Below are 54884 nucleotides of genomic sequence, written 5' to 3'. Positions count from 1 at the left end.
GCCAGGCAGTCGGCCTTGTTGTAATGCTTCTCGACGCTCTCGGCCATCTTGCGGTTGTCCTCGCCATAGAGGGTCCAGCGCCAGAGGTTGGAGCTTTGTTCGTGGAAGAACACGTAGTACATGAGAGATCCTTGTTTCTTGAATTTAGGTGGCTCAGCGCGGGGTCTCGCCTTGCTCGGTCTGGCGCATCGACGGGCGTTCTCGGAAGCGGTCGTACCACTTTGCAAGCCGGGGTGCCAGGTTGCGCCAGTCGTCTTCGGGAAAGCGGAAGTCGGAAGTGGCGCAGCCGCAGGCCACCGCGATCTGTCCAAGATCCGGTTCCGGCCGGAAGTTCTCGCAGATGCTGTCGAGGTAGCGGTAGCACCGGTCCTGACGGTCCATCATCTTGCGCACGAAGCCCAGGGAGAATTCCTGCGGGTTGGGCGAGCCCTCGCGTTTGCGCAGCATCTCGGCGCGCCGCAGCACCTGGGCTTCCATCACGCCGTTGCTCGCGATCGAGACCAATGAGAGGATTTCCCAGCGCTCGCGGCCTGACTGCGGGCAAAGCTTGAAGTTCCCCAGCTCATCGTTGAGGTACTCGCAGATGGTCGAGGAGTCGCTCAGGCGGAGGCCGTCCTCCGTGATGATGGCGGGAATGCGCGCAATCGGCGAGGCATCCACGAAGTCCTCGCGATAAGGCGTCGTTTCCGTGCCCCAGTTGTGCGGCCAGGTGGTCGGGACGATTTCGAATCGGTCTTCCAGGCCCAGCTCCTTGATGGTCACCAGGCACTTGCGGACGAAATGGGATGCGGGGGTGTAGTACAGCTTGATCATGGTGTGGAGGTTTCTCTGCCCCAGAAATAGAGTCGGAGCGCGGTTTCGGATATTTCGCGTCGCGCGGCGGCATCGGGCACGGCGGCGATGAAGGAGTCGATGGCATCCTGGTAACTGTATTGCTCGTGCGCCGCGACAAAAGGCCAGTCGCTGCCCCACACGAGCCGCTGGGTGCCCGCTGCGGCGAGCAGCCGCTGCGACAGAGCGTGGCCCTGATCGCCCAGTCGGTGCCAGGCTGCGAGCTTGACCCATGTGCGGCCGTTCTCCAAGGCACGCATCGCGGCCTGGAAGGCAGGACAGTCGGTGCCCAGTTGAGGATCGGGAAAGCCGAAGTGATCGACGACGACTTTTACGCCGGATTGATCGAGATCGGCGAGCACGGGTCCCAGTCGGTCGCCGCCGAGCAGCAACTCGACATGCAGATCGAGGTCCGCCAGGTGGGCCAGGAACTTCCGGTACTCGGGCGACTTCAGGTCGGGCAAGTCCTTTTGCATGAACCAGACCCAGCGCACGCCGACGACCCCGTCGTTTTTCATTTCACGCAGGACGTAGGGGTCGATCGTCGGCGGGACGATCACGGTTGCGCGAAGCCTCGAGTGCTGGCGCAGCGCGGCCAGCGTGTATTCGTTGTAATCACCGAACATGCTGGCCGCAGCGATGACGCCGAAGGGCACGTGGTGCGCATCGAGGGTACCCAGGAACTCGGAAACCGGCCTTGCACGGCTGACTTTTCTCCATGCGTCAGCCGCCAGCGGCATCGTCTCGGTGAAGACGTGGGCATGCGTGTCGACGATCGGCAGTTCTGGCGATGTGGTCATGGATCAATTCGCCTCGATATTGATGTGTGCGTCCTTGATCACCTTGCCGTACAGGGCGACCTGCTGCTTCCAGTAGACGTCGAATTCAGCCGGAGTGGAACCGACGCCTTCCGCGCCGAAGTCCCGCAGGCGCTCGGCCAACTGCGGCGACGTCGCTGCCTTGCGGGTCTCCGCGGCAAGCTTTTCGACGATCGCGCACGGTGTTTTGGCGGGCGCGAAGATGCCGGTCCAGAACGGCATGTCGAACCCGGCGACCACCTCGCCCATGGCCGGCACATCCGGCAGCAGGGCGGAGCGGGTGGCCGTGCTGACCGCGAGCACCCTGACTTTTCCGCTGCGGATGTTGCCCAGCTGCGGCGGCAGGCCGTCGAACAGCATGTCCACGCTGCCCGACAGGAGGTCCAGCATCACCGCGCTGGTGCCCTTGTACGGGATGTGCAGGATGTCGAGGCCGGCGCGCACCTTCAGCCACTCGGCCGCCAGGTGCGTTCCAGTGCCGACACCGGCCGAACCGAAGCTGTACTTGCCCGGGTTCTTCCGAAGCAGATCCACCAATGCCGGCAAGTCCTTGGCCGGCAGTTTCGGATTGACCACCAGCACCAGGGGAAAGCGGGCCGCGAGGCTGACCGGTGCGAAGGCCTTGATGGGATCGTAGGGCAGCTTGGGGAGCGCGGCGGCGTTCACCGCCGCAGTGGTCGCCTGAAAGATCAGCGTGTAGCCGTCGGGCTCGGCGCGCGCAACGATGCCCGCGGCGATCGTGCCGCCGGCACCCCCGACGTTCTCCACCACGACCGGCTGGCCCATCTGCTCGGCCAGGCGCTGCGCGAACATGCGCGCCAGCAGGTCGATGCCGCCGCCGGCGGTAGATGGAACAAGCAGCCGGATGGGTTTGGCCGGATAGGCCGGTTGCGCGGCAACCGGCAGGCTGGCGCAGCACAGGCCGAGGGCAAGGGCAAGGGAGAAAGAGAAAAGGCGTCGCTTCATGGTTGCCTCACTGGGGATTGAACTTATAGACATGTGTGCGCTGCGCCAGTTCGGGCACAGGCACGCCGGCGCGGATGTCGGCATAGCGCTTCGCTTCGCCTTCTCCGATCTCGCGCGCGCGCTTCAGTACAGCAGGCACCGCATCGCGTGGAATGAAGCAGATCGCCCCTTCGTCAGCCACGACCAAGTCGCCCGGACGCACCTGGACGCCACAGATGGTGACGACGCCGTTGACGGCCACGGTCTCCAGCCGCCACTTGCCGGTGACCGAGCTGGCCCCTCGCGACCACACGGGGAATTGCAGGTCGCGCGACTGCTGCACGTCGCGGATGCCACCGTCGATGATGGCGCCCACCTCGCCTTCGCGGTGACCGATGCTGGCCGACAGGCCGCCCATGTTGGAGATGCCGGCCACGCCCTCGATGACGAGGACGTCCCCGGGCTGCGCCAGGTTGTGCGCTTCGATCTCCGCCATCTTGGAAACCCTTTCGCGGGCGCCCTTGAAGGAGCTGTCGCGCTGCACGATGTTCCTCAGCGTCAGTGCCGGCCCGACGATCCGGGCCGAAGGCAGGGTGGGCTGCAGCACGCAGCCCGGAACCACGCCTTCGATCCCCAATTCGTCCAGCGCATCGGACACAGTGCCGGTCAGGTCCTCCAGGGCCCGAAAGCCCTCGATCGTGTCCGGTGAATAGCGCGGAAACTCCAGGAGCTCGATGGCGGCCGGAGGAATTTTGCCAAGAGGTTGCTTGTTCATGGAAGTAGTCACTGGGTTGTGGGTTTCAGGAGATCACCGCGCGGAAGACGCGCATGAAGTTGTCCCGGGCGATGCCCTGGACCTCGGCGGCGGAAAAGCCCGCCGGCAGGAGCGATTCCAGCAGGTGCTGCTGCTGCGCCAGGCTGTCCACCGGAAAGCGCCAGGGCCAGGTGCCGTACACCTCGGGCTTGCGCATGAACTCCTGGTAGCGCTCGGCCGGTTGCCCGGAGATGAAGTCCGAGCCGATGCCGACATGAGCCGATCCCATGCGTTGCGCCGCGTGGACGATGTGGGCCACGACATCCGAGGCGGCCGGCGTCTCGCCGGGAATCCTTACCAGCGGCGGCAGGTAAGTGACGCCCAGCACTCCCCCGTTTACCTTCAAGGCGTCGAGCAAGGCGTCGCTCTTGTTGCGCACGTTCGGGCACACGGTAAACGCGTTGGCGTGCGTTACGGCCACAGGTTGCTTCGATAGTTTGAGCACGTCGAGGCCCGTTCGGTCGCCGACATGGGAGAGGTCGATGACCATGCCGAACTCGTTGAGTGCGGCGACCAGTTCGCGCCCCAGGAGCGAGAGCCCGGCATCGGCCGGCTCCGCGCAGCCGTCACCGTAGAGGTTGCGGATGTTGTGAGCCACCTGTACAACGCGCACGCCGGCCTCGTGGAAGATGGCGAGTTGGCCCAGGTCGCGTTCCACGCCGGGCACGTTCTGGTAGCCCATCACCACCGCCAGCTTGCGCTTGGCGCGGGCCAGCTCGAAGTCAGCGAAATTCTCGACAAGGTGGACGACGTCCGCAAGCGAACGAAGATGGGCCCGGTAGGCCGCCAGCTCGTTAAGCGATTGCCGCAGGTCGGGAACAGGGTTGATGCCGCGGTAGTTGTTGAGCGTGATATGGATGGCCTCGACGCCGTGGGCGAGGCAATCCTCCGCGTACTCCTTCGTCAGCCGGGAGCCGTTGAGCAGGTCGAAGATCTTGAACATGATGCGCGTGGACTTTCTGAATGAATGATCCAACAAATGGACCTTGTTGGTGTGTCAATCATTGATCCAGACCATACCGTGCGCAAGCAGAGCGAAATTAGTTCCAATATACGGACTATGTTTTTTTGGCCGTTCCGCCCCGGGAGGCCTTGACCACCCGCGTGGCGCCGAAGCGAGCCCGGTTTTCCGCGGCGGCTATGCGCTGCTCGATCCGGTTGGCATGCATCTTGAGGATACGGACGATCTCGGGGATGCGCTTGCCTGTCATGCGATCGCTGATGGCAGCGGTACCTATCGCGGCAATCGGATGGCCTTGCCCATCGCTGATCGTCACCGCAAGGCCGCTGACGCCCTTGAGCATCAGCCCCTCGCTGAGGGCGTATCCGTCGCGGCGGGCCTGAGCAACTGCTTCGCGAATCTGCCGCAGGCTGGCGTTTGGGAACCTGGACAGCTGGGTACGGATCGCGTCGTTGGCGAGCTCGGCCTGTTCGGGGTCCAGGGCCGCCAGCAGAGCGACCCCTGTCGCACCGATGCCCAGCGGGCGCCGCGTGCCGACCTCCACGGTGAACGCCTTCACCGGGTAGTGTCCTGTCTGCCTGTCGATGCAGACGGCCTCATGCCCGGAGCGTATTGCCAGGAAGCTGGTATCACCGGTCTTCGACGCCACGGCGGCCATCTCCTCGCTCGCAAGCTCCTTGAGGTCGTAGACGGTACGGCCCGCCGACCAACCCAACACCGCAAGTTCCTTGCCCAGGCGATAGCGTCGCGAGTCCTCCACCTGCTCCACGAAGTCCTCGTCCTTCAGCGAATCCAGGATGCGGTGGACCGTGGGCTTGGTCAGGCCCGTCTCGCGCTGCAGGTCCACGAGCCGCCGGCCCTCGGGGCCTGCCGCCGCAAGGATGCGCATGAGCCCGATGGCGCGTTCGAGTGTCTGTGTGGTCATGTCTCATTCTCCTAAAGGTCCGAAATACGGAACAACCATAAATAGTTTTGTAATACAGAAAGCAATTTAATAAAGTATAGGCACGGTTGTTCCGCATATTGGAATAAAGGTTAATCTGACAATGAAACGATTTTCTATGTACATAGGCGGCTCATGGCGCGAGTCGCATTCGGGCGAATGGATCCAGTCCATCGACCCAGCCACGGGCGAGGCGTGGGCGCTGGTGGCGCGTGGGTGCCGCGAGGACGCGCAAGACGCGGCTGAAGCGGCGCACGCTGCCTTCACGCAGGGCGAGTGGCCGCGTATGACGGCGACTGCGCGCGGCGCACTCCTGCACAGGCTCGCGGACCTGCTCGCGCGTGACGCCGACCTGCTGGCAAACCTCGACATGCGAGACAACGGCAAGCCGCTGTCGGAGCTGAGAAAGCAATACGCCTACCTGCCGCAACATTGGCTGTACTACGCCGGTCTCGCTGACAAGATCGAATCCGAAGTGATCCCTGTGGACAGGCCGGGGGTGCTGAATTTCACGCGGCTGGAGCCAGTCGGTGTGGTGCTGGCGATCGCGCCGTGGAACTCGCCGCTGGCGATCGCCTCCTGGAAGATCGCCCCCGCCCTGGCGGCCGGCTGCACCGTCATCGTGAAGCCCTCGGAGCATGCCTCGGCGTCGACATTGCATTTCTGCTCGCTGGTCGAGGAGGCGGGCTTTCCCGCCGGTGTGGTGAATGTGGTCACCGGTTACGGCGGTGAAGTCGGTGAACCGCTGATCGCGCACCCCGGCGTGGCGAAGGTCAGCTTCACGGGCGGGGAGGCCGGCGGGCGCGCCGTGTACGAAACCGCAGCCAGGCACCTGAAGCCGGTGGTCATGGAGCTGGGCGGCAAGTCGCCCGTGATCGTGTTCGACGACGCCGATCTCGACAAGGCAGTCGCGACAACCCTGACCGGAATCTTTTCCTCCAGCGGGCAATCCTGCGTGGCCGGCTCACGGCTGTTGCTTCAGCAGGGTGTCCATGACGAGTTCATGCAGCGGCTGCTGGCTGCCGCACGCGGCCTCAAGGTCGGCTCGCCCGAGCGGCCGGAAACGACGATGGGACCGCTGAGTACACAGGCGCAGTACGAGTCGGTGCTGCGCCACATCGAGCAGGCACACCAGGAGGGCGCCAAGTCGGCCCTGGACCACGGCGCGGGCGCCGACCCCGCGCAGCAAGGCTGGTACGTGCCGCCCACCATCTTCACGGGCGTGCAGCCGTGGATGCGGGTCTGGAAAGAGGAGGTCTTCGGGCCCGTGCTGGCCGTCATGCGATTCGAATCGGAAGACGAGGCACTGCGGCTTGCCAACGACAGCGAGTACGGCCTGGCGGCAGGCGTCTGGACGCGCGACATCTCGCGCGCCCTGCGCATGTCCAACCGGCTGCAGGCCGGCACGGTGTGGGTCAACGCCTACCGCGGCGTGAGCAGCATGACGCCGCTGGGCGGCTACAAGAAGTCGGGCTTCGGGCGGGAGAACGGCCGCGAGGCGGTGCGCGAGTTTTTGCAGACCAAGAGCGTCTGGGTGGAGTTCCAATGACCGCCAGTGGAACCCAACTGCACGGCGCCGGCATCATCGAGGCGTTGAAGCAAGCCGGCATCTCGCACGTGGTGTCGGTGCCGGACCTCACCACCTCCGAGGGGGTGCTCCGGCCCCTCGCGAGTGATACCGAGCTGAAGCTGGTGCGCACGTGCCGCGAAGAGGAAGGTGTGGGCATCTGCGCCGGGCTGGCCACGGCCGGCCTGCGTGGCGCGATGCTGATCCAGTACACGGGCTTCCTGGCATCGATGAATGCGATCCGGGCCATTGCGATGGAGTACCGCCAGCCTATCTGCATGCTGGTCGGGATGCTGTTCACGGATTCGCCCGAAGACCCCTCGAAGTCGAGCAACTATGGCGTTAACCACATGGTCCCCTTGCTGGACGCCATGGGGTTGCGCTACCTGATCGTCGCCTGGGATGGAGACGTCCCCGCAATTGCTCCTGCACTCGAGCGCGCCTTCAGCGAGAGCGAGCCTGTTGCGATCCTTATTACCCGTTGCCCGTTACCCGAGCCCCGACCATGAAACGTGACGCCTGCTTCCGGATACTCGCCGAGCTGCTGCCCTCTGACATCGTGGTGTCCACGTACACCTCGGCGTTCGAATGGCTTGCGATCCGCCCCCATCCACTCAACTACGTGAGCGTCGGCGCGATGGGGCTGGCCTCATCGCATGCGCTGGGCCTGGCGCTCGCGCTCCCGCACCGCCGCATCGTGGTGCTTGACGGCGACGGCAGCCTGCTCATGAACCTGGGAAGCCTGGTGACGGTTGCCGCTGCAGCGCCGCCCAACCTGGTGCACTTCGTCAGCCAGAACGGCAGCTACGAGGCCAACGGCGGACACCCGATCCCCGGCCTGGCGCAAGTGGACTTTGCCGGCATGGCGAGGTCCGCGGGCTACCGCGTGACGGAGTCGTACTCGCAGCTCGAGGACTTCCGGCAGGCGATGCCGCGCGTGCTGCAGGCGCAGGGGCCGGTTTTCGTGAACCTCCATCTCGAGCCCGGCGAAGTGTCGCCGGTTGCCGATTACGAGCACATTCACAGCGCCAAGGCGCGCCATGAGTTTGCGGCCGCACTGGCAATGGGTTGAGCGCGGCTTTCCTTTTCAAACACACCGAATTGCGAGGCGCAGCGTGTTCAAGAAAAAACTCTCATGGCCGCCGCCGGGGCGTTCGCGCCATCATCCTTGATGATCTCCGGCGTGGTTGAGTCGGCATTTCGCACGGATCGGGCGGCTTCGAGCGGATTCGGCGCCGGCATCCGCCACTTCTTCCGCGGACCTGAAACTGGTGGACTGCAACGGAAAGAAAGAGTGAACCTTTCCCTGTGTAGCGTGCCTTCGATTCAGTCGTTGCGGTCCACTAGCGTGGTGCGCCGACGGGGGCTGGACCGGCATCGGGAGCGTCAGCCGCGCCGAGCCGCTTCGATCGCAGCGATGTCGATCTTTCTCATCTCCATCATGGCTTCGAACGCGCGCTTGGCCGCCGCTCGGTCAGGATCGGCGATCGCGGCCGTCAAGGCACGTGGCGTGATCTGCCACGACAGTCCCCACCTGTCCTTGCACCAGCCGCATTCGCTTTCCTGGCCGCCGTTTCCGACAATCGCGTTCCACAAGCGGTCCGTTTCGGCCTGGTTGTCGGTCGCAACCTGGAACGAGAAAGCCTCGCTGTGCTTGAACGTCGGGCCCCCGTTCAGGCCGAGACAAGGGATGCCCATCACCGTGAACTCGACCGTCAAGACATCGCCCTGCTTGCCCGCGGGATAGTCGCCAGGCGCGCGAAGGACAGCTCCCACCGCGCTGTCCGGGAACGTCTCGGCGTAGAACTTCGCGGCGTCCAACGCGGTGCCGTCGTACCAGAGACAAATCGTGTTCTTGCTGACCATCTTGGTTCTCCTAAGTTGGGACAGATACGTGCATTCAAGCCGCGCAGGCAGCCGGACTACTTCGGCAACTTGCCTACCATGGGGTGGCGCGCATGCGCGATCGTCCGCCATGGCGCCGATCAAGTGAAATCGTATCCGCAAATGGGATCAAAGTCATGGCCGACGCGCGCTTTCACGGTACCAACGACGGAGACCGACCCGCAGCGGCTGTTCGAATGGCTGGGTCAGGAGATGGTCTTTTAGCTTGCTGCAGACCCAGGGGCCGGGACTATCGACCGCAAGCCGACCTGCATTCAATCGCCCCAGCGTCCAGCGGCGGCCGAGCGGCGCACGGCTCGCTCACCGCATGGGCTTGCGTCTCATGTAGGTGTACACACGTGCAATTCGCGACAGAAGCTTGCAGGTTCCGATCATCATCTGCATCGGTGGACAGGCTCCGTAAACAGAGACCGATCCGACAACCGCGACTCGAACGCTACAACGAAAGGCCCCGCCCTCACTCAAGCGCGCCTTTTCCGGCGCCTCTCACACGTGTTCCTCGTCGCTCCAGGTCGGCGCATGTGCACAGAGCTTGGTCAGCAAGTGCTTGAGTTGCTCTCGCTCGCTGCTGGACAGGCACTCCATCATGGCCTTTTCGCGTTCCACCAGGCCCGGCATGAACTTGTTGTGCATCCGTCGGCCGCTGGCAGTGATGTAGATCACCTGACGACGCTGATCCTCCTTGTCGGTCTCGCGGCGAATCAGCCCCTTGTTCCCCAGCGCGGTGATGGCCCGACTAATGTTGTTCTTGAGGTGTCCCGAGAAGTCGCATATATCCGACGCCGAGATGCCGTCTCTATAGTGGAGAAAGATAAGCGACAGTATCTCCGGACGGGTCAAACCGTACTTCGCCTCGATCGAGCGAAACGAGGGCTCACGGTAGGTGTTGATCATGTACCCGAGCTTGTAGGCATAGGGGATCGAAACACCATGGAGGATGTCGCTCAAGGGTTGGTGGCTGGTCATTGTCTGTTTGATGGACGCGTCATGTGGATCGATGGAGGCCTGGCTTGCCCTGGAAGTTGCAAATGGTACCAATCGAAGCCCGGCGATGCAGGGGAACCGAGAAAACAGGGTGGCGCCATGAACGCCGAATAAGGGAAAACACCATGTCGGCCATTAGTTCCATATGGAACCAATTGGAGTTACACTCGCATCGAACCAAAGCGCTGACTTCGCCCCAGGTCAGCTGTTTGATGAAAGCGTACATGTCCTCTAGCCCAGCCATCGCCGAGACGCAGAACGCCAGCGCGCAACCTGTGAGCCTGCGGTTGGGTACGGCGCGCCATCCCATCCACGTCGCCCATGTGCCCGCCATGTTGAGTGAGTGCAGGCGACTGCCAGTCATCATGATTCACGGAGGCTTCCACACCGGTGAGGCCTACATGGAAACGCCCGACGGCAGGGACGGTTGGGCGCCGTTGTTCGCGGCACGTGGGCATGATGTCTACGTGCCGGACTGGCCTTGTCACGGCCATTCACCGGGTGCCGAGAACATCACTCAACTGACAACGCGGGACACCGCCACTGCCCTCGGGACGCTGGTTGAAGCGGTGGGGCCGGCGATTGTCATCGCCCATTCGGCGGGCGGTCCGCTGGCGTGGTGGCTGGCCGAAACATTGCCGGACAAAGTTAGCGCAGTTATCGGCGTCGCGCCGGGTGCACCGGCCAATCTGATCGATGTACTACCCGACGATCCAGCGGTAGTTGCATCGCTGGCGCAGGACAAGGAAGCTGGCTGCCCGGTGTATTCACCGCTGGACAGCCCCGTCGTGGCCCGCCGAACCTTCATTCGGGATTTCTGGGCGAATGCGCCTCGCTTCCCGCAGGCCGCCTTCGATGCCTATGCGGCGACGGTAGTCGCGGAGAGTCCGACTGTCTTGAACGAACGATTCAACATCGGCGGCCAAGGTCTGGCCATCCATGAACCATCTGTAGTCGCTCAAAGGCCGCTCTTGGTCATCACAGGTGAGCACGATGCGCGCCACCCCAGGTCAGTGGACCAGAAGTTAGCCGACTACCTGGCAGCTGACTTTATCTGGCTTCCGGATCTCGGCATCAACGGCAACGGACACATGCTCATGATCGAGGACAACAGCAACGAAATTGCACTGGTCCTGTTTAGTTGGCTGGAGAGCAAGGAACTGTGAGGCGCCCCGCGTGTGCACGGACTGCGTCGCGGCATCTCAATCGCATTGTTGAAAACCAGCTGGTATCGACCAGCACCTCAATCAAGGAGACATCATGAAGTACGAAATGAATCGCCGGTCGGCCCTATTCGGGCTCGGAAGCTTCGCAGTGGCTGCAACACCGCTGGGAGCCTTGGCCCAAGCGCAGGTCTATCCTTCGCGCCCGGTCAAAATTATCATGCCGTGGGCGGCTGGTGGCGGTGGCGACGTCTTGGTTCGGGCGATGACTGCTTCGCTTGCACAGCGACTTGGACAACCTGTCATTGTCGAGAATAGGCCCGGCGCCATCGGAACCATCGGCAGCCTTGCCGCTGCCCGGAGTGCCGCCGATGGCTACACGCTGGTCTATGGAACCGCGGACTCCCATTCGATTGCGCCTCACATCCTGAAGACGCCGCCTTACGACTCGAAGAAGGACTTCGTGGCAGTGGCGCCCATTGGCTTCACGCCACTGGCCCTTGTTGTTCACGCTTCAAACCCGGCTCGAAGCTTCAGCCAACTTCTGCAGATGGCCAAGGACGCGAAGGAGCCTATGACATTCGGATCCTGGGGGCAGGGAAGCTCAGGCCAGATCGTCATGGAGGCGTTGAAGCAAAAATCCAAAGTGGACCTGCTGCACGTGCCCTACAACGGTACAGCGCCACTGATGCAGGGGCAATTGGCGAACCAGGTGAACTGCTCCATCGTCCCCGTGCTGGTCGCCGATCAGCACGCAAAGGCTGGAACGGTTCGAATCCTGGCCATCACCGCGCGCGAACGGCTGCCAGGCTTGCCCGACACGCCCATACTCAAGGAATTTGGCGTTGAAATCGACATGGGGCCCTGGCTGGGATTCCTGGCGCCCTCGGGCACCCCGACCGACATCGTGAATAAGTTGAATGCGGCCATCACGGCCACCATTGCCGAGCCGCAAGTGGCTGAAGTGATGAAGAAAATGACGATGGTGATCGAACAAATGTCACCTGCGGCATACCAGCAGTTCTACAACAGTGAATACGACCGCTGGGGCAGCTATATCCGGACCGCCAAGGTAACGCTTGACCAGTGACGCAACAGCAGCCGGACGGCAAGGTCCCGTCGCCTTTCGGCCAAGGGGCCGCACTGGCCGTTGCGAGCCTCCAACCTTGACGGCCGCGAGCTGCGTGGCGAATCGCTTGCCATACAGCCTGGCCACTTTCTGACTACCCCACAGACGTTCAACGGGGGCATTGTCTCGGGAGTTGCCCTTGCGGCTTATCAAACTGCGCATGCCGCACCTCGTCAGCGCCGCCTGAACGAGTGACTGCAATATGGGCTGCTCCGGTCCGCCGTTTTATACCGAGCACCCTTTGTGAACCGGCACTGATGGCCCATCAATGAATGTGATGCGCCTTGCCACGGCGGCGCCTGCGCGGCACGATGGCGGTCCATGAGATCCCTGACCCTGTTCCTCTGCAGCGTGGCCGCGCTGGCCCACTTGCCGGCACAGGCACAGCCGGCCCCCCAAAAGACAGAAAACTAGTTTGAGAGACCAAACCGCGCTATGCCATCATGGCGCCAGCCAACTGAATTTTCGCCCCCCTGAACTGATGACCCTACGCAAGACCCACCTCGATGCCCTCGCCATTTCCTTGCTGCTGGGCTGCTGCCTGTTCTGGGGCCTGCAGCAGGTGCTGATCAAGGCCACCATCAGCGAAATCCCGCCGATGTTCCAGGCCTCCTTGCGTTTGCTGGGCGCCACGGCCCTGCTGGGACTGTGGTGCCTGTGGCGCGGCATTGCGCTGTTTGGCCGTGACGGCTCACTGCGGGCCGGCCTGCTGGCAGGTGCGCTGTTCGGCGCGGAGTTTGCCTGCATCTACCTGGGGCTGCAGTACACCAGCGCCTCGCGCCTGACGGTGTTTTTATACACCTCGCCTTTCTGGGTCGCCCTGCTGTTGCCGCTGTGGGTCAAGGCCGAACGCTTGCGCGGCCTGCAATGGGTTGGCTTGCTCGGTGCCTTTGTCGCCGTGGTGTTTGCCCTGCGCGAAGGCTTCACGGCCGGCCAGGGATCGACGGCGCGCGGTGATCTGCTGGCGCTGCTGGCCGGGCTGCTCTGGGGACTCACCACAGTGGTCATTCGCGCCTCCAGCCTGACCAACATCGCGGCAGAAAAGCTGCTCTTTTACCAACTGGCCGTCAGCGGCCTGGCCTTCCCGGCGCTGTCACTGGCGCTGGGCGAGGTGTGGGTCTGGCAATTCAGCCCGTTTGCCATCACCTCGCTGCTGCTGCAAACCGTGATCGGCGCTTTCGCCAGCTACCTGGCCTGGATGTGGATGCTGGGGCGCTACCCGGCGACCCGGATTTCAGTGTTTGTCTTTCTCACGCCGCTGTTTGCGCTGCTGTTTGGCGCACTGTGGCTCAAGGAAAGTGTGACGCCGGGTTTGCTCGCGGCGCTGGCGCTGGTGGCCGCGGGGGTGGTGCTGGTCAACCGCCAGCCGGCGACGGTGGCCTGAACGGGCCGGAAAGAGTCAGCGCTCAGGGCGCTTCAGGGTTTCGCCACCATGTGCAAAACCATCTCGACGCGGTTGCCGTGGCCTTGCGTGAGAACCAGGTAGAGCTTGTCGTTGATGAACAGCAACTTCCCGTTGCGCTGAATGCGTGCCGCGACCGCATAGCGCATGCGCGGGTCGATCTTGCCGGGCTCCACTATCAGTTCAAACGGCAAGGGGACCTGGCTGCTGGCGGTGAAACGCTGCTCGGCCAATATGCCGGACGGGGTGTCCAGGCGCGAAATATCGCGCAGCTGAACGATGACATCGCTATCGGGCGGCAAGGCGACGCGCTGCAGGTAGGACACGGTGCCGGTCACACGCAGCCCGGAGGCCGCAGAGGGCGCACCCGATGCCGCCGGTGCTGCGCCCGAAGGAGCGGTGCCCGGTCCGGTGGCGCACGCGGTCAGCAAGGCAAAAACACCCAGGGCGGCCAGCCTCATCAGTCGTCGTTTCATGCGCTCCTTTCGGCAAGGTGGTTTTTCGAGAACTGAACATACCACGCGAGACAGTCCGGATTCGCCACCGGATGTTGGCCCGCACGCTTGCCACTGCGCGTGCTTCGCGAGGGCTCGCACGGTCTTGAGACCAGGCCGTTGCGTCAGGTCACCACCCGTCATCAGGAGATCCCCAAGGCTGGCCGGTAGCCCGTTCTGGGACCAATCAGGGTTTATACGAATGTATAAGTTATTTATACAAACGTATATTTCATCCTGTCAGCAAACCCACGCACCGAGCAAACCCCATGACCAAGCCCCGCACAAGCACCCGCACCGCCCGCAATCCCAACGATGATGCGCCCGACGCCGCGCTGTTGGCTCCTGACCGCAAACGCAACATCCTGCTGGCGGCTGAGCGCCTGTTTGCCGAGCGTGGTTTTCATGGTGTGTCGATCCGCGACATCGCCGACGAAGCCGGTGTGCAGTTCGCCCTGGTGGGCTACTACTACGGCCCGAAGATGGACCTCTACCATGAGATTTTCCGCCAGCGTGCGGGCTACATCCAGCAGCGGCTCGACTCCCTGGCCTTGGCGCAGCAAACCACGCCAGGCGAGCAGTTGCTGGAGGAAATCGTCAAGGCTTTTGTACTGCCCGTGCTGCAGGTGGCACGCCAGCCTGAAGGCCGCCATTTCATGCGCCTGATCCAGCGCGGCATGGATGAGCAGCTCAAGGAAGACGAAACACTGATCCGCGATATGTTTGATCCGCTGGCGCATGCCTTCATTGATGCGTTTGCCGCCGCCATGCCGGGCGCGACACGGGGCACGGCCGCCTGCTGCTACCAGTTTGCGCTGGGCGCGCTGCTGCACCACGTCACGGACCGACGCATCGAGGGTCTGTCGCGCGGCGAATTCGCGCCCTGCGCGCCCGAGGCCGAACCCTTGCTCGTGCACTTTATCTGCAGCGGCATACGCGGCGTGTTTGCCACGCCGGTTCACTGAAACACACCCGTCAAGAACCCGGTGTTTCGCCATGTTTCGCCTTGACCTGAAGCGACCGCCCTGACCCTGCCGGCCTGCGCCGCACGGCACAGCGCCCCGACCCCTTTCCCCCTTCTTTCCTCCGGACGGCCAAACCTGGCTTGGGCGACCGGTGGATCAACTCAGCCCAAAAAAAGCCGTGGAGCGAGACATCATGAAAAACACATTTATCCCCGTCGCCGCGGCGGCCCTGCTGTTCAGCGCGCAGGCCGCCCAGGCGCAAGACAGCGTGACCTTAAGCGGCGTCGTCGACGCCTATGCAGGCAGTCGCCAGCTCAGCGGGGGCTTGCGACTGTCGCGGGTGGACAGCGGTGGCATGAGCACTTCGCAACTCAATTTCAACGGCTCTGAGGATCTGGGCGGCGGCCTGAAGGCCGAGTTCGCGCTCGGCATTTTTCTGCGTGTCGATACCGGCGAGGTGGGCCGCTTTACCGGTGACACCTTCTTTAGCCGCAGCAGCTATGTGGGCCTGAGCGGCAGCCTGGGCACGGTGCGCCTGGGCCGGCAAAGCACCGGCAATTTCCTCAACTTCCTGCGCACCAACTCGTTCGGCGACTCTCCCACCTTTGGGCCTGCCTTCCTGCACACCTGGATTTCGGCGGTGGGGCAAGGAACACAATTCCTGTCTCCGGGGGCGCCGCCCACCCGCCGTGCCTTAACGGGGGCCCTGGCTCCCACCGACAGCGCCTGGAACAATGCCGTGGGCTATATCAGCCCGAATCTCGGTGGGGTCAAGGTCACCGCTCAATGGGCCCCCAGCGAGGCCACGGGCGTTGGCAGCCGCACCGGCCTCAGCGCGTTCTACGCCAACGGCCCGCTGAACCTTGCGCTGGCCACGGAGCAGATGGGGAACGCGGCGGTACCGGCGACGGGCCCTGCCGCCGCCGTGCTGGCCAAGCAGCGCACCTGGCATGCATCGGGCGCCTATGCCTTCGGCTTCGGACGCCTCAGCGCGGGCTACATCGAGACCCAGCGCGACTATGCTGCGATCATGGACGACAAAATCCGGACCTGGCACCTCGGGGCAAGCATTCCCGTCGGTGCCGGTGCCGTGTTGTTCCAAACCGCCAACAGCAAGCAGGCGCCCGACAGCGGAGCCGCCACGACGCGCACGACCACCAGCGTCGGTTATGACTACAGTTTTTCCAAGCGCAGCGACCTCTACGCTGTCTTTATGAAGGACAAATTCACCGGCAACGCTTCCGGCAATTCGTTCGGAATCGGCCTTCGCCACCGCTTCTAGGCTTTGACACAGGAATCGCATCATGATCACTCGACGCTACTTCACCCATCTGGCCACCGCCACCGTGGCCGCCGCTGCGCTCCCGCTGGCAGCCCGTGCCCAGCCAGCTTCCATGGACCTGGCCAAAATCATCACCGGCTTTCCGCCCGGCGGCACCCTGGACGTGCTGGCGCGGCGCGTGGCCGACAAGCTCAGAGGGAACTACGCCACCAATATAGTGGTGGAAAACAAGCCCGGCGCGGCCGGCCAGATCGGCGTGATCACGCTCAAGGACGCCAACCCGGACGGCAGCGTGCTGCTGCTGACGCCCTCGTCCATGCTGTCGATCTACCCCTTCACCTACCCCAAATTGCAGTACCGCCTGGAGGATGTGTCGCCGGTTTCGATGGGGGCCTACATTCATCACGGACTGGCCGTCGGCCCGGCGGTGCCTGACAGCGTCAAGACCCTCAAGGACTTCCTCGCCTGGGCCAAAACCAACGACCTCAAGGCCAATTTCGGCAGCCCCGGCGCCGGCTCCATGCCGCACCTGCTCGGCACCCTGCTGGGCAAGTTCACCGGTGTGGACATCAAGCACATTCCCTACCGTGGCTCAGTGCCGGGCGTGCAGGACCTGTTGGGCGGGCAGATTTCTTCCTTCTGCGGCCCGATTGGCGACTACCTTCCGCATGTGAAGACCGGCAAGCTGCGCGTGCTGGCGATCTCCGGCACGACGCGTTCACCCTTCCTGCCCGGCACGCCCTCGCTGCGCGAGCTCGGCTATCCGCTGACCGCGCGCGAGTGGTACGGCTTCTTCCTGCCGGGCAAGGCCAAACCCGAAACGGTGCGCCGGGCCGCCGCTTACCTGCAACCGGCGCTGGCGCAGCCCGACCTGGTTGACTCGGGCAAGGCCTTTGGGCTGGAAATTCAGGCGTCGTCAGCATCGGCACTGGCTGATCTGCTGCACGCCGACGCCGAGGAGTGGCGCCGCCTGATCAAGCAGACTGGATTCACAGCGGAGTCCTGACACCGTGTGCCACTCTGTCACTGTCACTGTCACCGTTACCGTTACCGGCCGCTGACATGAACGATCTACTGGGAAATCCAGCGCTTCAGGGCGGCGTCGCGCCTTTTCTGGCCGCGCTGCTGGCGGTCGTCATCGTGATATGGCTGCTGCGGGCGGACCGCTTTGCCGGCATCGCCATTACCGTGGCCTTCATCACCGCGGTCGCACTCACCGTGGGCTGGTCCTTCGAGTCCATGAGCGCAACGCGCAAGCTGAGCCTGCTCGGAATCGGCGCAGGCGTCTTGCTGCTGGCCGCTGAGGCAGCCCGCCTCGCGCCGCGCCCGGCGCTGCGTACCGCGATGGCCGTCGCCGCAGCGGCGGCGACGCTGTGGCTCCTGCTGGGCGTGCTGCGGCAGATGGCACCCGTGGCCGCGGCACTGGCCGCAGCAGCGGGCGCGCTGTTTGTGGCGGCGCTGGTGGACTCAGGTCAGGGCGCACCGCGCAACAGCCTGCAGTCGGGCGCGACAGCGCTGGTGCTGGGGCTGGCGGGCGGGGCCCTGGCCTTGCTAGGTGCGTCGGCCGTGCTGGCGCTGATGTGCATTTCGGTGGGCGCCGGCGCCGGAGCGGTGCTACTGGTCCAGATGATCAGCGGCAAACGCCTGGCGACGGCCTGGACGCTGACCTGGCCGGCGAGCGCCGTGGTCGGCCCGGTGGCCGTCCTATCGGTGCTGACCGGTGGCGTGCGCTGGTACACCGTACTGCCCCTGCTGGCCGTGCCCTGGGCGACGCGCCGGCTGCCCGTGGCCCGTCACCCGGTCTGGCTCGAAACCATTCTTGCGGCGCTAGCCGCCGCTGTTCCCGCCGCCCTGGCGCTGGTGCTGGCCTGGGCCGGCAGCGGTGCCGCCTGAACCCGAACAGGCTTTTACCCCCGTTACTCAATCCCCTGGAGACCCTCATGAACCTTGCCCAAACCACGCTGCTAGCCGGCCTGTTGTCCACCGCCTCGGCGATGGCGGCGCCGCTCACCTATGTACTGGACCCCGCGCATTCCTTTCCCAATTTCAGCATCAACCACCTGGGCATGACCTCCATCCATGGCCGCTTCGACAAGATGGCCGGCAAGGTGGTCTTCGATGCCGCCGCCCGGAGCGGCTCGGTAGAGGTCCGGATCGATACCGCATCGATCAACACCGGAGATGCCAAGCACGAAGCCGGGAGCTGGGTCGCCCGGACCCACGGCCCGCGCTCGCGCGACGAGCACCTGCGTAGCGCCGACTTCTTCAACGTGGCCGAGTTCCCGGAGATGCTCTACAAGTCCACCCGGTTCAACTTCAACGGCGAGGTGCTCGACAGCATAGACGGCCACCTGACCCTGGTGGGCGTCACCCGACCCGTCAGGCTCACGGTCGCCCAGTTCAAGTGCGGGCCGCATCCGTTCTACAAGCGGCCCATGTGCGGCGCCGACGCCGAGGCGACGCTCAAGCGCTCGGACTTCGGCCTCAAGTTCGGCATACCCGCCATCGCTGACGAGGTGAAACTGCAGATCGGCCTGGAGGCCTACCCCGAATGAGCCCCGGCTGCGGCGGCGGAAGCCGCATGCGGTCGCGGTCGGCCCGCCGCCACCACCGCCCGTCGCCGCGCTGCGGCCCCCTCACGCCACCCGAGCCCGAAAGGCTGAATCTCATGTCACGCACCTTCATCGACCTCTCGATCTATCTCGAAAACGATGTGGCCTCGGACCCGCCCGGTCTGGAGCCACGGATCACCTATTTCACGCACGACAACACCTACGAGCAGATTGCACCCTTCTTTCCGGGGCTGAAAAAAGAAGACTTGCCCGACGGCGAGGGCTGGGCCGTGGAGCTGGTGCAGCTGTCCACGCACAATGGCACGCACCTGGACGCGCCCTACCACTTTCACTCCACCATGGACCAGGCACTGGACGGGAAGAAGCCCGCGATGGCCATCCACGACGTGCCGCTGGAATGGTGCTTCCAGCCCGGCGTGAAGCTTGACTTTCGGGACCGGCCCGATGGCTATGTGGTGACGGCAAACGACGTGGAAGCCGAGCTCGCGCGCATCCGGCACACACTCAAGCCGCTGGAGATCGTGGTAGTGAACACCCGCGCCGGGTCCCGCTACGGGCATCAAGACTACGTGGCGGCAGGCGTGGGCGTGGGCTATGAGGCCACCATGTACCTGCTCGAGCGCGGCATTCGCCTCACCGGCACCGACGCCTGGAGCTGGGATGCGCCCTTTGTTCACACGGCAAAGAAGTACGGCGAAACCAGGGACGCCTCACTGATCTGGGAGGGCCACAAGGCCGGCCGCGACATTGGCTATTGCCACCTGGAAAAGCTGCACAACCTGGAAGCCTTGCCGCCCGACGGTTTTTTCATTAGCTGCTTTCCGCACAAAATCCGCGGCGCCTCGGCAGGCTGGACCCGCGCGGTGGCAATTTTTGACGACGCCTTGATGGCATCGGCCTGAGGTGCCGGCATGAACCTGAACCTGAACCTGAACCTGAACCACACCCACGCCCCAGCAGCCAGAAGCTGGCTTGAAGAGGCCTATGGCCACGCAGACTTCCCCATCCAGAACCTGCCTTTTGCGGTGTTTCGCTGCGCGCGCAGCATGGAGGCGTATCGCGGCGGCGTGGCCATCGGCGAGCAGGTCATCGACCTCGCGGCATTGAGCCAGGCCGGCATGCTGCAGGGCCTGGCCCTGCAAGCGTGCGAAGCCTGCGCGCAGCCCGCGCTCAACGATTTCATGGCGCTCGGCTCGGCGGCCTGGAGCAGCTTGCGCCACGCGCTGTTTACCCTGCTGCGCGAAGATGCGGTCTACCCGCAGCAAGCCGCCGTGCGCGCCTGTCTCGTGCCCCAAAGCACGGTGGAATACAGCCTGCCCGCACGCATTGCCAACTACACCGACTTTTACACCTCCATTCACCATGCACGCAATGTGGGCCGTATTGCCCGGCCCGACAACGACCCGTTGACGCCGAATTTTCAGTGGCTGCCAATTGCCTATCACGGCCGCGCCTCCAGCGTGGTCGTGAGCGGCACGGCGTTTCACCGGCCCATGGGGCAAATGATGGCGCCGGGCGCCACCGCTCCGGTCTACGCGCCGTGCGGCCGGCTCGATTACGAGCTGGAGCTCGGTATTTTCATCGGGCCCGGCAACGCCATGGGCGAGCCTATTCCCCTCACGCAGGCCGAAGACCACATCTTTGGCGTCTGCCTGCTCAACGACTGGTCCGCGCGCGACATCCAGTTCTGGGAGATGACGCCGCTGGGGCCTTTTCTGGGCAAGAATTTCTGCACCAGTATCTCGCCCTGGATTGTCAGCCTGGAAGCGCTCGCCCCCTTTCGCCGGCCCTTTGCCCGCCCCGCAGCCGAACCGCAGCCCCTGGCCTACCTGAACAGCCCGGGCCACCGCGCGGGCGGCGTGCTCGATATTCAGCTTGATGTGCTGCTCGAAAGCGCTCGGCAGCGCGGCACGGCTCAAGCCGCCACCCAGGTGGCGCATACCAGCTTCAGGCATCAATACTGGACGTTTGCGCAGATGGTGACGCAGCACACCATGGGCGGCTGCAACCTGCAAAGCGGCGACTTGCTGGGCAGCGGCACCATTTCTGGCCCCACGCCCGGAGAGGAAGGCGCCATGATCGAGATGACCCGGGGAGGTCAGTCTCCCATGATGCTGGACAGCGGCGAGCAGCGCGCCTTCCTGCACGACGGCGATGCCGTCATCCTGCGAGGCTGGTGTGAAAGGCCCGGCGCAGCACGCATTGGGTTTGGCGAATGCCGGGGTGAAGTGCTGCCCGCGCAGCACTGAGTTGCGCGGCGGGCAGAGGCATGCGGGGTCATGGGCTCACGCGGGCCTGGCTCCCTCCTTGTCCCGTGTGCTGCCGGGCAAACGCCACATACCAGTCGAGGCAGTCGGGGTTGGCCATGGCGTCCCGGTTGACCACCTTCTCCAGTGGTTGCCCCAGCAGCAACTTCTTGATCGGCAGCTCCTGCTTTTTGCCCGAGAGGGTCCGCGGAATTTCGGGCACCTGAAAAATGGCATCGGGCACAAAGCGCGGCGACAGCGCGGTTTTGATCGAACCGTTGAGCCGGGCTTTCAGCGCGTCGTCGAGCGCCACGCCCTCACGCAGCACCACAAACAGCGGCATGTAGCTTTCGCGGCCCAGATACTCCAGGTCCACCACCAGCGAGTCCAGCACTTCGGGCTGCGCCTCTATCGCGCTGTACAGCTCGCTGGTGCCCATGCGCAGGCCGTGGCGGTTGATGGTGGCGTCGCTGCGCCCGTAGATGATGCAACCACCCGCAGGCGTAATTTTGAGCCAGTCGCCATGCCGCCAGACGTTGGGGTACATGTCGAAGTAGCTGGACAGATAGCGCGGACCGGGTTCGGCGCTGGGCCGCTCCATTGCGCCCTGGTCGCCCCAGAAATACAGCGGCATGGAGGGAATGGGCTGGGTGCAGACCAGCTCACCCACTTCGTTGATGACGGGCTGGCCCTGTTCATTCCAGGCCTCGACCGCGCAGCCCAGCAGGCGGCACTGCATCTCGCCCGGCACCAGCGGCAATTCCCGGTTGCCTCCGATAAACGCACCGGCAAAGTCGGTGCCCCCCGAGATATTGCACCACCAAATGGGAGCCCCCACGCTTTTCACTTCGTGTAATGCGCGAGGCCCTGCAGGCCGCGGCTCGCCAGACGCTTCGCCTCTGTCGCCTGTCCAAACCTGCTCAGGCAGGTTTGGAGCCGCAGGCTCCAGCCCCTCAGGGGCTGTGCTTGCTTGGGGCGGCCCGGCGCGACGCGCATCAAGTGTTCCAAGTTTTGCAAACTGCTGCGTACCCCAATTCTGCGCTTCGGGAGACAGCGGTGAGCCGGTGGAGCCCAGCGCGCGCACGCTCTTGAGGCCTGGCAATTGCGTCAGGTCAACGCCCGCCTTCATGCAGTTGGCAAAGAAGGCTGCGCCGGCGCCGAAGTACGTCACCTCAAGGTCGGCCGCGAAACGCCAGAGCGTGGTCCAGTCGGGCTTGTCCTTGCTGCCGCCGGGATTGCCGTCAAACAGGCAGCAGGTGGTGCCGTTGAGCAGGCCGCTCAGTTGTGCGTTCCACATCACCCAGCCCGTGGAGCTGTACCAGTGGTAGCGCTCGCCCCAGCTGGTGGCCTCGTAGCTGCACCCAATGTCGTTGTGCAGGGTCTTCAGCGCCAGCGCTACCAGCTGCGTGCCGCCGTGGCCATGCACGATGGGCTTGGGCAGGCCGGTGGTGCCGCTGGAATAGACAATCCACAGCGGATGGTCAAACGGCAGCCAGAGCGGTTCAAACGCCGCAGTTTGCGCATCGTCCTGGGCCACAGCGGCGTCGAACCGTGTGCAATCTGCCATCGAATTTGCAGCGCGCAGGTTGTCGTGCACGATCACGTGCTGCAGGCTGGGCAGTGCGGCCCGCAGCTCCGCCACCACGGCCGTGCGGTCCAGATCACGCCCGCCATAGTGCACGCCGTCGCAGGCGATCAGCACCTTGGGCTCGATCTGCTTGAAGCGGTCCAGCACGGCGTGGGTGCCCATGTCGGGCGCGCAAATGCTCCAGACACCGCCGATGCTGACCACGGCCAGGAAGGCCACCATGGCCTCCGGAATGTTGGGCAAATAGGCGGCCACGCGGTCGCCCGGCTTCACGCCCCGGGCCTGCAGGTGCAGCGCCAGCGACGCGACCTGCTGGCGCAGCGCGGGCCAGCTCAGTTCGCGGTGCCGGCCGCCGGCAAGGCTTTTTTCGTTGTGGCTGACAAGCGCGGGGAAGCCGGCGGCGTGGGCCCGGTCCACGTGCCGCAGAACCTGCCGCGCATAGTTGACCTGGGCGCCCGGAAACCACCGGGCACCGGGCATGCGCCGGTCGGCCAGCACCGCCGTGTGCGGCGTCGGCGACTGCAACTCAAAATAGTCCCAGATGCTTTGCCAGAACGCCTCCAGGTCGGTCACCGACCAGCGCCACAGTGCGGCATAGCTGTCGAAGGACAGGCCGCGCGTGGCCTTCAACCAGTCCTGGTAGAGGCGTATTTGGGGAATATAGGGTGCGCTCATGGTGCGAGCTTAACGCCACGACCTTGGCGTGAGAAGGGTCAACGCGCCCCCGGAAATGCGGAATTTGCAATTTCGCACAATCGTGCTAATATTCGCCGCATGGATGCCAAAACCCAGAAAAGCGAGATGACCCGGACAGCCATCATTGGCGCGGGAATTGATCTTGCAGCGGCGGAAGGCCTGGAGGCCATCACGCTGCAGGCCGTGGCCGATCGCATTGGCCTGTCCAAGAGCGGCGTGTTCTCGCGCATCGGCTCGCGCGAGGCTCTGCAAAAAGCCGTCATTGAAGAGTTTGGCCGGCGCTTTCTGGCCGACGTCTTTGTACCGGCCATGCAGCAGCCCAAGGGCCTGCCACGCCTCAACGAAATCGTGCGCCGCTGGATTGTGCGCACGCGCGACGTCGAAGTGCAGCAGGGCTGCATCTACACGGCCGGCGCGTTCGAGCTGGACGACAAGGAGGGCGAGTTGCGCAACACGCTGCTGCAGGAAGTGACACGCTGGCGCGCCGCCTTGCGCCGTACCGTGTTGCAGGCCATCGAGGCCGGCCACCTGCAAGCAGACACCGACCCCGAGCAGCTGGTCAGCGAAATCAGCAGCTTGTCCATTGGGCTGTTGCACGATGCGCGCTTTCTGCGCGACCCGCGCGCGGCCGAGCGCACCCAGGCATCCTGGGAGCGCCTGATTAACAGCTACAAAACCTGATTGTTGAGGGACGCCCACGTGCCCTTGTTTGTTGTGTTTGCTCTAATTTCGCACGATCGTGCGAAGAAAGGAAGATGCCATGTTGATCATCATTTTTTCGTTCATCGGTTTTCTGCTGGTGTGCGGTGTGACGGCCGCCCTGGCCTCGCTGCGCCAGCTGCCGCGCAGCAATGAAGACTGGATCTATTACTGAAACTGAATGACTGAAGCCAGGGCCTGCCCCCTGCTGATTCAAAAACGGAGAGTCCCATGACACGTACATCCCTGCAGGCCACCACGGCCTACTACAACGCCAGCCCGTTCACGCGGGTGTTCCGCTGGGGCCTGGGAGCCTCGCAGCGCATCTGGCCGGCGCTGGCCGTGCGTGCGGCCTATCGCCTGTTCGGCACGCCGCTGCCGCCCAAATGGCTGAGCCGCCGCAGAGCCTGGAGCCCAGCCTGGCACCTGGAACAGTGGCCGTTTGAAGACGCCAGCCTGACGCTTTATTCACGCCCGATCGCGCCGCAGGGCCCGGTCGTTCTGCTGGTGCACGGCTGGGGCGGACACGCCGGCCAGATGCTGGCGCTGGCCGACACGCTGGCGGCGCAGGGCATGCGGCCCATGATCGTCGAGATGCCCGCGCACGGACGCAGCCGCGGCTCGACCAGCAACCTGCCGCAATTCGCACGCGTGATCGAGTACGTCTCGGCGCGCCTGCAGCAGCAGGGCTACAGCGTGCACGGCTTGGTGGCCCATTCGCTGGGAGCCAACGCCGGCGCCTATGCCGCCAGCCGCGGCCTGCCGGTGAACCGGCTGGTGCTGCTGGCCCCGCCCGCCTCGCCTTATGAGTACACGCGCCTGTTTGCCCACGTGTTTGGCCTGAGCGAGACCACGCGCGCAGCCATGCAGCGTCGCGTTGAAGCGCGCGAAGGCATCTTGATGCCGCAGTTCGAGCCCGCCGCGGTGGGCCCACGCATTCACCTGCCCACGCTGGTGGTGCATGACCGGCAGGACAGCATCAACCACTTCGCCGACGGCGTGGCGTACAGCCAGACGATCGAAGGCGCACGCCTGGTGGCCACCGAAGGACTGGGGCACCAGAAGATCCTGAAAGACACCGGGGTGCTGCAACACGTCGCCTCATTCCTGGCCTGAGGCCGGCCATCACCGGCCGCAGATCGCAGGGTGCCCGTTCTGCCGGCACCCGGTCGCTCTTGTGGGATGCGTCCATTGCCCCTAGCATTGCCACACTTTACAAAGAGGAGTGAGTGATGGGAATGCTGGACTGGACAGAAAAAAGCAGCGCAGTGTTGCAGCAGGGAGGCGTGATCGCGCCGGACGAGCGCTTATCGTGGCCGCAAACGACGATGATGGGCGTGCAGCACGTGATTGCGATGTTTGGCGCTACGGTGCTGGCGCCCATCCTCATGGGCTTTGACCCCAACATTGCCATCCTGATGAGCGGCGTTGGCACCCTGATATTTTTTGCCATCACCGGGGGCAAGGTGCCAAGCTACCTCGGTTCCAGCTTTGCCTTCATTGGCGTGGTGATTGCCGCCACCGCCTATGAGGGCAAAGGCCTGAACGGTAACATCGGCGTGGCGCTGGGCGGCATCATCGCGTGTGGCGTGGTCTACACGCTGATAGGCGCCATCGTGCAGTTCGTGGGCACGGGCTGGATAGAGCGCGTCATGCCGCCGGTGGTCACCGGCGCCGTGGTGGCCGTCATCGGCCTGAACCTGGCGAGCATTCCCGTCAAGAACATGGCGGCGAGCAACTTTGATTCGTGGATGCAGCTGGTGACCTTCGTCAGCGTGGCGCTGGTGGCCGTGATGACGCGCGGCATGGTGCAGCGCCTGCTGATCCTGGTCGGCCTGCTGGTGGCGAGCCTGGTGTATGCGGTGCTCACCAACGGCCTGGGCCTGGGCAAGCCGATTGACCTGTCGGGCATCGCCAACGCGAACTGGGCAGGTGTACCCGGCTTTGCCGCGCCGGTCTTCAGCCTGAATGCCATGCTGCTGATTGCGCCGGTGGCCATCATCCTGGTGGCAGAAAACCTCGGCCACATCAAGGCGGTGACAGCCATGACCGGCAAAAACCTGGATGTCTACATCGGCCGCGCCTTCATCGGCGACGGTGTGGCCACCATTGTTTCGGGCAGCGCCGGCGGCACCGGTGTCACCACCTACGCCGAAAACATCGGCGTGATGGCGGCCACCAAAATCTACTCGACGGCGGTGTTTGTGGTCGCTGCGCTGATTGCCGTGATGCTGGGCTTCAGCCCCAAGTTCGGCGCACTGATCCAGGCGATTCCCCTGCCCGTGATGGGCGGGGTGAGCATCGTGGTGTTCGGCCTCATTGCCGTGGCCGGCGCCAAGATCTGGGTCGACAACAAGGTGGATTTTTCAGACAACAAGAACCTGATCGTGGCGGCCATCACGCTGGTGCTGGGCACCGGCGACTTCACGCTGAAGTTCGGGCAGTTCGCGATGGGCGGCATTGGCACCGCCACTTTCGGCGCCATCTTGCTGTACGCGCTGCTCAACCGCCAGCGACAAGCGCTGACGGTGCCGCAAGGCCCCACGTCGCAAAGGCCCTAGCCCCTAGGCCCTAGCCCCTGGACCGCGTGAGCGCCAATTTGATCGCCGCCAGTTCACGCTCCAAAGCGACGCGTTCGCCGATTTCCTGCGCCAGGACCTGGTGAACCTGCGCCAGCTCGTCGGCGGACTCCTGAATCCTGCGTTCGATTTCGTCAGTTTTTTGCAGGGCCTGTGCCACGTCGCCGGTTTGCAAGGGGTCGGGAATTTCTTGTTTGAGTACGGTGTTGATCACCATCAGTTCATCGGCCGCCTGCTCCATCGTCTCTTTCGCCGTGTCATTCTGATCCAGCGCGCGCGCAAGCGGAGTGGAAAGGGGAGAGGCGGGCGGCTTTTGGGACATGGTCAGGACCTTGGGTTAGGCTGCAAGGACATCGACACCGGATATAGCCCGAATAGCGGATTGCCGCAAAGCTGGAGATTTATCGACTTAAAACTTTACTCCACTGGAATACCCCAAGGACGGCCAAGTTACGGGCCATTACGGCGTTAACCAAAATAAACACATGTGCGGGGCTTCGCGCCCGCCAGTTCGGGGAGTGGGGAGCCTCAGGGCTACTTTCCGGGGGATCCGGTGCCGCTTCGGGGAGCCGGCTTGCCCGCGGGATCCGGGCTGAAGATCTTGCCCAGCGTGGCGCCTACACGGGCACCAATCGCCGTGCCAACGCCGGGCAGTATCGCCGTGCCCACCATGGCGCCCGCCAGCGCGCCGCGGGATACGGACACCCTCACCTTCTCAAGAGGTCCGTTGATTTGCAAGGGTATGCCGACCACACCGTCCACGAGATCCACCGAGAGTTCAGCCTGGACTTGCTGGTTGGCCACCCGGGCCTTTCCCGACGCGGTCAGTGCACCCGACCCTGCCTTGATACCGGTGTAGTCGACCACCATGCCCTGCGGTGTGTTCTGCGTGTCGAGCTGCCCGGTGACTGATTCGAGCGCTGTCTGCCCGGTGAACTCCTGGCCCGCGCTGCGAATCGCCTTGTCGAGGTCAAAATGCAGCAGCTTCGAAGAGCCCATGGCGAACGTGGTCCTGGTGTGAAGCGACTGCGCCAGTTCGACAACGTTGTCGCCATGGGCGGACAGCACCGTATTGCCAGAGGCCTTGCCCGAGACGATGGAACGGCGGTTGAAGGCGGCCAGCGCACTCTGCACCTCCATATCCTTCGGTTGCAAGGCGCCTTCCAGGTGAAAGCGGCCGTTGGGGCGGGTCTGCAGTTCCATCGTGCCGTGGGCCGTGCCACCGCCCACGTTGATGCGGGCAGCCCACCGGTCATCCTGCCCCTCGCGGGTCAGCGTGAGGTCGGTGACGGGCTTGAAGCCGGGACGGCGCACCAGGGCCTGACGCGGCCGCCAGCCGGGATCAAAGTCCACCTCGCCGTCGTAAATGACGGGAATACCGTGCCGCGAAATCCAGGTCACGTCGCGAAACACCAGACGCACCAGCGGAATGTCACCGGCGCTCAATTCGCTTGGCTCGCGACCTTGTTCCGGCCTCGCAAGCGCCCAACCCAGCGAGAGCTGCGGCACGGTGGCGCCCTGCAGGTCTACACGGTCTATCTTCACGCGGCGCTGCCAGAGCGCCAGCAGGTCCGGATAAGCGGTGAGCTTTTGAATGACGATGGGCTGCGGCTGCACCGTGGCGATATTTTCGATCACCAGCGTCGGCGCCGGCAGCAGCCGCCAGCGCAGTGCACCGACGTTGACCTTGACACCGAGCCACGCCTCCAGCTGCAGGGCCGCGCGACCCGCCAGCTCGTCATCGGAGGGCACGAGGCGCATCATCGCCACCCAGAACAAAGCCGGCAGGCCCAGGACCAGGCCGAGCCCCACCAGCCAGCGGTGCGCGCGTGTCATGGGGATTGTGCTTTCGTGGCCATTTTTCCAGCCTACGCCCGGTCCTGGCAGCGGAAGGCGCGACAAGTTACCCAAGGGGTGTAGGCGGCCACCTCTTATAGTGGAGGGCGCCCTGTCCCCGAATCAGTCTGGAACCACCATGCGCATCTGGAAACAGCCCATCTCCATCGAATTGCTCACCGCGTCCAACGCGAACTGCGCCGTCACCCATCTGGGCATCGAATTTCTGGAAGTGGGTGATGATTTCATCCGCGCCCGCGTGCCGGTGGACCGCCGGACGGTCCAGCCTTACGGGCTGCTGCACGGCGGGGTGTCAGTGGTGCTGGCCGAAACACTGGGCTCGTGCGGCGCCGCTTACACAGCGCCTGCAGGGCATCGCGCTGTGGGACTGGATATCAACGCCAACCACCTCAAGGGCACAACCAGCGGCTGGGTGACCGGCATCACGCGGCCCGTGCACATTGGCCGAAGCACCCAGGTCTGGCAGATCGAGATGACCAACGACGCCGGCGAGCTGACCTGCGTGTCGCGCATCACCATGGCGATGCTGCAGCCGAAGCAGTCGTGATATCCAGGCTCGACGCTGCCGGCTTCAAGATACGCTCACTCCTCCGAGGCCGCCCTCGCCATGCGTTCGCTTTTCCAGTACACATCGTCACCGCCATTCATGCGGTTGAGCACGCGTGACAGCACGAACAGCAGGTCGCTCAAGCGGTTGAGGTACTGACGCGGCGCCTCCTTGAGGGGCTCGGCTGCGCCCAGGGCCACCACCGCCCGCTCCGCGCGGCGCGCCACGGTGCGGCACACATGCGCGAGCGCCGCGGCCCGCGAGCCAGCCGGCAAAATGAATTCCGCCAGACGCGGCAGCTGGGCATTGTGCTCGGCCAGCGCCGCATCGAGCAGGGCCACGGCTTCGGGCTTGAGGAGCTCATAGCCCGGGATGGACAGCTCGCCCCCCAGGTTGAACAGCTGGTGCTGCACTTCGACCAGCAGGTCGCGCACACCCGGCGGCAATTCTTCGCAGAGCAGCACGCCGATCTGCGAATTCAATTCATCGACGTCGCCCATGGCATGAACACGCAGGCTGTCCTTGGAGACGCGCGTGTTGTCGCCCAGCCCCGTGGTGCCGTTGTCGCCCGTGCGTGTTGCGATCTGTGAAAGTCTGTTGGCCATATGGGTGAGATGTGAAGGGAGTGAGGCGCCGTGAAACCGGTGAAGCCTCGCGCGGCGTTACGCGAGGCAAGCAAATGTGTCCTGGTCCGTCACCATGTCAGCGGAGAAACACCCTGCAAGAGTGCTGGCCGCCTGACGCTCTTTGCGATGCAATCGGGCCCTGTTCAACCTTGAAGCAGCTTTGAAACAATCTTTGAAGGATATCTCTGCATGACGGTGAAAAACCATTCTATTCCCAACTTTGGCAACTTTGACTTTGGCAACTTTGAATTACGCAGCGTGGTGCTGATGGCGGCGTTGGCCATGGGCGCTGCCGCCGCCGCGCGGGCGCAAAACTCACCGCCCTCACCTACCAGTCCCGCCAGCCCCAGCAGTCCGTCGGCCCAACTGGCGCCTTCGGCAACAGCCGCTACCATTCCGCCAAACCGGGTGACCCGCAATGACCTGGAGGCGGCGTTTAACCGGGCCGACACCAACCGGGACGGCAAGCTGAGTCGCCAGGAAGCCGAGCATTTCCCGGCCGTGGCGCAGCGTTTCGAGTTGATCGACACCGATCACGACACCTTCATCTCGCGCAGCGAATTCACCAGCGCGGCAGGCTCCTGACCTCTTCCGCATTTCGTCTTTCCGCATTTCATCTTTTCCCTTGGCGCGCCGCCGGCCTGCACCGGCGGCGCGCCTTCCAGGTGCTCCGGCAACGCCCCGGCGTCCGGGAACTCCACAAGCTTTCTTTGGCAGACCCGACGCGCACGTCGTAAACTGTGCCATTGACCTGGAGACACCCATGAACGCACCCCTACCCGTCCATTTGCTGCCGGAGATTCACCAGCGCGAAACACCTGCCGCGCTGCTGGACGCACTCAAGGCCCGCTTCGCCGAGCGTTGCTCCACCGCGCTGGTGGTGCGCGAGCAGCACGGCCGTGACGAGTCCTCGTTTGCCGCCCCGCCACCCGCCGCCGTGGTGTTTGCCGAAAGCACGCAGGACGTGGCCGATGCCGTGAAGCTGGCCAGCCAGTACAACGTGCCGGTCATCCCGTTTGGTGTCGGCACCTCGCTGGAAGGCCATTTGCTGGCCGTGCAGGGCGGCATCAGCATTGATGTGAGCCGCATGAACAAGGTGCTGTCCATCAACGCGGAAGACCTGACCGTGACCGTGCAGCCCGGCGTGACGCGCAAGCAACTCAATGAAGAGGTGAAAAGCACCGGCCTGTTTTTCCCCATCGATCCCGGCGCCGACGCCACCCTGGGCGGCATGAGCGCGACGCGCGCCAGCGGCACCAACGCCGTGCGCTACGGCACCATGCGCGAAAATGTGCTCGCGCTGGAAGTGGTCACGGCCAGCGGCGAGGTCATCCGCACCGGCACCCGCGCCAAGAAATCATCGGCCGGCTACGACCTGACGCGCCTGATGGTGGGCAGCGAAGGCACGCTGGGCGTCATCACTGAAGTCACCGTCAGGCTCTATCCGCTGCCGGAAGCCATCTCGGCGGCGATCTGCTCCTTCCCCAGCATTGAAGCCGCCGTGCGCACCACGATTGAAGTGATCCAGATGGGCGTGCCGATTGCGCGCGTGGAGCTCATCGACCACAACACCGTGCGCATGGTGAATGCCTATGCCAAGCTGGGCTTGCGCGAAGAGCCCATGCTGCTGATGGAGTTTCATGGCTCGCCAAGCAGCGTGAAAGAGCAGGCCGAGCTGGTGCAGGAGCTCGCCAGCGGCCATGGCGGCAAGGCCTTTGAATGGGCCAGCACGCCGGAAGAGCGCACGCGGCTATGGACGGCCCGGCACAACGCCTATTTCGCCGCCATCCAGTCGCGCCCCGGCTGCCGCGCCATCTCCACCGACACCTGCGTGCCGATTTCGCGCCTGGCCGACTGCCTGCTGGAGTCGGTCGCCGAGGTCGATGCCAGCGGCATTCCCTACTTCCTCGTCGGCCATGTCGGCGACGGCAATTTCCACTTCGGCTACCTGATCGACCCGACCCTTCCCGAGGAACGCGAGATCGCCGAGGCGCTCAACCACAAGCTGGTGAGTCGCGCGCTAGCCCTTGAAGGCACCTGCACCGGCGAGCACGGCGTGGGCCTGCACAAAATGGATTTTCTGGTAACCGAAACCGGTGATGGCGCTGTCGAGATGATGCGCACCATCAAGCGCGCGCTGGACCCGAAAAACATCATGAACCCGGGCAAGATTTTCACGCTGTGAGTGTCGGGCATCACCGATTTGCGCTCTTTTTGACAGCTGTTTTGTTAGCTGTTGGTACGCAGCCAACAGGGGCCTAACCTCGCCCTGGACCTCGTCTTGAATCGCAGATTCAAGTACACAGTGCAACAGAAGACAGTTTGACTGGCAGCACGCGCGACAGCACCTACTCCACCAGGGCCAGCACGCGCAGCGGCGAGCCTGACCCGCCCTGAATCTTCAGGGGCGCGGCGACAATCATCGCGCCCTGTGAGGGCAGTTGGTCAAGGTTCATCAGGCATTGCAAACCGAACTTGTTGGCGCCGTGCATCAGCGTGTGGCACGGATAGGCGACCGGCCAGGCGTAGGATTGGCCGGCATCGGTATTGATGGTCTCAACGCCGAAGCCGCGCACGTCGCGATCGCGGATAAGCCATTCGACCGCCTGCTGCGTAGGGCCGGGCGTGTGAGCGCCGTCTTCGCGCATATTGACGAAAGCCGCAGGGTCTGCCAGCCGCTGGCTCCAGTCGGTGCGCAGCAGCAGCCAGGCGCCTGCCGGGATGCGGCCGTGTTGCGCTTCCCAGGCTTCCAGGAAATCGACCGTCAGCAGCCAATCGGGATCGGCCGCCACTTCACGGCTCGCATCGACCACGCAGGCCGGACCGATGAACTGACGCGCATCGATGGTGTCAACGGTATTGTTTGGATAGTCCTTTCCGGTCACCCAGTGCACTGGTGCGTCGAAGTGGGTTCCGGTATGTTCTCCGCAGGAAAAGTTGTTCCAGTACCAGCCCGGGCCGGCCGCGTCGTATTGCGAGATACGCTCCATCCTGAACGCCCATACCTGCCCAAACTGCGGCGGCAGCTGCAACGCCGGGAATTCAGGAGAGAGCGTGTGCGTGAGATCAATCACGCGCAGCGCGCCTGTGGAAATATCACGCGCAAATTGCGCAAGCGAAGGTTTCATGACGTTCTCCCATAGTGATCGAGGTGCTGGCAGTCTTGCAGCGCGGTCATGCGCTTTCAGTCCAACGCCTGGGTCAGCGCAACGGCATCCGGCAGGGTCACTTCCAGCAGCGTCAGGTCCGGCGATGTGTTGCCGAAAGCGTAGCGCAGCCCGCCGGGCACGGTGATGCTGTCGTCGGCCTTCAAGGGCAGGCGCTCGTCGCCGTGGCAAAAATCCGCCTTCCCCGACAGGACGAAGTAAAAACAGAACTCCGTGTCGTGCTGCTGCGGGGAAGACGCCGCCTCGGCACCGGCCATGCGCCGCACCACGCGGGCGCCTGCCAGACCCGAGGTCGCGCCACCGATGCCGGTGTCCTGGTGCTCGAAGCCCTCCAGCCGCCAAGGCAGCCACGCCGCCACGCTGGCGGTGTGACGCACAAACCGCTGGCCACCGAAGTCATGGTCTGGCGGCAGGTCGGCAGACGGCAGGGTGAGTGCATGCTCGGCAATGGTGATGTGCTCGGCCGGCGTGCCGATCTCGATCACCTCGGCGCCGGCCGAACTCTCCAGAACCCGGTGCCGGATCATCGGCGGCTGCAGTACGCAGTCGCCGGCCCGCAGCACCATCGGAGCACCTTGCCCTTCGTAGAGCACGCGCACCCAGCCGGAACGACAAAAGATCATCTGGAAGCGAACCTTGTGGTAGTGGACATAGTCCGGCACCGGGCCGCCTTCGAGGATGCGTATGTGCGACGCGATAAAGGCGCCGCCGTGACGCTGCGGCAGCAGGTCGCGGTAGCGTAGCCCGGCGCGCCCCACGGTCCAGTGTGTCGACTCACCCGCCTGGCTGATAACCAGGGCCTGGACCGTGGGCGGCAGCTTGTAGGCCGGATTCGCCTCGGCAAAGCGAACGACGGTTCCGTTGGGCGCCGTGAGCTCCCGCAGCCCCTGCGCGATACGCGCGGGGTCATCGCAAAGCAGGGTGAGGCGCGGTGCGGCGTTTGGCACGCCGGCCGACAGCTGCAGCGCAATGCCATGGCCCGACACCAGCGCGGTCTTCGGGTCGTCGGCCGGGAAGATCGCGTCGATCCGGAACCCTAGCCGTTCGGTGAAGAAGGACAGCGTCGGCCCCAGGCTTTCACAGCCCAGCTGGACCATCGCGCCACAGATGCCGTCGAGTACCAGCGGTACGTCCTCATGCATCGCTCTTGTCTCCATTGCCTCGCTCATGGGGAAACGTCTCCTTGGATGGTAAAAACGCGTCGATTCAGACGCGCCGATTCAGTCGAGCGACAGCTTCAATTGCTGCGCGATGCGCCTGAAGGTGGCCGTGTCCCGCTCGACAATGGCTTTCATCTCCGCAGGCCCTATCGTGGCGGGCTCCAGGTAGGCTGCGATGGCCTTCTCGCGCACATCGGGCTGGGCCATGATCGTCAGAACTTCCCTGGTCAGGCGCGCCCGGACCGGCTCCGGCGTGGCCGCTGGAACCGCCATACCGAAAAAAGGCTGCACGGCGGCCTGGGCATAACCGAATTCGGCCAGGCCCGGCAGGTCGGGCAGCAACGCGGTGCGCCCCGCGCCGCCGTGGGCCAGAGCCCGCAGCCGACCTGCCTTGAGCTCGCCTCCCACACTGGCCAGTGTCTCGAAGCTCAGGTCCACGTCGCCACGCAGCAACGCCAGCTTCGCATCGGCGGCCCCCTTGTAAGGGATGGCCTCCAGACTGATCCCCGCCGCGTGTGCCAACAGCTCACCGCACAGGTGGTTGGCGCTGCCCTCGCCGTAAGTCGCATACCGGATATCGCCCGGCTTGGCCTTGGCGGCCTTCACCAGGTCGGCCAGCGTGCGGTATGGCTTGTCAGCGGCGGTGACCAGGATGTTGGGGGTGTAGGTCACCAGGGCGATCAGCGCGAAGTCCTGCTCAATATTGAACGGCAGAGTCTTGCGCAGCGCTGGCAGCACGCCGAAGCTGCCCACGCCCGCGAGCAGAATCGAGTTCCCGTCCGGGACGGACTTGGCCACCGTGTCGACGCCGATGATGGTCGACGCACCGGGCTTGTTTTCGATGATCACTGGCTGGCCAAGCCGCCGCGGCAGCTGGTCGGCCAGGATCCGCGCCATCGTATCCGAGGCGCCACCCGGCGCGAACGGCACCACGATACGCAGCGGCTTATTGGGCCAGGGCTGCGCCGCAGCATGGCGCAGCACGGAGGCGGACAACAGGAAGCCGGCTGCGGCAAGCGCAAGGCGACGGCGCGAAGGGTTCGTAACAGAGCTCATGCGGGCGATCTCCAGGGTGAGGAATAAAAGGCCATATGGGTTGTGCTGTCAGACGCTGCCAGACGCTGTCATATCCACTGTCATATCTTGTGCCGGATGCCCACGCGCATCAGCAGCTGCGAGTGGTCGCCGCCTGGCATCGCCAGCGGGTGGCGGTAGCCCGAAGAGGTGACATGGAGGCGTACCGCGCTTTGTTGACAGGCGTCTCCGACGGTGAGAGGTCGCAGCACCATGCTCTATGCCCCCGTGGCCCTTTCGGCCCGCACCTGCCGCACTTGCCGCAGCCGTTCGCCCTGCTCCCCGAGGTCCCAAAAAAGGCCCGCCATCAATTGCAGCGATTGACGCGTGACACTGCCCAGGACGTGTTCGTTGGGTGCGTGTTGCGCACAGCCGGGATAGGAGTGCGGCACCCAAAGCGTCGGCAGGCCGAGGATCTCGGCGAAGGCATCGTTGGGTAGCGATCCGCCCAGGTTGGGCAGCAGACGCGTGGTGCGCCCCGTCGTGCGCGAGATGGAGTCCAAGCACCAGCGCACCCAGGCATCGTCCGGATCCAGGCGCGTGGCCATGGCCTCGGTCCCGTTCTGCGTGACTTCCACGTCCGTGTAGCCGCGCGCATCCAGGTGCTCCCGAATGTGCCGCAGGAATTGCGTGTTGTCGCTGCCGACCACGTAGCGGATCTGGCACATCGCATAGGCATGCGCCGGAATGGCATTGACCGGCGCCTCTGGATTGCCGGTCTTGAAGGCGATCACCTCAAAAGTGTTCCAGCCAAACACTCTTTCAGCGGGCGACAGGCCCGGCTCGCCCCACTGCGGGTCGATCTCCGGCGCATCCGCGTCGGTGCCCACCGCGATAGTGCGCAGCGCGCTGCGCACGTTGTCGGGCAGGCTGTTCGGCAGCAGGCCCGGGACCAGGATGCGACCGTGTTCGTCCACCATGCTGGCGATCGCATGCGCCAGTCGCACGCCCGGGTTGCGCAGCAGGCCGCCCCAGTTGCCCGAGTGGTGCGCGCCTTCGCGCAGCCGGATGTTCAGGTCGAAGTTCAGGCCGCCACGGGCTCCCAGGAACACCGTCGGTTCGCTGGCGGCAAGGCGCGGTCCGTCGGAAGCGATGAAGACGTCGGCGGCGAGCGTCTCCCGGTACTGCCGGCAAATCGCGTGCAGGCCGCGGGAGCCGGCCTCCTCTCCCATTTCCAGCAATACCTTGACATTGAACCCCAACCGGCCACGGCGAGCCCGTACCGCCTGCGCCAGCGCAGCCAGGTTGATGGAGTGCTGCACCTTGTTGTCGGCGGTGCCCCGGCCATACCAGCGGTCGCCCTCGACCGTGAGTTTCCAGGGCCCCAAGCCGTCGCGCCACTGAGCGTCGTAACCGTTGACCACGTCGCCGTGCCCGTAAGTCAGCAGGGTACAGGCGGCGCCCTCCTCGATCCGCTCGGCAATGAGGAATGGGCTGCCATCCGGCTCGGGGTTGTCAATGATGCGGCAGACGAAGCCTATGGCTTCCAGGTCGGGCACCACGAGATCGGTGAGGTAGCTGTAGAGCAACGGCAGGCTCTCAGGCTTCTGGCTTTCCGTGCGCACGGCGACACGGCGTGCCAGGGTTTGCATGAAACCACCTTCATCAAAATGGCGCTCGGCCAAGCGGATGGCGTCGTCCCTGCTCATCGTGCGGCTCCTTGCGGGAAAGCCCGAGCGCGCTCGGTGGCGCATGTGCTGGATAGCACCCCGTAGATCAGCACGAACAGGGTGTCAAGGGAATCGCGAGATGTCGCAGAAAGTGGCGGTTTCATCGTTCGGTTTTTGGCCCCGCTAAAGGGGCGAAATAAGGTTGTCATCCAGCGTTTAAACGGAGAATAAGACAGAACTTCTGTTGCTACCATTAGAGAATTAACATCCAATCATTGCCGTTTCAGCATGGCACGGGTAAACCTATGAAGTCCGACCACCTCAAGGAAACATCGCTTCGGTACTTTTTGGAAGTGGCGCGGTGCGGCTCGATCAGCGAGGCGTCGGAACGGCTTTTTGTCGCTGCTTCTGCCATCAGCCGTCAGATCAGCAGCCTGGAACATGCGCTGGAGGTGCAATTGTTCGAGCGCAGGCCTCGCGGCATGGTGTTGAGCGCTGCGGGCGAGGTGCTGGCAGCCCACGCCCGTCACTCGGCGCTGGAAGCCGACCGTGTCGTGGCCGATATCCTGGCGCTGCAGGGACTGCACAAAGGCCATGTGAGCCTCGCCTGCACCGAAGGATTTGCGATCGACTTCCTGCCCGGATTGATCATCGACTTTCAGCAGCGCTACCCAGGCATCCATTTCAGCCTGAACGTGGCTGGGCCGGCCGACGTTTCTGACATGGTGCGCAACGGCGATGCGGACATCGGGCTGACCTTCAACCGGCTGGCACAAAAGGAAATCAAGGTCGAACATCGCCAGCCCGCGCCGGTCATGGTCATCATGCAGCCGGACCACGCCCTGGCACGATCGAAAAGCATCACCTTGAACCAACTCGCTGCGTATCCGCTGGCGCTGCCCACCGCGGAGAACAGCCTTCGTCAGATCTTCGACATCGCCTGCAGCCGTGTGGGCCTGGTGATAGAACCACGCGTTGCCAGCAACTGCGCCACTGCGCTGCACCGCTTTGTCCTTTCCGGGGGAATAGCCTCGGTGGCGGGCGAGGTGTCAGTGCGCCGGTTTCTGGCTGATGGCACCATGGTTGCAGTGCCATTGCGCGAGCGAAATCTGGATAGCCGCAACATCGAACTTCAGACTCTGGTGGGCCGCACGCTGCCCGGTGTGGTGAAAACGTTTCTTGACTATATCAAGGGCCGACTGGGCGACGCGGAGGTCTGACGGCCGGTTGCCTGCCTGCCAATAAGTGTTCACGCGCTGTCCTGCGCCAATGCTTCGAGTGCAGCCACGTCGCGGACAATCACCCGCCGGGCATCCCGCAACACCAGGCCGCGCCCGGCAAGCTCCCCAAAAGCGGTGGAGACACTGACCCGGGAGATGCTGCAGAGGCTGGCCATTTCTTCCTGCGTAAAGCCGATGCGGATGCGACGGCCGCGAGCGTCCGGCACGCCGTAGACGTGCACAAGACCCAGCAGGGCAAAGCTCACACGCTTGATCGCGGCGCCCGCGCTGAGGAGGTCATGGTGATGCATCATGACCTGAAAGCGCTGGTCCGAAAACGCCAGGACCTGGCGCAAGATGATGCCCTCAGCCTGCATGGCCTTCAGCGCCTCGGGTACCGGTACCTCGTACACCATGGCGTCGGCCGAAACCACCGCCGAAGTCAGGTGCCGACCCGGGTCCACCATGCCGCAGTCGCCCACCAGGCCATCGGGACCGATCACTGCCAGATGGCGCTCCCTGCCCGCAGCGGAATACGTCACCAGACGGACCCTCCCCTGTACCACCACATACAGCGTGGAAGCAGTTCCGCCCTGGTGAAACAGCACCGCCTCCTTGGCCAGCCTTCGTTGCGTGCGGCCGCGGGTAAGCGCCTGCCAGTCGTAGCCCAGGTCTTCAAGCCAGAACGCGCGGCAATGACTGGTAACGCCGTTTGCCGGGGGCAGCGCCGAGGTCATGGTGCACTCGCCACGGCGCGGGAGCGGCCCCCACGCCAGTTCAGCACGCGCGCTGTTGTTGTTGGCCCGCAATGTAAAGCGCTTTGCAGAATTGCGCGTGACTCGCCGCTACGCTGCAAGTTATCCGCATTCAAACCAAACCCAAGGAAAGAATCCATGCGCCACCCTTTCGAACACACCCGCGAACTGTTCCCGATTCTGACTTCGAAGGCACAGCTGTCGAGCTGCTCGCAAAGCGCCTTGAGCCTTCCGGTCGAGCAGGCTATCGGGGATTATCTGAAATCCTGGCGCGACAGGGGCATGGACTGGTCGGGCTGGATGGATGCGGTGAACGAGGCCAAGGCGGCTTTCGCCCGTCTGATCAACGCCCACCCCGACGAGGTCGCCGCGATGTCGTCCGTGTCCGACGCCGCCTCGTCCATCGGCAGCGCCATGAACTTCACCCCGGAGAAGAACGGCATTGTCGTCGGCGACATCGATTTTCCGTCGGTCGGCCATGTCTGGCTGGCACACCAGCGCAAAGGCGCGCACGTAGACTTTGTCGAAGCTGACGAAGGCCATTGCATCAGCCTGGACGCCTACGCCAGACAAATCAATGAGCGTACGGCCCTGGTGAGCGTGTCACACGTGTCCTATTACAACGGCTTCCAGCAGGACATAGCCGCCATTGCCGAACTTGCGCATGCGAAGGAGGCGCTCGTTTTTGTCGATGCGTACCAGTCGGCGGGCGCGGTGCGCATTGACGTGCAGCGCGACGGAATCGACATTCTGGCCTCGGGCGCGCAAAAGTTCCTGCTCGGTTGCCCGGGCATCGCCTTTATGTACGTACGCCGCGCAGTGGCAGAACAGCTGTTTCCTAGCAACACCGGTTGGTTTGGCCGCGTTAATCCGTTCGCGTTCGATATCCGCCAGTTGGATTTCGCGCCTGGCGCCTCACGTTTCAACACCGGGACACCGCCCATGATCAACGCCTTTGCGGCGCGTGCGGCGCTGGGGCTCATCGGTTCGATGGATGTGGATTTGATCGAAAGTTACCTGAAGCACCTGTCTGGCGTCGCCCTTGATGAAGCGAAGCGCCTGGGGCTTCAAATCGAAAGCCCCCGCGACCTTGCGCGCAAGGCATCAACGACTGCCATACGCGTGGGCGACGCCTCCGCAGCGGAGCGTCAACTTCTCGCGCAAGGTTATGTCGTGTCAGCCCGCAACGACGTCATCCGGATCGCACCGCACTTCTACAACACCGAGCTGGAGGTGATCAGTGCCATTCGTGCATTGGCCGCGCTGAGTGGTGTGCGGTAAGCGCGTAGGGAGCCCACCGTGGCGCCATCACGGTTGTGGCGGAAAGAATGGCCATTGGTTTGAGCAAAAAAAAAGACCCCGAAGGGTCTTTTTTGCAAAGCAACAGTGTCGCTAAAGAATATTATTTCTTGGCGGTCGGCTTTGCCGCTTTCTTCGGCGCTGCAGCTTTAGGGGCTGCCTTGGGGGCAGCCTTTGCCTTTGGTGCTGCAGGCGCAGGAGCCACTGGAACCACTTTCAACGCAGCACGTTGATCACGCAGGACTTTGATTTCTGCATTGATTTTGTCTTTGCGTTCGGTCAGCTTCGCGATGCTTGCGCCAAGTTTTGCAACAGCCTTGGCTGTCTTCGACACGGGGGCTTTTTTCACAGCGGCCTTGGCAACGGGCTTCACCACTTTCGCAGGAGCCGTTACTTTCTTTGGAGTTGCCGCAGCCTTTGGAGCCATTTTTTTCGCAGTTGCCATTTCAGAATTTCCTTTTTTATTTACCTGGCTGAGATATTTCGCCAGTACCGTATTGTCTCCAATATTTTGGTTCGTTCTCCACGCCGGCATTCAATCGAGAGGAATCTGCCCGGAAATTTGTTGTCATTGAGCAATTGAGCAGCCGGTCGCACCATGCCCGACTGCCATCAATGCCGCTCGCATGCCCAGAGCAGTCAGATACGATTTGCAGCTCGAATGAGCACCATGCAGCGATGCCAGAAGGGGACGGTGACATTGACAGCCCGACCTGCTGGACCCGGCCAGGAGGCTGGAAGCTGGCGCGAAGCTTGGTGAATCGCGGACGTTCAGGCGGCTACGCTGGGCCCGCCCCACGCCCCGCCTGTGCCAGGGCAAGGGCCAGCCTTGCCCCCACCTCGGCGTTGTGTTTCACCAGCGCGATGTTGGTCACCAGGCTGCGCCCACCCGTCAGCGCCTTGATGCGCGCCAGCAGAAAGGGGGTCACGGCCTTGCCGGTGATTCCTTGCGCCTTGGCCTCGGCGAGCGCCTGCTGCGTCAGCGCGTCGATCTCTTCGCGCGCCATCGCGGCCGCCTGCGGCACTGGCGTGCTCAGGACCACGCCGCCCGCGAGGCCCAGGTCCCACTTGGTGCGGATGAAGCGTGCCTGCGCCGCCGCGTCGTCCAGCCTGAAGTCCGCGCGAAAACCGCTGTCGCGCGTGTAGAACGCGGCGAAGTTGTCCTGCTCGCAACTGAGCACCGGCACGCCGTGCGTTTCCAGGTATTCCAGTGTGAGCGCTATGTCCAGGATCGACTTCGCACCGGCACAGACCACCGCCACCGAGGTCTTCGCCAGTTCCTGCAGATCGGCCGAGATGTCAAAACTCTCCTGCGCGCCGCGGTGCACGCCGCCAATGCCGCCGGTGACAAAGACCTCAATGCCGGCCAGCGCGGCACATATCATCGTGCCGGCCACCGTGGTGGCGCCGAGCCCGCCGCCGGCCAGCACGGCCGGCAGGTCGCGGCGGCTGACCTTGTGTGCCTGGCCCGAGCGGCCAAGCAACTCCAGCTCGTCGTCCGAAAGGCCGATGCGGATGCGCCCGCCGATCAGCGCGATGGTCGCGGGCTCGGCGCCCAGGTCGCGGATCAAAGTCTCCACTTCGCGCGCAGTGCGAACGTTCTCCGGGTAGGGCATGCCGTGGGCGATGATGGTGGACTCCAGCGCCACGAGCGGGCGGCCGGCGGCCTGTGCAGCGGCCACGGGCGCGCTGCAGATCAGCCAGGAGTGGGCAAGGTCGGTAACCATGGCTATGCTTTCAATGGTGTGGTTCACCGGAGTGTGCAGCATAAGACTGGTCTATGGTTTGCTGGGCAAGCACGGGGCGCCGTTCAAGGCGCCACTGAATCGCCGCAGAAAGCGCGCTCAACTTCGAGAGTCAGCCAACAGCTGCCGGTCAAACGTGTGTCGTCGAATGCCTGCAAGAGACTGACAGCGGCTGTAGAGATTTCCGAAATACTCGCTCCATACCCGGCGTTGACATCGGCAGGTTGGGTGTCGGCAATGTGGCGTCGATTTCGCTGATCGCTGCACCCGCACCCGGCCAATTCCGGACATTGGCGAAGCGCTACCTCAATAGAATAGCCCGGGAAGTTCGAGCGCGACTCGGGTCCTCAATCCGGGCAAAAGTGGGCACCACTGGGTGTTAAGAGCACCGCTCGGCGAATGGCTTTCTAAGCCCGGCCCGAAGCTGTGATCTGCACACTATGAGCCTTTGGTTACCGCATCTGCGCTCAAGTTACACCGGTACAAAGGTTTCTTTTGACCTGCCAGGCGTAGCATGAATACTTTGGGCCGCCGCGCGTCTAGCCTGATTCCTTGGAGGAAGCCATGGACCACAAAAGCGTTTTTCTCGCAATCGGTGCGTTCATGCGTCATAGCGGAAATCCATGTTCATATCAAAACTCCTGGTCTCATCTTTTCGTTCTGCTCTCAGGGCGCGTTATGACAGTGGCAGCCTGGCCCTGCTTCGCGGCCCTGCTACTTGTTGTTACCGGTTGCACGGCCTCCCTCCCGGCAGACTCACGTAACGTTGCGCAGCCCTCTGGGCTCGAGAAGATCCGACACGTCATCGTGATCTTTCAAGAGAATTGGAGCTTTGACGGCCTGTATGGCAAGTTTCCCGGGGCCGATGGCTTGGCGAATGCAGGGGAGCGCATGAGACAGATGCAGAAGGACGGAACGCCTTACACGACACTTCCGCAGCCGCTCGATACGTCAAAGAAACCACCAGCCCCGGACGCGCGATTCCCAACGAATTTACCGGTCGCTCCCTACGACGCGGCCCGGTATGTTTCGCCTGACCATAAGACGGGGGACATCGTAAATCGGGCCTTTCAAGAGCGGCGCCAGATCGACGGCGGCCGCATGGACGGGTTTGCGGCCTGGAGCGAGAATGGCGGGCTGGCGATGAGCTACTATGACGCAACCTACTTGCCCGTTGGCCGCTTGGCGCAGCAGTACACCCTGGCGGATCATTTTTTCCACTCGGCCTTTGACGGGTCACTCATCAACCACTTTTGGCTGATCTGTAGCTGCACCCCCGTCTGGCCGAACGCACCGGCCAATTTGGTCATTCAACTCGACGCACATGGCGTCGTTGTCAAGGATGGGTCGGTCACTCCGGACGGCTATGTCGTCCATACCGTTTATGCAGCGAACCAGCCGTATCCCGCGACCATCCACGATCCAGCCCAGTTGATGCCACTGCTGACCATGCCGACGATCGGGGACCGGCTGAGCGAAAAGGGGATCTCCTGGGCCTGGTACTCAGAGGGCTGGAACGACGCTGTCGCCGGACGCCCGGAGCCGCTCTTTCAGTTTCATCATCAGCCGTTCAACTACTTCGCCCGCTACGCCGACGGAACCGCCGCCCGTGCCGAGCACTTGAAGGACGTGCAGGATTTCTTCGCTGCCCTCCGGTCCAACAACCTGCCGGCGGTGGCGTTTGTGAAGCCCATCGGTGCGCACAACGAACACCCGGGTTACACAGATTTACTGTCAGGCCAGCGGTACGTAGCCGACATGGTGCAAGCGGTGCAGGACAGTGCCGTCTGGAAGGACAGCGTGATCATCATTACCTACGATGAGGGTGGCGGGCGCTGGGATCACGTTCCGCCGCCGCAGGGCGATCGGTGGGGTCCAGGAGTCCGGGTACCCGCCATCATCATCTCGCCCTACGCCAAACGCCACTTCGTCGATCACACGCCCTCTGAGACCACTTCGATCTTGAAATTCATCGAAACCCGCTGGCAGTTAGCGCCTCTAGGGAGTCGAGACGCTGCCGCGAACAACCTACTTAATGCCTTTGACTTCTCGCAGACCCCATGACGTCGGGCTAGGTTGGTGGGTGCTTCGGGAGAGGTGGGCAGATGACGAAAGCTGGACCAGCTTGGGCGGCGCGAGGCCAACGATCCGGTCAACGAAGCCGGCAATCAGAATAGCCAACGCTAGCACGTAGGTTGGGCTGAATGAAATGCAGCCCAACATATTCACCGTACCCATGTTGGGCATCGCTACGCTCAGCCCAACCTACCAGATGACGGCTTTGGGCACCTTGCTGGCGGCGACGAATGACGGCTGAGTGGCATGCCAAAATTCAAAACTGAGCTTCCAGAAAGCAGCCGTTGGTCAGTACCCGCTTTCGCTGCTTTGCGGTCCGTCGAGAAACAAATCGTCTCTGACCGCTCAGGGTCGACGAAGGTAGTCCGCCAGTAACTTGAGCCTGCTAGCTGCCGCCTGCCATCATCAGCGGAAGTGGTCAGAACTTTCCTCCAGCGCCCGCACCCCCTCCTGGGTGGCGATACCGGGATTGGGCCCGTTGCGAACTGCCGCCGCCGCGGCATGGGCGGGCGGGTACTGCATTTCATGGCGGTCCCGCGGGAATCCACCAAAATCGTGAAGGGTGTGGGGATGCGACTGGGGTCGTGGCGCGTCAGACCACGTAGCGCGGGGTGGTGTCGCGCCCTTGCTCGAAGCGCGTCTGGCACACGATGCAGCGTAACGCGCTCGGCTGCGCCTTCAGGCGCTCGAAGGGAATGAGCTGGCCGCAGTCGATGCAACTGCCATAGCTGCCGTCGGCCATGCGCTCTTGCGCCTGCTGAATGGCGCGCAGCTCTTCCTCGTCGCGCTGCAGGTCGACATGTTCGAGCCCGTGGCGGAAACGCTCTTCCGCGTCCTCGCCCGGGTCCTGCACCTCGCGCGCGGTCGTGGGTGGGCGCTCGGCGGCCGCCTCCCTGGCCGCGCGCACGTCAACCTGCAACTGCGCGTCGCGTTCGGCGAGCGTGCGACGCAGCAGGTCGAGCTGTTCGTTTCTCAAGGTCGTCATGGTCGGGCGCAGCTAAGGTAAATGTCGTGCCTGTCAGGTGGCTCCAGCGCTGCCGGCGACCGGCAGCACGATGCCTGTGGTGTAAACATAGCATACAGGCACGGCGAAAAAAACGTACACCGGCGAGCGTTTCGCCAGCGAAAGTGGCGGCTTGATTTCATAAATTGGGGCATGAAACAAAATCGACATGCCGTTTCGGCGCATTTTTCCAGGGCTGTTGAGTCCGTTAACGGTCGGACACCTTAAAACCGCCGGAGTTCCAGACCGGGCCCGACCGCAGCATGCGGCTGAGCGCCTGCACAGTCCGACGGCTAGGCCTTCCTCAGGTAGCAGGCTTTCAGCATGAAGCTGCCGGCGTCCATTTTGCAGTCCACCTCATGGTCGCCGCCGACCAGGCGAATGCTTTTGACCTTGGTTCCCATTTTGAGGGTGATGGACGAGCCCTTGACCTTCAGGTCCTTGATGAGCACCACGGCGTCGCCATCGGCTAGCACGTTGCCATTGGCATCCCTGACCACGGCGTCTGCGCCGTCATCAGTGTCCGCGGTCTCCAGCATGGGCCATTCATGGCCGCAGTCGGCACAAACATAGTTGTCACCGTCAGGGTAGGTGTTCTCCAAAGCGCACTGGGGGCAGGCTGGGATGGTGGGCATGATTCCGTTCAAATTGCAGGTGGTTGAGGCAACCTGAAGTATCCGTCAAGCCGGGGCGACCCCTGCCTGCTTTGTAGCGATCTCTGACCAGGCCGAGCATTCGTATTCATACTAGCCCTATCCGCTCGCCGGGCGTACGATGGCACAAGGCATGTCACTGGCGGAATCGAACCATCTGGCACGGAAGCTTTTTGAAGAGTCGGGGCAGGTGTGACTTTCCGCAGTCGACACGCCGCCTCGGTGATCGAACTGGAGGACAAGATGCGCTACCTACTTATTGTGCTTTGGATGCTGCTTGGGTCGGTGACTTCGGCCATTGCCCAGGTGAGCATCGGGATCCACCTGCAGCTGTTCCCGGACCTCGTCCGGGTGCCGGGCTACCCGGTCTACTACGCTCCGCGGCTGAATTCCAATTTTTTCTTTTACGATGGCATGTACTGGGTATACCAGCACGACAGCTGGTACGCGAGTTCCTGGTACAACGGGCCCTGGTGGTTGGTGGAGCCTCAATTTGTGCCGGTGTTCATCCTGCGAGTCCCGGTGCGCTACTACCGGGTTCCGCCTGGGTACTTTTATGGGTGGCGGCCCGATGCGCCGCCGCGCTGGGGTGAGCACTGGGGCAATGAATGGGAGCGGCATCGGAGAGGATGGGACAAGTGGAACCGGAGTGCTGTTCCAGCGCCCGCCCCGCTGCCTGTCTACCAGCGGCAGTATTCAGGGGATCGGTATCCCCAGGTGGTGGCGCAGCAGCAGGCCCTGCACAGCCAAAATTACCGTTACCAGCCGCGCGACACCGTAGTGCGGCAGCACTATCAGGGTCAGGGGCTGGCAGCGCAAAAAACGCCCGCGCCTCCTCAGCGGGAACAGCCGGGAGCGCAGCAAGAGAGGCAGAGAAGTGCCAGGCAGCAGGACATCCAGCGGCCTGATCAGCCACCGCCGCTGCAGCAGGCTCGGCCGGCCACCCCACGTTCACAGCCGCCGCAACGGGGAGGCCAAGAGGATCAGCGGGCAGCCCCCGGCCAGGTCCATCCTCAACAGAGAGGCCCGGCAATGCAGGATCAGCGTCGGGATCCACCGCAAGGGGCGGCACCACATGAGCAGCAGATGCCAAGGTCAATCCAGGAAAACGCGCCGCGAGGCAAGGGAGCGCCGCAGGAGCCAAGGCGCAAGCAGGGACAGGGGAAAGACCGCGACAAGGATGAGGATCGAGGGCAGGAACGCAAATGAGAAGTGGACTGCACAGATCAAGGTGAACCAACCACTGGCTGCTGCGCTACTGGGAGGCGCCATGCCACCGGGCCGGGCAGCCCGGTGACGAAGTCAAGGGCTCCTCCACCCCTCCTCTGCGGATGCGCCGGGCATGGCCGCAGCACCGCTGCGCGAGGCTTGCGCGACGCACCGATGTACGGCAAACTCCAGCGAGCCTGGGGAAGCCTCGGGCGGAGGGAGTGGCCATGAGATCCTTGCTCACTGATGAACGGCTGCATTGCGACGCGGCCGGCGAGTCTCATTTCGCCCACCTGCAAATCGGCCTGTCCACCCGTCACTTTGCGCCGCCCGCCCCGCCCTTCGGCGTGTCTGAATTGACCGCCGTCTCCCGCTGCGAATTCCTGCGCGTGCCGGCCGGATTTGTCGGCGATTTGCCTCCCTCACCCCTGCACATGCGGATCTTCTTCCTCAACGGTGGAATGGAATTCGAAGCAAGCGATGGCGAACGCCGACGCTACGTCCCGGGCAACGCGCGGTTGCTCGAGGACACGACGGAAAAAGGACACCGCCGCCGGGGGCCGGGGGCCGCCGACGCGGTTCTTGCGGCTGTCCAGCTGCGCACCAAGTTTTTTCAACGAGGAGGACTCCATGGGCAATCGCTTTTTACGTCTGGCCGTTATTTATCTCTTGCTTGGCGTATCGCTGGGCATCGCCATGGCCGCAAGCCATAACTACACGATGCGACCGGTTCATGCCCACCTGAACCTGCTGGGCTGGGCCAGCATGGGCTTGTTTGGGCTGTGGTACCGGTCTGCGCCTGCGGCGGCCGACACCCGGCTGGCCAGGATTCATTTCTGGCTGCACAACCTCGCCCTGCCGGTCCAGATGATCACGCTGGCCATGTTTATGGGCGGCAACCAGGCCGTGGAACCGGTGCTGGCGCTGGCCTCGGTGGTCATCGGCGTCGGCCTGGTGTGCTTCGCGATCAACCTGTGGAAGCACACCGGAAGCTGACGCAAGCCGGCATGCGCAGCCTCACCACCAACTGGTGAGGCCCCCTGTGAACAGGCCCTGGCCCCGTTACGGTTCAATACGGTTCAGTCAAGGACCCGTGACGCTCCCTCCCCTTCCGGGGGAGGGTTGGGGTGGGGGCCTGCCGCGACCAGATCAGCACGGTGGCCCGACGCCCACGCCGTGAGCCCCCATCCCGGCCTTCCCCCAGCGGGGGAAGGAGATGATCGGCACTGCATGCGGCGTGCTCACTGAGCCGTATTGCCTCTGGCCCCATTACGGTTCAACACGATTCAGTCAAGAACCCGTGAAGCTCCCTCCCCTTCCGGGGGWGGGTTGGGGTGGGGGCCAGCGGCGACCAGATAAGCACGGTGCCCTGCCCCCATCCCGGCCTTCCCCCAGCGGGGGAAGGAGATGATAGGCACTGCATGCGGTGTGCCCACTGAACCGTATTGCCTCTGGCCCCGACACGGTTCAACACGGTTCAGTCAAGAACCCGTGAAGCTCCCTCCCCTTCCGGGGGAGGGCTGGGGTGGGGGCCAGCGGCGACCAAGTCAGCACGGCGGTCCAACGCCCACGCCGTGAGCCCCCATCCCGGCCTTCTCCCAGCGGGGGAAGGAGATGATCGCCACCAGCGCGATGCGCCCTCATGCGCCCTCTTGTGCTTTTGCACCGTTGAACGAATTGCCTAGGCTGCCGCCCGCTTGCGCAACGTGGGCAGACCTACGCCGGCAGCGTCGAAGCCGCCGTCCGCGGCCACGACCTGGCCGTTCACATAGCTCGCGGCAGCACTGCAGAGAAAACCGGCGACCGACGCGATCTCCTCGGTTGTGCCGTAGCGGTTCAGCGGGATGGCATCGTAGTAGTCCGAGCGGATGGCCACGCTGTGAACCAGCTTGGCCATCTCGGTCTCTACAGGGCCTGGAGCGATAGCGTTCACACGGATGCCGACATTGCCCAGCTCCACGGCCTGCTGCTTGGTAAGGTGAATGAGCGCGGCCTTGCTGGTGCCGTACGCCACGCGCAGTGTGCTGGCACGGAGGCCGGAGATGGACGCGATATTGACAACGCTGCCACCGCCAGTTTCTTGCATGACCGGTGCGCAGGCCTGGGTACACAGAAACGCACCGTCAAGGTTCGTCGCCATCACGCTGCGCCATTCCTCAAAAGTAGTTTCAGCAATGGGTTTGAACACCGCCACACCGGCGTTGTTAACCAACGCGTCAATCCGGCCGAAGGCAGCCCCTACCTTGTCCACGGCAGCTTGCACCTGCTGCGGGTCGGACACGTCGCAGTGGACGGCAAGCACGTGATCGTCATTCAGCCTGGCGGCCGTTTGGGCCAGCGTGTCGCCGTCGATGTCGAGCAGTGCGACCCGATGACCGTGTTCCAGGAACCACTGACCAATCGCCAGGCCGATGCCGCGGGCACCGCCGGTGACCACGGCCACCGGCATGGATGAATTATCAGACGTCATAAGATGCTCCATTAAAAAAATGATCACTTGTTATTGCTTACTCGCTTGCGTATTGGCCGGCAGCCATTCTTCCAGCGTGACCTCGAACGTCATGCAGATCGAATTGAAACCGGCCACGAATGGCCCCCATAGACGTTGCCTTCGACATCCGCGACAACGCCCGAGAGAGATGCCCTGAGCAACCCGTCGTCTTGCGAACGTACTTCACCAGCGAGGCTGACGATCTCAACAGCCGGGCCCGGCTAACCCGACGTGTCCAGTTGGCGATACAGCTCGTTCGCACGCGTCAGGTGCTCCCGGATGGCGGTTTCCGCCGCTTGTGGATCGCGCGTGGCGATCGCCTCGACGAGTCGCGCATGTTCGGCCAGGGTCAGCTGTTCGGCACCGGGCGCGCGGACAAAGGGGTGGTAATACTCGATCGCCCAGCCGAACAGGGCCTCGAGGATGGCGGGGAAGATCGGGTTGCCGCTGATGCGCGCAATCTCGCGGTGAAAAGCCATGTCGAGCTGGATGAACTCGTCGACCTTGCCGACCGAGGCCCGGTGTTCGGCCAGCCGCTCCCGCAGCCGCGCAATGTCTTCGTCCGTCGCGCGCTCGGCGGCCACGCGGGCCATGCCCACTTCCAGAAAGACGCGCGCGTCCTTGAGGTGCTCCAGCATGTCGGGCTGGCTGTGCAACAGGTGGCGTGCGCCGCCGGCGAGCTGCTCGATCAGCCGCCCGGCCGTGGGGATGACAACGCGCGCGCGCTCACCATGGGTGATCTCGACGATGCCCGAGCGCTCCAGCGCCTGCAGCGCCTCGCGCACCGCCGGCCGGCCCACGCCGTAGAACTCCATCAGCTCGCGCTCGGAAGGCAGGTGGGCACCGGGCGGAATTTCGCCGCTGCGGATCCGCTCCAGCAGCCGGTCGAGCACTTCCTGGTACAGCTTGCGGCGCTGGATCTGTTCGGTGGTCATGGTGGCGGGTAGGAGTGGAAACGGAAAAACTTCGGGCGGGGTGAGCTTTTAACCTAGAAACGGCAGTTGGATGCGTCCGAGTGCGCCGTGATCGGCGTGCCAGGCAAGGCGTGACAACGCAGTGGGCTCCTGCCCACAAGGCGGAGCAACGCAGCATGGCGCGTCGAGCATGGTGCAATCGGGCGCATAGCGCTGTCACCCAGAAGGTGAACGCAATCGAAGAGGGGAAAGTCAATGGGCATACGGCTTTCCTGAAGTTTGCAAGCGGTCAACTGCTGTTTCTAGGTTGAATTATCACTTAGTCGAGTAATCAATCGAGCAATCAATAGAGGGGTTAGTCAAGCAAGCGGCCGGCACGCACGGCGCCAAAAAACGAGGCCGTGCCCATCTGGCCGCCCTTCAGCACAATCTCCAGGCCGTCGCGTTCGCGCCGCTCGGACCAGACCTTGCACAGCGGTGCGCCCGGCGCAAGCCCGGCCACCACGCTGAGCGCGGTGATGTCGAGCGCGCTCGCCACCTCACCCGAACTGTCGCCGCCAGCCACCACGATGCGCTGCAGGGGCACCCGCTCGAGCAGCCGCCGCATTACTTCGGCGAGACCCGCACCGACGCGCTGGGCCGCCTCGCCGCGCGCCAGGCCGGCTTGCGCCGCCGTCGCATCGAATTGCCGCACGGCCGCATCGTCGGGCCCGGCGGCCGAATACACGAGAGGGCTGGCGCCCTGCGCTATGGCCCCCACGGCCGCGGCCACTATACGTTCTATCTCGGCCTCACCGTCGCGCGCGTCGAGCAGGCGCGGCAGGTCCAGGCGCTCGGCCTGAAAGCCCTGCCCCTGCGCCCAGGCGATCTGCGCCGCCGTCACCGGCGAGCAACTGCCGCTGACCACGGCGATCACCGGCACGGGCGCCGCCACCGGCAGCGAGGGCTGCTCCGGCAACAGACCCTCGCTGCGCCAGTGCGCGGCCAGGGCGTACTGCAGGCCGGACGACGAAGCGGTGAACAGGCCGTTGCCGCGCTGCGTCCAGACCAGCCGGCCGGCGGCGGCCAGTGTTTCTTCGTCGAGCACATCGAGCAGCACCACCGGCACGTCGGCGCCAGCGAGCGCCTGCACGCGGGCGGCCGCGTCGCCGGTACGCAGCTGCACCATGTCGATCAACTCGCTGCGGCGCGGTGTCTGCGCCGCCAAGTGCAGGCGCAGGTCGGCCTCGGCCATGGGCGTGACCGGGTGGCGCGACATGGTCGGGTGCCGGTCGAGGCGGTAGCCCACGCCGTCGACCGCCGCGAACAGGTTGCCAAAGGCCTGGTAGCGCTTCAGGCGCGGCGCGCCGACGACCATGGGCGACCAGCGGCCCGGCATCAGCGGCACGCCGATATCGATGGCGCGGCCGATGGAGCCGACCGCGGGTGAAGAGTCGAAGGTCGAGCAGACCTTGTATTGCAGGATAGGCGCACCGAGTTTGGCCAGGCTGGCAAAGGCCTGCGGCAGCTCGCGGTCCATCCAGTCCGGGCTGCGACCGCGCGACTGGCCGGCCAGGCCGACGCAGCGCACCTCAGGGAATCGCTTCAGCCAGTCTGCCGTGGGCGGGCGCAGAAACAGCACGGTCGGCACACCGGCTGCGCTGAAGGCCTCCATCACATCGGTGGAGCCGGTGAAGTCGTCGCCGTAGTAGGCGAGCAGCAGGCCGTCTGGCCAGCGTTGATCGGCCACGGGGTTCACCAGAACTCGAGCGCGCTGCGCAGCTCGGCATGCGTTTTGGCATGCTCGTGCAGCGGCGTGCCGGCCATGGCCGCCTCCCAGGCCTGGCGAAAGGCGCTGACGCCGGCGGCAATGCCGCCCGGGTGGCCGAAGATGCCACCGCCGGCGGCATGGATCAGGTCCGCGCTGCCGAGCGCGGCATAGGTGCCGGGCGCCTGCAGGCCGGTCTGGCCCGAACTGAAGACCGGCATGGCCGGCATCGACTGATGGGCGAACAGCGGCTTGAGCACCGCGCGCGCGGCGGCAATCACACTCGCGTCGGGCTCGCTGAACTTGTTGGACAAGCCGTTGACATGCAGGTGGTCGGCACCGGCCAGGCGCCAGATCTGGTGCCACGGCGCAAAGTCCCAGCCCAGGGCCGGGCTGCGCGAAAGATAACCCCAGCCGCAGCGGTGCGCGTGGATGGGCAGGCTGGCATGGCGACGCAGCTCGAGCAGGCCGACGAGACCGATGGAATTGAGGCTGGCCATCACGCAGGTGCCGCCCAGCGACTGCACGAGGTCATGGCGCCGCCGCATCTGGTCCAGGTCGCCGGTCAGGTTAAAGGCCACCATCACCTTGCGCCCGTCGCGCTGGGCCGCGTCGTTGACCACCTGCATCACGGCGCGCACGCGCTCGTCGAACGGGCAATGCGGCCCGTCGGCCTGCAGCTCGTCGTCCTTGATGAAGTCGATGCCGCCGGCTATCAGCTGGCGCACCTGCTCGGCCGTCTGCGCGGGGTCCAGACCGACGCTGGGCTTGATGATGGTGCCGATCAGCGGGCCCTTCGCCACGCCGGACAGGCGCCGCGTGCCGTCGATGCCGAAGGCCGGGCCGGGGTAGGCATCGGCGAAGGACGCTGGCAGTTTCAGGTCCAGCACACGCAGGCCCGACACCTGGCGCAACTCGAACAAATTGCCGGCGATGGTCGACATCAGGTTGGGCAACGACGGGCCGAGGTTCTCGATCGGCCACGACAGCTCCAGCGTGCAGCGGGTGTAGACCTTGGCCGGCGTGGCAACCGGCAGGCTGGGCTGGCCAACCTGCTCCAGCACCTCCAGCCGCTCGACGCGTGCGCCGGAGCGCGCCTTCAGGGCCGGTGTCTCGTTGGGCAACGTGATGAAAGTGCCGCTGGACTGCTCGCCGGCAATCACCTCGGCGGCGCGCCGCGGGTCATCGCCGGTTTCCAGCCAGTAGGTCGCGTGAATGCGTTCGCTCATGGGTAATCCTTCAATTCGGCAGCGCCTGCACGATGGCGTCACCGAGCTCGCGGGTCGTGGCGCGGCCGCCGAGGTCGGGCGTGCGCGGTGTGCTCGCCGTGCCCAGCACTTTTTCTATCGTTCTGACAATCATTTGGCCGGCCTCGATCTCGCCCAGGTGTTCCAGCATCATCGCGGCCGACCAGATCTGGCCGAGCGGGTTGGCGATGCCGCGGCCGGCGATGTCGGGCGCCGAACCGTGCACCGGCTCGAACAGCGAGGGGTAGGTGCGCTCGGGGTTGATGTTGCCCGAGGGTGCGATGCCTATGGTGCCGGTGACACCGGGGCCGAGGTCGGACAGGATGTCGCCGAACAGGTTGCTGGCGACCACCACGCCGAAGCGTTCGGGCGTCATCACAAAACGCGCGGTCAGGATGTCGATGTGGTCCTGGTCGGCACGCACGTCGGGGTACTCGGCGCGGATCGCGGCAAAACGCTCGTCCCAGAACGGCATCGAATAAAACAGGCCGTTCGACTTGGTGGCCGAGGTCACGTGCAGCTTGCCGCTGCGGCGTGCCAGCTCGAAGGCATAACGCATGATGCGGTCGGTCGCGCGGCGCGTGAAAACCGACTGCTGCACCACGATCTCGTGCTCGGTGCCGGCGTTCTGCCGGCCACCGATCTGCGAGTACTCGCCTTCGCTGTTTTCGCGCACGACCCAGAAATCGATCGGCTGCTCGCGGTCGCGCACCGCCGGTGTCATGCCGGGCATCAGGCGCACCGGGCGCAGGTTCACGTACTGCTCGAAGGCGCGGCGGATCGGGATCAACAGGCCCCAGGCCGAGACATGGTCCGGCACGCCGGGAAAGCCGACGGCGCCGAGGTACAGCGCGTCGTGGTCGCGCAGGCGCGCCAGGCCATCGTCCGGCATCATGCGGCCGGTGGCCTTGTAGGTCTCGCAGCTCCAGTCGAAGTGTTGCTGCTCGATTCCAAAGCCGAAGCGCGCCGCCACGGCCTCGAGCACCCGCAGGCCCTCGGGCACGACCTCGCGGCCTATGCCGTCGCCGGGAATCACGCCGATGCGGTAGGTCTTCATCTTGAACGGCTTCAGATGCAGCGGCCGCCGTCGACTTCGAGCGCCACACCGGTGATGAAGTCGGCTTCGTCGCTGGCCAGAAAGGCGGTCGCCTTGGCGATGTCGATCGGCTTGCTCAGGCGGCCCAGCGGAATCGTCGCGATGATCTTGCGGCGCACCTCCTCGCTGTCCGCGCCGGGCAGGAAGTCGGCCAGCAGGCCGGTCTCGCCCATCACCGGGTTGATGGCGTTGACGCGGATCTTGTCCGGCGCCAGCTCGACCGCCATGGCCTTGGTCAGCGTGATGGCCGCGCCCTTGGTGCCGGCATACCAGCTCAGGCCCGGGCGCGGGCGCAGGCCGGCGGTGGAGGCGATGTTGATGATGACGCCGCCGCCCTGTTGGCGAAACAGCGGCACCGCGTGGCGCGCGCCGAGGTAGATGCTTTTGACGTTGGTCGCATAGACGCGGTCGAAGGTCTTCTCGTCGGTCTCCAGCATGGGCTGGTTCTTGTGCGTGGTGCCGGCGTTGTTAACGAGGATGTCCAGGCGGCCGAAGCGCTTGACCGCGGCGGCCACCATGTCGGCGACCGACGCGTCCTGCGTCACGTCCACATGCACCGCAATCGCCTGGCCGCCGCCCGCCTCGATGGCAGCGGCGACCTGCTGCGCCGCCTCGGCGCGCAGGTCGGCCACGACCACCTTGGCACCGAGTTCGGCGAAATGTTTCGCAATGCCTTCACCAAAGCCGCCGCCGGCGCCGGTGATGATGGCGACGCGGTCCTGAAGTTTTTTCATGTCTCTGTCTCTCTCTCTGTCCTGAAGGGTTAACTTAAAAGGCTCAGCCGTGCTTGATGGCAATGGTCTT

General features: G+C 64.2%; 57 protein-coding genes (2 of these 57 cut by a window edge). 25 read left to right on the top strand and 32 right to left on the bottom strand.

All coding sequences use genetic code 11. The features are described from left to right. The 7 genes from AC1DUB_RS14925 to AC1DUB_RS14895 all read right to left on the bottom strand — a co-directional run. A protein-coding gene (locus AC1DUB_RS14925; RefSeq protein WP_477730157.1) for a DUF1508 domain-containing protein crosses the window boundary here: on the bottom strand, positions 1 to 122 show its 5' portion. 52 nt of this gene lie to the left of the window's left edge; the window shows 122 of its 174 coding nt (coding positions 1-122); it begins with the start codon at positions 120 to 122; the stop codon falls past the left edge of the window. A gap of 31 nt (positions 123 to 153) precedes the next feature. Further along, complete coding sequence (locus AC1DUB_RS14920; RefSeq protein ID WP_477730156.1) at positions 154 to 813, bottom strand: glutathione S-transferase family protein; 660 nt, start codon at positions 811 to 813, stop codon at positions 154 to 156. Then, positions 810 to 1631 carry an amidohydrolase family protein gene (locus AC1DUB_RS14915; protein ID WP_477730155.1) on the bottom strand — a complete coding sequence of 274 codons (822 nt, stop codon included), beginning with the start codon at positions 1629 to 1631 and terminating at the stop codon, positions 810 to 812. Before AC1DUB_RS14915 ends, AC1DUB_RS14920 begins: the two co-directional genes overlap by 4 nt. Positions 1632 to 1634: 3 nt before the next feature. Next, positions 1635 to 2615 carry a Bug family tripartite tricarboxylate transporter substrate binding protein gene (locus tag AC1DUB_RS14910; RefSeq protein WP_477730154.1) on the bottom strand — a complete coding sequence of 327 codons (981 nt, stop codon included), beginning with the start codon at positions 2613 to 2615 and terminating at the stop codon, positions 1635 to 1637. A 7-nt stretch (positions 2616 to 2622) separates the two neighbouring features. After that, positions 2623 to 3369, bottom strand: a complete 747-nt coding sequence (locus AC1DUB_RS14905) for an RraA family protein (protein ID WP_477730153.1) — start codon at positions 3367 to 3369, stop codon at positions 2623 to 2625. Positions 3370 to 3394: 25 nt separating this feature from the next. Continuing rightward, positions 3395 to 4387 carry a dipeptidase gene (locus AC1DUB_RS14900; RefSeq protein WP_477730152.1) on the bottom strand — a complete coding sequence of 331 codons (993 nt, stop codon included), beginning with the start codon at positions 4385 to 4387 and terminating at the stop codon, positions 3395 to 3397. Positions 4388 to 4466: 79 nt separating this feature from the next. Then, positions 4467 to 5294: an IclR family transcriptional regulator gene (locus AC1DUB_RS14895; RefSeq protein ID WP_477730151.1), complete on the bottom strand. Its 828-nt coding sequence runs from the start codon at positions 5292 to 5294 to the stop codon at positions 4467 to 4469. A gap of 121 nt (positions 5295 to 5415) precedes the next feature. Between AC1DUB_RS14895 and AC1DUB_RS14890 the strand changes: the two genes are divergently transcribed. The 3 genes from AC1DUB_RS14890 to AC1DUB_RS14880 are packed head-to-tail and all read left to right on the top strand — an operon-like array spanning position 5416 to position 7951. Beyond that, positions 5416 to 6861 carry an aldehyde dehydrogenase gene (locus tag AC1DUB_RS14890; protein ID WP_477730150.1) on the top strand — a complete coding sequence of 482 codons (1446 nt, stop codon included), beginning with the start codon at positions 5416 to 5418 and terminating at the stop codon, positions 6859 to 6861. Beyond that, positions 6858 to 7388, top strand: a complete 531-nt coding sequence (locus AC1DUB_RS14885) for a thiamine pyrophosphate-binding protein (protein ID WP_477730149.1) — start codon at positions 6858 to 6860, stop codon at positions 7386 to 7388. Before AC1DUB_RS14890 ends, AC1DUB_RS14885 begins: the two co-directional genes overlap by 4 nt. Then, the gene (locus AC1DUB_RS14880; RefSeq protein ID WP_477730148.1) at positions 7385 to 7951 is read left to right on the top strand and encodes a thiamine pyrophosphate-dependent enzyme; all 567 of its coding nucleotides are present in this window, start codon (positions 7385 to 7387) and stop codon (positions 7949 to 7951) included. Before AC1DUB_RS14885 ends, AC1DUB_RS14880 begins: the two co-directional genes overlap by 4 nt. Positions 7952 to 8265: 314 nt before the next feature. Here AC1DUB_RS14880 and AC1DUB_RS14875 read toward each other — a convergent pair whose 3' ends face one another. Beyond that, the gene (locus AC1DUB_RS14875; protein WP_477730147.1) at positions 8266 to 8745 is read right to left on the bottom strand and encodes a VOC family protein; all 480 of its coding nucleotides are present in this window, start codon (positions 8743 to 8745) and stop codon (positions 8266 to 8268) included. A gap of 525 nt (positions 8746 to 9270) precedes the next feature. Beyond that, entirely contained in the window at positions 9271 to 9732 is a 462-nt protein-coding gene (locus AC1DUB_RS14870; RefSeq protein WP_477730146.1) for a MarR family winged helix-turn-helix transcriptional regulator, read from the bottom strand. 260 nt (positions 9733 to 9992) lie between these two features. Here AC1DUB_RS14870 and AC1DUB_RS14865 point away from each other — a divergent pair, with 260 nt between their 5' ends. From AC1DUB_RS14865 to AC1DUB_RS14855, 3 genes are all read left to right on the top strand, one after another. Continuing rightward, positions 9993 to 10934: an alpha/beta fold hydrolase gene (locus tag AC1DUB_RS14865; protein ID WP_477730145.1), complete on the top strand. Its 942-nt coding sequence runs from the start codon at positions 9993 to 9995 to the stop codon at positions 10932 to 10934. Positions 10935 to 11028: 94 nt separating this feature from the next. Next, positions 11029 to 12021, top strand: a complete 993-nt coding sequence (locus AC1DUB_RS14860) for a Bug family tripartite tricarboxylate transporter substrate binding protein (RefSeq protein ID WP_477730144.1) — start codon at positions 11029 to 11031, stop codon at positions 12019 to 12021. 520 nt (positions 12022 to 12541) lie between these two features. Continuing rightward, positions 12542 to 13444: a DMT family transporter gene (locus tag AC1DUB_RS14855; protein ID WP_477730143.1), complete on the top strand. Its 903-nt coding sequence runs from the start codon at positions 12542 to 12544 to the stop codon at positions 13442 to 13444. A 32-nt stretch (positions 13445 to 13476) separates the two neighbouring features. Here AC1DUB_RS14855 and AC1DUB_RS14850 read toward each other — a convergent pair whose 3' ends face one another. After that, entirely contained in the window at positions 13477 to 13938 is a 462-nt protein-coding gene (locus tag AC1DUB_RS14850) for a YbaY family lipoprotein (protein WP_477730142.1), read from the bottom strand. Positions 13939 to 14225: 287 nt separating this feature from the next. On the opposite strand from AC1DUB_RS14850, the gene AC1DUB_RS14845 reads away from it, so the two are divergent. The 7 genes from AC1DUB_RS14845 (at position 14226) to fahA (ending at position 21025) form a co-directional block, all read left to right on the top strand. Continuing rightward, positions 14226 to 14921: a TetR/AcrR family transcriptional regulator gene (locus AC1DUB_RS14845; protein WP_477730141.1), complete on the top strand. Its 696-nt coding sequence runs from the start codon at positions 14226 to 14228 to the stop codon at positions 14919 to 14921. A gap of 193 nt (positions 14922 to 15114) precedes the next feature. Then, entirely contained in the window at positions 15115 to 16203 is a 1089-nt protein-coding gene (locus AC1DUB_RS14840) for a porin (RefSeq protein WP_477730140.1), read from the top strand. A gap of 22 nt (positions 16204 to 16225) precedes the next feature. After that, positions 16226 to 17209 (top strand): Bug family tripartite tricarboxylate transporter substrate binding protein, encoded by a 984-nt coding sequence (locus tag AC1DUB_RS14835; protein ID WP_477730139.1) that lies wholly within the window; start codon positions 16226 to 16228, stop codon positions 17207 to 17209. 56 nt (positions 17210 to 17265) lie between these two features. After that, the gene (locus tag AC1DUB_RS14830) at positions 17266 to 18096 is read left to right on the top strand and encodes a hypothetical protein (RefSeq protein ID WP_477730138.1); all 831 of its coding nucleotides are present in this window, start codon (positions 17266 to 17268) and stop codon (positions 18094 to 18096) included. A gap of 47 nt (positions 18097 to 18143) precedes the next feature. Next, the gene (locus AC1DUB_RS14825) at positions 18144 to 18758 is read left to right on the top strand and encodes a YceI family protein (protein ID WP_477730137.1); all 615 of its coding nucleotides are present in this window, start codon (positions 18144 to 18146) and stop codon (positions 18756 to 18758) included. A gap of 113 nt (positions 18759 to 18871) precedes the next feature. Then, positions 18872 to 19678 (top strand): cyclase family protein, encoded by an 807-nt coding sequence (locus tag AC1DUB_RS14820; RefSeq protein WP_477730136.1) that lies wholly within the window; start codon positions 18872 to 18874, stop codon positions 19676 to 19678. A gap of 9 nt (positions 19679 to 19687) precedes the next feature. After that, a complete protein-coding gene (fahA, locus tag AC1DUB_RS14815; RefSeq protein ID WP_477730135.1) occupies positions 19688 to 21025 on the top strand; it encodes a fumarylacetoacetase in 1338 nt (445 codons plus the stop codon). 28 nt (positions 21026 to 21053) lie between these two features. Here fahA and AC1DUB_RS14810 read toward each other — a convergent pair whose 3' ends face one another. Further along, positions 21054 to 23285, bottom strand: coding sequence for an acetoacetate--CoA ligase (locus AC1DUB_RS14810; RefSeq protein WP_477730134.1), 2232 nt, complete (start codon positions 23283 to 23285; stop codon positions 21054 to 21056). 99 nt (positions 23286 to 23384) lie between these two features. Between AC1DUB_RS14810 and AC1DUB_RS14805 the strand changes: the two genes are divergently transcribed. From AC1DUB_RS14805 to AC1DUB_RS14795, 3 genes are all read left to right on the top strand, one after another. Further along, the gene (locus AC1DUB_RS14805; RefSeq protein ID WP_477730133.1) at positions 23385 to 23987 is read left to right on the top strand and encodes a TetR/AcrR family transcriptional regulator; all 603 of its coding nucleotides are present in this window, start codon (positions 23385 to 23387) and stop codon (positions 23985 to 23987) included. A gap of 249 nt (positions 23988 to 24236) precedes the next feature. Further along, entirely contained in the window at positions 24237 to 25121 is an 885-nt protein-coding gene (locus AC1DUB_RS14800) for an alpha/beta hydrolase (protein WP_477730132.1), read from the top strand. Between the two features lie 116 nt (positions 25122 to 25237). Further along, positions 25238 to 26566: a solute carrier family 23 protein gene (locus AC1DUB_RS14795; RefSeq protein ID WP_477730131.1), complete on the top strand. Its 1329-nt coding sequence runs from the start codon at positions 25238 to 25240 to the stop codon at positions 26564 to 26566. 10 nt (positions 26567 to 26576) lie between these two features. Here AC1DUB_RS14795 and AC1DUB_RS14790 read toward each other — a convergent pair whose 3' ends face one another. Together AC1DUB_RS14790 and AC1DUB_RS14785 are read right to left on the bottom strand one after the other, a co-directional pair. Beyond that, a complete protein-coding gene (locus AC1DUB_RS14790) occupies positions 26577 to 26906 on the bottom strand; it encodes a hypothetical protein (RefSeq protein ID WP_477719364.1) in 330 nt (109 codons plus the stop codon). 212 nt (positions 26907 to 27118) lie between these two features. Beyond that, entirely contained in the window at positions 27119 to 28420 is a 1302-nt protein-coding gene (locus AC1DUB_RS14785; protein ID WP_477730130.1) for an AsmA family protein, read from the bottom strand. A gap of 139 nt (positions 28421 to 28559) precedes the next feature. Between AC1DUB_RS14785 and AC1DUB_RS14780 the strand changes: the two genes are divergently transcribed. After that, positions 28560 to 28988 carry a hotdog fold thioesterase gene (locus tag AC1DUB_RS14780; protein ID WP_011481089.1) on the top strand — a complete coding sequence of 143 codons (429 nt, stop codon included), beginning with the start codon at positions 28560 to 28562 and terminating at the stop codon, positions 28986 to 28988. Positions 28989 to 29023: 35 nt separating this feature from the next. On the opposite strand, the gene AC1DUB_RS14775 is transcribed toward AC1DUB_RS14780, so the two are convergent. Beyond that, positions 29024 to 29593 carry a cob(I)yrinic acid a,c-diamide adenosyltransferase gene (locus tag AC1DUB_RS14775; protein WP_477721983.1) on the bottom strand — a complete coding sequence of 190 codons (570 nt, stop codon included), beginning with the start codon at positions 29591 to 29593 and terminating at the stop codon, positions 29024 to 29026. A gap of 210 nt (positions 29594 to 29803) precedes the next feature. On the opposite strand from AC1DUB_RS14775, the gene AC1DUB_RS14770 reads away from it, so the two are divergent. Together AC1DUB_RS14770 and AC1DUB_RS14765 are read left to right on the top strand one after the other, a co-directional pair. After that, positions 29804 to 30199 (top strand): EF-hand domain-containing protein, encoded by a 396-nt coding sequence (locus AC1DUB_RS14770; protein ID WP_477730129.1) that lies wholly within the window; start codon positions 29804 to 29806, stop codon positions 30197 to 30199. Positions 30200 to 30377: 178 nt separating this feature from the next. Beyond that, positions 30378 to 31799, top strand: a complete 1422-nt coding sequence (locus AC1DUB_RS14765) for an FAD-binding oxidoreductase (RefSeq protein WP_477730128.1) — start codon at positions 30378 to 30380, stop codon at positions 31797 to 31799. Positions 31800 to 31962: 163 nt separating this feature from the next. Here the strand turns inward: AC1DUB_RS14765 and AC1DUB_RS14760 are convergent, their stop codons facing one another. The 5 genes from AC1DUB_RS14760 to AC1DUB_RS14740 form a co-directional block, all read right to left on the bottom strand. Continuing rightward, complete coding sequence (locus tag AC1DUB_RS14760) at positions 31963 to 32742, bottom strand: cyclase family protein (protein ID WP_477730127.1); 780 nt, start codon at positions 32740 to 32742, stop codon at positions 31963 to 31965. A 56-nt stretch (positions 32743 to 32798) separates the two neighbouring features. Then, on the bottom strand, positions 32799 to 33950 hold the full coding sequence (locus tag AC1DUB_RS14755; RefSeq protein WP_477730126.1) for a cupin domain-containing protein: 1152 nt from the start codon (positions 33948 to 33950) through the stop codon (positions 32799 to 32801). Positions 33951 to 34001: 51 nt separating this feature from the next. Beyond that, positions 34002 to 34997, bottom strand: a complete 996-nt coding sequence (locus tag AC1DUB_RS14750; protein WP_477730125.1) for a Bug family tripartite tricarboxylate transporter substrate binding protein — start codon at positions 34995 to 34997, stop codon at positions 34002 to 34004. 80 nt (positions 34998 to 35077) lie between these two features. Then, complete coding sequence (locus AC1DUB_RS14745; protein ID WP_477730124.1) at positions 35078 to 35230, bottom strand: hypothetical protein; 153 nt, start codon at positions 35228 to 35230, stop codon at positions 35078 to 35080. Between the two features lie 3 nt (positions 35231 to 35233). Beyond that, positions 35234 to 36664, bottom strand: a complete 1431-nt coding sequence (locus tag AC1DUB_RS14740; RefSeq protein ID WP_477730123.1) for a M20 family metallopeptidase — start codon at positions 36662 to 36664, stop codon at positions 35234 to 35236. 266 nt (positions 36665 to 36930) lie between these two features. On the opposite strand from AC1DUB_RS14740, the gene AC1DUB_RS14735 reads away from it, so the two are divergent. Continuing rightward, entirely contained in the window at positions 36931 to 37845 is a 915-nt protein-coding gene (locus AC1DUB_RS14735; RefSeq protein ID WP_477730122.1) for a LysR family transcriptional regulator, read from the top strand. Positions 37846 to 37874: 29 nt separating this feature from the next. On the opposite strand, the gene AC1DUB_RS14730 is transcribed toward AC1DUB_RS14735, so the two are convergent. Further along, positions 37875 to 38582: a Crp/Fnr family transcriptional regulator gene (locus AC1DUB_RS14730; RefSeq protein WP_477730121.1), complete on the bottom strand. Its 708-nt coding sequence runs from the start codon at positions 38580 to 38582 to the stop codon at positions 37875 to 37877. Positions 38583 to 38738: 156 nt separating this feature from the next. On the opposite strand from AC1DUB_RS14730, the gene AC1DUB_RS14725 reads away from it, so the two are divergent. Further along, a complete protein-coding gene (locus tag AC1DUB_RS14725) occupies positions 38739 to 39881 on the top strand; it encodes an aminotransferase class V-fold PLP-dependent enzyme (protein ID WP_477730120.1) in 1143 nt (380 codons plus the stop codon). A gap of 121 nt (positions 39882 to 40002) precedes the next feature. Here AC1DUB_RS14725 and AC1DUB_RS14720 read toward each other — a convergent pair whose 3' ends face one another. Both AC1DUB_RS14720 and AC1DUB_RS14715 read right to left on the bottom strand, forming a co-directional pair. Beyond that, positions 40003 to 40344, bottom strand: a complete 342-nt coding sequence (locus AC1DUB_RS14720) for a histone protein (protein WP_477721973.1) — start codon at positions 40342 to 40344, stop codon at positions 40003 to 40005. A 334-nt stretch (positions 40345 to 40678) separates the two neighbouring features. Next, complete coding sequence (locus AC1DUB_RS14715; RefSeq protein WP_477730187.1) at positions 40679 to 41626, bottom strand: pseudouridine-5'-phosphate glycosidase; 948 nt, start codon at positions 41624 to 41626, stop codon at positions 40679 to 40681. Positions 41627 to 42208: 582 nt separating this feature from the next. Between AC1DUB_RS14715 and AC1DUB_RS14710 the strand changes: the two genes are divergently transcribed. Continuing rightward, positions 42209 to 43708, top strand: a complete 1500-nt coding sequence (locus tag AC1DUB_RS14710) for an alkaline phosphatase family protein (RefSeq protein ID WP_477721972.1) — start codon at positions 42209 to 42211, stop codon at positions 43706 to 43708. Positions 43709 to 44312: 604 nt separating this feature from the next. Here AC1DUB_RS14710 and AC1DUB_RS14705 read toward each other — a convergent pair. The 3 genes from AC1DUB_RS14705 to AC1DUB_RS14695 all read right to left on the bottom strand — a co-directional run bounded on the left by AC1DUB_RS14705 (position 44313) and on the right by AC1DUB_RS14695 (position 45358). Next, on the bottom strand, positions 44313 to 44705 hold the full coding sequence (locus AC1DUB_RS14705; protein WP_477730119.1) for a TraR/DksA family transcriptional regulator: 393 nt from the start codon (positions 44703 to 44705) through the stop codon (positions 44313 to 44315). A 33-nt stretch (positions 44706 to 44738) separates the two neighbouring features. After that, positions 44739 to 44894 carry a hypothetical protein gene (locus AC1DUB_RS14700; protein ID WP_477730118.1) on the bottom strand — a complete coding sequence of 52 codons (156 nt, stop codon included), beginning with the start codon at positions 44892 to 44894 and terminating at the stop codon, positions 44739 to 44741. Positions 44895 to 45016: 122 nt separating this feature from the next. Then, positions 45017 to 45358 (bottom strand): zinc ribbon domain-containing protein YjdM, encoded by a 342-nt coding sequence (locus tag AC1DUB_RS14695; protein WP_477730117.1) that lies wholly within the window; start codon positions 45356 to 45358, stop codon positions 45017 to 45019. A gap of 210 nt (positions 45359 to 45568) precedes the next feature. Between AC1DUB_RS14695 and AC1DUB_RS14690 the strand changes: the two genes are divergently transcribed. The 3 genes from AC1DUB_RS14690 to AC1DUB_RS14680 all read left to right on the top strand — a co-directional run bounded on the left by AC1DUB_RS14690 (position 45569) and on the right by AC1DUB_RS14680 (position 47581). Continuing rightward, positions 45569 to 46585 (top strand): hypothetical protein, encoded by a 1017-nt coding sequence (locus AC1DUB_RS14690; RefSeq protein ID WP_477730116.1) that lies wholly within the window; start codon positions 45569 to 45571, stop codon positions 46583 to 46585. 227 nt (positions 46586 to 46812) lie between these two features. After that, on the top strand, positions 46813 to 47298 hold the full coding sequence (locus AC1DUB_RS14685; protein ID WP_477730115.1) for a cupin domain-containing protein: 486 nt from the start codon (positions 46813 to 46815) through the stop codon (positions 47296 to 47298). After that, complete coding sequence (locus AC1DUB_RS14680; protein WP_477730114.1) at positions 47282 to 47581, top strand: hypothetical protein; 300 nt, start codon at positions 47282 to 47284, stop codon at positions 47579 to 47581. Before AC1DUB_RS14685 ends, AC1DUB_RS14680 begins: the two co-directional genes overlap by 17 nt. Positions 47582 to 48266: 685 nt before the next feature. Here AC1DUB_RS14680 and AC1DUB_RS14675 read toward each other — a convergent pair. From AC1DUB_RS14675 to AC1DUB_RS14645, 7 genes are all read right to left on the bottom strand, one after another. Continuing rightward, complete coding sequence (locus tag AC1DUB_RS14675) at positions 48267 to 49055, bottom strand: SDR family NAD(P)-dependent oxidoreductase (protein WP_477730113.1); 789 nt, start codon at positions 49053 to 49055, stop codon at positions 48267 to 48269. A 242-nt stretch (positions 49056 to 49297) separates the two neighbouring features. Further along, positions 49298 to 50011 carry a transcriptional regulator NanR gene (locus tag AC1DUB_RS14670; protein WP_477730112.1) on the bottom strand — a complete coding sequence of 238 codons (714 nt, stop codon included), beginning with the start codon at positions 50009 to 50011 and terminating at the stop codon, positions 49298 to 49300. A 334-nt stretch (positions 50012 to 50345) separates the two neighbouring features. Next, positions 50346 to 51719, bottom strand: coding sequence for a 3-oxo-isoapionate kinase OiaK (gene oiaK, locus AC1DUB_RS14665; protein ID WP_477730111.1), 1374 nt, complete (start codon positions 51717 to 51719; stop codon positions 50346 to 50348). A 5-nt stretch (positions 51720 to 51724) separates the two neighbouring features. Beyond that, positions 51725 to 52966, bottom strand: a complete 1242-nt coding sequence (locus AC1DUB_RS14660) for a ribulose-bisphosphate carboxylase large subunit family protein (protein ID WP_477730110.1) — start codon at positions 52964 to 52966, stop codon at positions 51725 to 51727. 10 nt (positions 52967 to 52976) lie between these two features. Continuing rightward, positions 52977 to 54041 (bottom strand): tartrate dehydrogenase, encoded by a 1065-nt coding sequence (locus AC1DUB_RS14655; protein WP_477730109.1) that lies wholly within the window; start codon positions 54039 to 54041, stop codon positions 52977 to 52979. 11 nt (positions 54042 to 54052) lie between these two features. Beyond that, positions 54053 to 54814, bottom strand: a complete 762-nt coding sequence (locus AC1DUB_RS14650; protein WP_477719331.1) for an SDR family oxidoreductase — start codon at positions 54812 to 54814, stop codon at positions 54053 to 54055. A 43-nt stretch (positions 54815 to 54857) separates the two neighbouring features. Beyond that, positions 54858 to 54884, bottom strand: partial view of an aldehyde dehydrogenase family protein gene (locus tag AC1DUB_RS14645; RefSeq protein WP_477730186.1) — the 3' portion only. 1413 nt of this gene lie beyond the right edge of the window; 27 of the gene's 1440 nt are visible here — the last part of the coding sequence; its start codon lies beyond the right edge, outside the window; the stop codon is at positions 54858 to 54860.

Source organism: Polaromonas sp. P4_F9 (genome assembly GCF_056401235.1).
This window is presented reverse-complemented; position numbering and strand designations above follow the sequence as displayed.

Bases quoted from the DNA above. Each gene is read 5' to 3' on its own strand.
- AC1DUB_RS14920 (WP_477730156.1), bottom strand. From the start codon at position 813: ATGATCAAGCTGTACTACACCCCCGCATCCCATTTCGTCCGCAAGTGC.
- AC1DUB_RS14915 (WP_477730155.1), bottom strand. From the start codon at position 1,631: ATGACCACATCGCCAGAACTGCCGATCGTCGACACGCATGCCCACGTC.
- AC1DUB_RS14910 (WP_477730154.1), bottom strand. From the start codon at position 2,615: ATGAAGCGACGCCTTTTCTCTTTCTCCCTTGCCCTTGCCCTCGGCCTG.
- AC1DUB_RS14905 (WP_477730153.1), bottom strand. From the start codon at position 3,369: ATGAACAAGCAACCTCTTGGCAAAATTCCTCCGGCCGCCATCGAGCTC.
- AC1DUB_RS14895 (WP_477730151.1), bottom strand. From the start codon at position 5,294: ATGACCACACAGACACTCGAACGCGCCATCGGGCTCATGCGCATCCTT.
- AC1DUB_RS14890 (WP_477730150.1), top strand. From the start codon at position 5,416: ATGAAACGATTTTCTATGTACATAGGCGGCTCATGGCGCGAGTCGCAT.
- AC1DUB_RS14885 (WP_477730149.1), top strand. From the start codon at position 6,858: ATGACCGCCAGTGGAACCCAACTGCACGGCGCCGGCATCATCGAGGCG.
- AC1DUB_RS14880 (WP_477730148.1), top strand. From the start codon at position 7,385: ATGAAACGTGACGCCTGCTTCCGGATACTCGCCGAGCTGCTGCCCTCT.
- AC1DUB_RS14875 (WP_477730147.1), bottom strand. From the start codon at position 8,745: ATGGTCAGCAAGAACACGATTTGTCTCTGGTACGACGGCACCGCGTTG.
- AC1DUB_RS14865 (WP_477730145.1), top strand. From the start codon at position 9,993: ATGTCCTCTAGCCCAGCCATCGCCGAGACGCAGAACGCCAGCGCGCAA.
- AC1DUB_RS14860 (WP_477730144.1), top strand. From the start codon at position 11,029: ATGAAGTACGAAATGAATCGCCGGTCGGCCCTATTCGGGCTCGGAAGC.
- AC1DUB_RS14855 (WP_477730143.1), top strand. From the start codon at position 12,542: ATGACCCTACGCAAGACCCACCTCGATGCCCTCGCCATTTCCTTGCTG.
- AC1DUB_RS14850 (WP_477730142.1), bottom strand. From the start codon at position 13,938: ATGAAACGACGACTGATGAGGCTGGCCGCCCTGGGTGTTTTTGCCTTG.
- AC1DUB_RS14845 (WP_477730141.1), top strand. From the start codon at position 14,226: ATGACCAAGCCCCGCACAAGCACCCGCACCGCCCGCAATCCCAACGAT.
- AC1DUB_RS14840 (WP_477730140.1), top strand. From the start codon at position 15,115: ATGAAAAACACATTTATCCCCGTCGCCGCGGCGGCCCTGCTGTTCAGC.
- AC1DUB_RS14835 (WP_477730139.1), top strand. From the start codon at position 16,226: ATGATCACTCGACGCTACTTCACCCATCTGGCCACCGCCACCGTGGCC.
- AC1DUB_RS14830 (WP_477730138.1), top strand. From the start codon at position 17,266: ATGAACGATCTACTGGGAAATCCAGCGCTTCAGGGCGGCGTCGCGCCT.
- AC1DUB_RS14825 (WP_477730137.1), top strand. From the start codon at position 18,144: ATGAACCTTGCCCAAACCACGCTGCTAGCCGGCCTGTTGTCCACCGCC.
- AC1DUB_RS14820 (WP_477730136.1), top strand. From the start codon at position 18,872: ATGTCACGCACCTTCATCGACCTCTCGATCTATCTCGAAAACGATGTG.
- fahA (WP_477730135.1), top strand. From the start codon at position 19,688: ATGAACCTGAACCTGAACCTGAACCTGAACCACACCCACGCCCCAGCA.
- AC1DUB_RS14810 (WP_477730134.1), bottom strand. From the start codon at position 23,285: ATGAGCGCACCCTATATTCCCCAAATACGCCTCTACCAGGACTGGTTG.
- AC1DUB_RS14805 (WP_477730133.1), top strand. From the start codon at position 23,385: ATGGATGCCAAAACCCAGAAAAGCGAGATGACCCGGACAGCCATCATT.
- AC1DUB_RS14800 (WP_477730132.1), top strand. From the start codon at position 24,237: ATGACACGTACATCCCTGCAGGCCACCACGGCCTACTACAACGCCAGC.
- AC1DUB_RS14795 (WP_477730131.1), top strand. From the start codon at position 25,238: ATGGGAATGCTGGACTGGACAGAAAAAAGCAGCGCAGTGTTGCAGCAG.
- AC1DUB_RS14790 (WP_477719364.1), bottom strand. From the start codon at position 26,906: ATGTCCCAAAAGCCGCCCGCCTCTCCCCTTTCCACTCCGCTTGCGCGC.
- AC1DUB_RS14785 (WP_477730130.1), bottom strand. From the start codon at position 28,420: ATGACACGCGCGCACCGCTGGCTGGTGGGGCTCGGCCTGGTCCTGGGC.
- AC1DUB_RS14780 (WP_011481089.1), top strand. From the start codon at position 28,560: ATGCGCATCTGGAAACAGCCCATCTCCATCGAATTGCTCACCGCGTCC.
- AC1DUB_RS14775 (WP_477721983.1), bottom strand. From the start codon at position 29,593: ATGGCCAACAGACTTTCACAGATCGCAACACGCACGGGCGACAACGGC.
- AC1DUB_RS14770 (WP_477730129.1), top strand. From the start codon at position 29,804: ATGACGGTGAAAAACCATTCTATTCCCAACTTTGGCAACTTTGACTTT.
- AC1DUB_RS14765 (WP_477730128.1), top strand. From the start codon at position 30,378: ATGAACGCACCCCTACCCGTCCATTTGCTGCCGGAGATTCACCAGCGC.
- AC1DUB_RS14760 (WP_477730127.1), bottom strand. From the start codon at position 32,742: ATGAAACCTTCGCTTGCGCAATTTGCGCGTGATATTTCCACAGGCGCG.
- AC1DUB_RS14755 (WP_477730126.1), bottom strand. From the start codon at position 33,950: ATGAGCGAGGCAATGGAGACAAGAGCGATGCATGAGGACGTACCGCTG.
- AC1DUB_RS14750 (WP_477730125.1), bottom strand. From the start codon at position 34,997: ATGAGCTCTGTTACGAACCCTTCGCGCCGTCGCCTTGCGCTTGCCGCA.
- AC1DUB_RS14745 (WP_477730124.1), bottom strand. From the start codon at position 35,230: ATGGTGCTGCGACCTCTCACCGTCGGAGACGCCTGTCAACAAAGCGCG.
- AC1DUB_RS14740 (WP_477730123.1), bottom strand. From the start codon at position 36,664: ATGAGCAGGGACGACGCCATCCGCTTGGCCGAGCGCCATTTTGATGAA.
- AC1DUB_RS14735 (WP_477730122.1), top strand. From the start codon at position 36,931: ATGAAGTCCGACCACCTCAAGGAAACATCGCTTCGGTACTTTTTGGAA.
- AC1DUB_RS14730 (WP_477730121.1), bottom strand. From the start codon at position 38,582: ATGACCTCGGCGCTGCCCCCGGCAAACGGCGTTACCAGTCATTGCCGC.
- AC1DUB_RS14725 (WP_477730120.1), top strand. From the start codon at position 38,739: ATGCGCCACCCTTTCGAACACACCCGCGAACTGTTCCCGATTCTGACT.
- AC1DUB_RS14720 (WP_477721973.1), bottom strand. From the start codon at position 40,344: ATGGCAACTGCGAAAAAAATGGCTCCAAAGGCTGCGGCAACTCCAAAG.
- AC1DUB_RS14715 (WP_477730187.1), bottom strand. From the start codon at position 41,626: ATGGTTACCGACCTTGCCCACTCCTGGCTGATCTGCAGCGCGCCCGTG.
- AC1DUB_RS14710 (WP_477721972.1), top strand. From the start codon at position 42,209: ATGGACCACAAAAGCGTTTTTCTCGCAATCGGTGCGTTCATGCGTCAT.
- AC1DUB_RS14705 (WP_477730119.1), bottom strand. From the start codon at position 44,705: ATGACGACCTTGAGAAACGAACAGCTCGACCTGCTGCGTCGCACGCTC.
- AC1DUB_RS14700 (WP_477730118.1), bottom strand. From the start codon at position 44,894: ATGTCGATTTTGTTTCATGCCCCAATTTATGAAATCAAGCCGCCACTT.
- AC1DUB_RS14695 (WP_477730117.1), bottom strand. From the start codon at position 45,358: ATGCCCACCATCCCAGCCTGCCCCCAGTGCGCTTTGGAGAACACCTAC.
- AC1DUB_RS14685 (WP_477730115.1), top strand. From the start codon at position 46,813: ATGAGATCCTTGCTCACTGATGAACGGCTGCATTGCGACGCGGCCGGC.
- AC1DUB_RS14680 (WP_477730114.1), top strand. From the start codon at position 47,282: ATGGCCGCAAGCCATAACTACACGATGCGACCGGTTCATGCCCACCTG.
- AC1DUB_RS14675 (WP_477730113.1), bottom strand. From the start codon at position 49,055: ATGACGTCTGATAATTCATCCATGCCGGTGGCCGTGGTCACCGGCGGT.
- AC1DUB_RS14670 (WP_477730112.1), bottom strand. From the start codon at position 50,011: ATGACCACCGAACAGATCCAGCGCCGCAAGCTGTACCAGGAAGTGCTC.
- AC1DUB_RS14660 (WP_477730110.1), bottom strand. From the start codon at position 52,966: ATGAGCGAACGCATTCACGCGACCTACTGGCTGGAAACCGGCGATGAC.
- AC1DUB_RS14655 (WP_477730109.1), bottom strand. From the start codon at position 54,041: ATGAAGACCTACCGCATCGGCGTGATTCCCGGCGACGGCATAGGCCGC.
- AC1DUB_RS14650 (WP_477719331.1), bottom strand. From the start codon at position 54,814: ATGAAAAAACTTCAGGACCGCGTCGCCATCATCACCGGCGCCGGCGGC.